Origin of the sequence: Mesorhizobium sp. NPDC059025, assembly GCF_042739655.1 — a bacterium.
Taxonomy (GTDB): Bacteria; Pseudomonadota; Alphaproteobacteria; order Rhizobiales; family Rhizobiaceae; genus Mesorhizobium.
The window spans coordinates 1-44,633 of sequence record NZ_JBHYIM010000024.1; the positions used below are offsets into that span (position 1 = coordinate 1).

The 44,633-nt window shown below is 62.0% G+C and carries 31 protein-coding genes and 2 pseudogenes; 7 read left to right on the plus strand and 26 right to left on the minus strand.

Annotated elements, in window-relative coordinates:
* The 10 genes from ACFWYE_RS30470 to ACFWYE_RS30515 all read right to left on the minus strand — a co-directional run.
* A partial coding sequence (locus ACFWYE_RS30470) for a toxin TcdB middle/N-terminal domain-containing protein (RefSeq protein ID WP_379115746.1) occupies positions 1-3,215 on the minus strand: 3,215 nt, incomplete at its 3' end.
* A 196-nt stretch (positions 3,216-3,411) separates the two neighbouring features.
* Positions 3,412-5,424 (minus strand): putative 2-aminoethylphosphonate ABC transporter permease subunit, encoded by a 2,013-nt coding sequence (locus ACFWYE_RS30475; protein ID WP_379115747.1) that lies wholly within the window; start codon positions 5,422-5,424, stop codon positions 3,412-3,414.
* 1 nt (position 5,425) lies between these two features.
* Positions 5,426-6,580 (minus strand): putative 2-aminoethylphosphonate ABC transporter ATP-binding protein, encoded by a 1,155-nt coding sequence (locus tag ACFWYE_RS30480; protein WP_379115748.1) that lies wholly within the window; start codon positions 6,578-6,580, stop codon positions 5,426-5,428.
* An 85-nt stretch (positions 6,581-6,665) separates the two neighbouring features.
* Complete coding sequence (locus tag ACFWYE_RS30485) at positions 6,666-7,688, minus strand: putative 2-aminoethylphosphonate ABC transporter substrate-binding protein (protein WP_379067289.1); 1,023 nt, start codon at positions 7,686-7,688, stop codon at positions 6,666-6,668.
* A 499-nt stretch (positions 7,689-8,187) separates the two neighbouring features.
* Entirely contained in the window at positions 8,188-9,303 is a 1,116-nt protein-coding gene (locus ACFWYE_RS30490; RefSeq protein ID WP_379115749.1) for a TIGR03364 family FAD-dependent oxidoreductase, read from the minus strand.
* Positions 9,304-9,348: 45 nt separating this feature from the next.
* The gene (locus ACFWYE_RS30495; RefSeq protein WP_379115750.1) at positions 9,349-10,695 is read right to left on the minus strand and encodes an aspartate aminotransferase family protein; all 1,347 of its coding nucleotides are present in this window, start codon (positions 10,693-10,695) and stop codon (positions 9,349-9,351) included.
* Positions 10,696-10,753: 58 nt separating this feature from the next.
* Positions 10,754-12,208, minus strand: coding sequence for a phosphonoacetaldehyde dehydrogenase (phnY, locus tag ACFWYE_RS30500; protein WP_379115751.1), 1,455 nt, complete (start codon positions 12,206-12,208; stop codon positions 10,754-10,756).
* A gap of 10 nt (positions 12,209-12,218) precedes the next feature.
* On the minus strand, positions 12,219-13,481 hold the full coding sequence (phnA, locus tag ACFWYE_RS30505; protein ID WP_379115752.1) for a phosphonoacetate hydrolase: 1,263 nt from the start codon (positions 13,479-13,481) through the stop codon (positions 12,219-12,221).
* 32 nt (positions 13,482-13,513) lie between these two features.
* Positions 13,514-14,710, minus strand: coding sequence for a 2-aminoethylphosphonate--pyruvate transaminase (locus ACFWYE_RS30510; RefSeq protein ID WP_379115753.1), 1,197 nt, complete (start codon positions 14,708-14,710; stop codon positions 13,514-13,516).
* 111 nt (positions 14,711-14,821) lie between these two features.
* Entirely contained in the window at positions 14,822-16,486 is a 1,665-nt protein-coding gene (locus ACFWYE_RS30515) for a Na/Pi cotransporter family protein (protein WP_379115754.1), read from the minus strand.
* A gap of 99 nt (positions 16,487-16,585) precedes the next feature.
* Between ACFWYE_RS30515 and ACFWYE_RS30520 the strand changes: the two genes are divergently transcribed.
* Positions 16,586-17,452: a LysR substrate-binding domain-containing protein gene (locus tag ACFWYE_RS30520; RefSeq protein ID WP_379067276.1), complete on the plus strand. Its 867-nt coding sequence runs from the start codon at positions 16,586-16,588 to the stop codon at positions 17,450-17,452.
* Between the two features lie 23 nt (positions 17,453-17,475).
* Here the strand turns inward: ACFWYE_RS30520 and ACFWYE_RS30525 are convergent, their stop codons facing one another.
* Together ACFWYE_RS30525 and ACFWYE_RS30530 are read right to left on the minus strand one after the other, a co-directional pair.
* Positions 17,476-18,576: an ABC transporter ATP-binding protein gene (locus ACFWYE_RS30525; RefSeq protein WP_379115755.1), complete on the minus strand. Its 1,101-nt coding sequence runs from the start codon at positions 18,574-18,576 to the stop codon at positions 17,476-17,478.
* Positions 18,577-18,595: 19 nt separating this feature from the next.
* Positions 18,596-20,305 carry an ABC transporter permease gene (locus ACFWYE_RS30530; protein ID WP_379115756.1) on the minus strand — a complete coding sequence of 570 codons (1,710 nt, stop codon included), beginning with the start codon at positions 20,303-20,305 and terminating at the stop codon, positions 18,596-18,598.
* Positions 20,306-20,422: 117 nt separating this feature from the next.
* Between ACFWYE_RS30530 and ACFWYE_RS30535 the strand changes: the two genes are divergently transcribed.
* Entirely contained in the window at positions 20,423-20,725 is a 303-nt protein-coding gene (locus ACFWYE_RS30535) for a hypothetical protein (protein ID WP_379115769.1), read from the plus strand.
* 110 nt (positions 20,726-20,835) lie between these two features.
* Here the strand turns inward: ACFWYE_RS30535 and ACFWYE_RS30540 are convergent.
* From ACFWYE_RS30540 to ACFWYE_RS30560, 5 genes and pseudogenes are all read right to left on the minus strand, one after another.
* Positions 20,836-21,735 (minus strand): annotated as a pseudogene (locus ACFWYE_RS30540) (ABC transporter substrate-binding protein); the annotation flags it as partial.
* Between the two features lie 150 nt (positions 21,736-21,885).
* Positions 21,886-23,217 (minus strand): sigma-54-dependent transcriptional regulator, encoded by a 1,332-nt coding sequence (locus ACFWYE_RS30545; RefSeq protein ID WP_379115757.1) that lies wholly within the window; start codon positions 23,215-23,217, stop codon positions 21,886-21,888.
* Positions 23,214-25,133 (minus strand): ATP-binding protein, encoded by a 1,920-nt coding sequence (locus tag ACFWYE_RS30550; RefSeq protein ID WP_379115758.1) that lies wholly within the window; start codon positions 25,131-25,133, stop codon positions 23,214-23,216. The genes ACFWYE_RS30545 and ACFWYE_RS30550 overlap by 4 nt, the downstream gene beginning before the upstream one ends.
* The gene (locus ACFWYE_RS30555; RefSeq protein ID WP_379115759.1) at positions 25,121-26,455 is read right to left on the minus strand and encodes an ABC transporter substrate-binding protein; all 1,335 of its coding nucleotides are present in this window, start codon (positions 26,453-26,455) and stop codon (positions 25,121-25,123) included. Before ACFWYE_RS30555 ends, ACFWYE_RS30550 begins: the two co-directional genes overlap by 13 nt.
* Before the next feature lie 191 nt (positions 26,456-26,646).
* Positions 26,647-27,726: an AbrB family transcriptional regulator gene (locus tag ACFWYE_RS30560; protein ID WP_379115760.1), complete on the minus strand. Its 1,080-nt coding sequence runs from the start codon at positions 27,724-27,726 to the stop codon at positions 26,647-26,649.
* Between the two features lie 313 nt (positions 27,727-28,039).
* Between ACFWYE_RS30560 and ACFWYE_RS30565 the strand changes: the two genes are divergently transcribed.
* Both ACFWYE_RS30565 and ACFWYE_RS30570 read left to right on the plus strand, forming a co-directional pair.
* On the plus strand, positions 28,040-28,354 hold the full coding sequence (locus ACFWYE_RS30565) for a hypothetical protein (protein WP_379067262.1): 315 nt from the start codon (positions 28,040-28,042) through the stop codon (positions 28,352-28,354).
* A gap of 43 nt (positions 28,355-28,397) precedes the next feature.
* Positions 28,398-29,789: a multicopper oxidase family protein gene (locus ACFWYE_RS30570; RefSeq protein ID WP_379067260.1), complete on the plus strand. Its 1,392-nt coding sequence runs from the start codon at positions 28,398-28,400 to the stop codon at positions 29,787-29,789.
* 219 nt (positions 29,790-30,008) lie between these two features.
* Here ACFWYE_RS30570 and ACFWYE_RS30575 read toward each other — a convergent pair whose 3' ends face one another.
* The 7 genes from ACFWYE_RS30575 to ACFWYE_RS30605 form a co-directional block, all read right to left on the minus strand.
* Entirely contained in the window at positions 30,009-30,902 is an 894-nt protein-coding gene (locus tag ACFWYE_RS30575; RefSeq protein ID WP_379067258.1) for a dihydrodipicolinate synthase family protein, read from the minus strand.
* 62 nt (positions 30,903-30,964) lie between these two features.
* Positions 30,965-31,696, minus strand: a complete 732-nt coding sequence (locus ACFWYE_RS30580; protein ID WP_379115761.1) for a glucosamine-6-phosphate deaminase — start codon at positions 31,694-31,696, stop codon at positions 30,965-30,967.
* Between the two features lies 1 nt (position 31,697).
* Positions 31,698-33,131 carry an FGGY-family carbohydrate kinase gene (locus tag ACFWYE_RS30585; RefSeq protein ID WP_379115762.1) on the minus strand — a complete coding sequence of 478 codons (1,434 nt, stop codon included), beginning with the start codon at positions 33,129-33,131 and terminating at the stop codon, positions 31,698-31,700.
* 75 nt (positions 33,132-33,206) lie between these two features.
* Positions 33,207-34,550 (minus strand): aspartate aminotransferase family protein, encoded by a 1,344-nt coding sequence (locus ACFWYE_RS30590; RefSeq protein ID WP_379115763.1) that lies wholly within the window; start codon positions 34,548-34,550, stop codon positions 33,207-33,209.
* An 88-nt stretch (positions 34,551-34,638) separates the two neighbouring features.
* Entirely contained in the window at positions 34,639-36,318 is a 1,680-nt protein-coding gene (locus ACFWYE_RS30595; RefSeq protein ID WP_379115764.1) for a serine hydrolase domain-containing protein, read from the minus strand.
* 11 nt (positions 36,319-36,329) lie between these two features.
* Positions 36,330-37,787 (minus strand): leucyl aminopeptidase family protein, encoded by a 1,458-nt coding sequence (locus tag ACFWYE_RS30600; protein ID WP_379115765.1) that lies wholly within the window; start codon positions 37,785-37,787, stop codon positions 36,330-36,332.
* A 1-nt stretch (position 37,788) separates the two neighbouring features.
* Complete coding sequence (locus ACFWYE_RS30605; RefSeq protein WP_379115766.1) at positions 37,789-39,450, minus strand: ABC transporter substrate-binding protein; 1,662 nt, start codon at positions 39,448-39,450, stop codon at positions 37,789-37,791.
* Between the two features lie 75 nt (positions 39,451-39,525).
* Between ACFWYE_RS30605 and ACFWYE_RS30610 the strand changes: the two genes are divergently transcribed.
* The 3 genes from ACFWYE_RS30610 to ACFWYE_RS30620 are packed head-to-tail and all read left to right on the plus strand — an operon-like array spanning position 39,526 to position 43,165.
* Positions 39,526-40,518 (plus strand): ABC transporter permease, encoded by a 993-nt coding sequence (locus ACFWYE_RS30610; RefSeq protein ID WP_379067244.1) that lies wholly within the window; start codon positions 39,526-39,528, stop codon positions 40,516-40,518.
* Positions 40,515-41,465: an ABC transporter permease gene (locus ACFWYE_RS30615; RefSeq protein WP_379067242.1), complete on the plus strand. Its 951-nt coding sequence runs from the start codon at positions 40,515-40,517 to the stop codon at positions 41,463-41,465. Before ACFWYE_RS30610 ends, ACFWYE_RS30615 begins: the two co-directional genes overlap by 4 nt.
* A gap of 14 nt (positions 41,466-41,479) precedes the next feature.
* Positions 41,480-43,165, plus strand: coding sequence for a dipeptide ABC transporter ATP-binding protein (locus ACFWYE_RS30620; RefSeq protein WP_379115767.1), 1,686 nt, complete (start codon positions 41,480-41,482; stop codon positions 43,163-43,165).
* Here the strand turns inward: ACFWYE_RS30620 and ACFWYE_RS30625 are convergent.
* Positions 43,154-44,017: a GntR family transcriptional regulator gene (locus ACFWYE_RS30625; RefSeq protein ID WP_379115768.1), complete on the minus strand. Its 864-nt coding sequence runs from the start codon at positions 44,015-44,017 to the stop codon at positions 43,154-43,156. The genes ACFWYE_RS30620 and ACFWYE_RS30625 overlap by 12 nt on opposite strands.
* 289 nt (positions 44,018-44,306) lie before the next feature.
* Positions 44,307-44,633, minus strand: a pseudogene (locus ACFWYE_RS30630) (3-oxoadipyl-CoA thiolase); the annotation flags it as partial.

Consider the following 44,633-nt stretch of genomic DNA (forward strand, 5'->3'; position numbering starts at 1 on the left):
TATTTGATCGGGAACGCGTTGGGATCAAAAGAATCCCGGATCGCCTCATAGCGCGACTTGGAGACGATGTAGGAGCTAAGTGTCGGCGCGTAGGCATAGACCGTCCACGCCTCGTCCCCGCTGACATCGTTACGACCGTAGTCCTTGATCTCTGTGATGTTGCCCCACGCGTCGAAAATGCGATCGAGCGTGCGGGTCAACGCGATGGGACCATCCGTTTCGGTGGTCGTCGTGCCGGTGTTCTGCACCCAGTAGGGTTTGGTTACGGCGTTGACAGTGTAGGCCTCTGTGACACGTTTACGCTCGACGCCGGAACCGTCCTTGTAGACGGCCAGCGACGGCAGGCCATGGCTCGCCAGATCCTGGCGGTAGGTCGTCTCGACGGTCGGGCGGTTGATCTCGCCATTACCCGCCGGCCTGGTTTCGATCACGCTGGCAAAGCCGAGGAAGCGCCGCACGACAGGATCGTATCTGCCGCCGGAATAGGCATAATCCGTTTCCGCCACCTGACCACGGCCGTCGTAAACCTTCAGCTTGGTCACCGCATGCACGACCTGTGGCAGGTAGTCGTTCTGCCACTGCGTCGACGGCGCGAAATTGGCTATTACAGTGCCGCCGAGTTCTGTCGTGATGATCCGCAGCAGGTTGGGTGTGCCCGCACCGGCACTAGAGACATAGACCGTATCGACAAAACTGCCGGCGCCATTGCGATTGACGAAGTCGGGCAAACCATCGCCGTTGAAGTCACCGATCAATGTCGTGCCAGTAAGCGAAAACGGACTGAACGGCGTCGGATAATAGGCTCCGCCGCTTGGCTGCAGCGAAAACACCCGCATCTGTCCGTTGGAGAGGACCGGCCCCACAGGAGGGGTCACCGGAGTCTCTACGGTGATCAGGTCCATGCGCCCGTCATTGTCGAAGTCGCGCAGGACCGCAGAGCGGCCCGCAGCCGAATTGACACTGAAGGATTTGAAGCCATTGCCGGTCGACAGCAGAATTTGAATGGCGCCAGTGTTGCCGTTGTAACCAAGGATATCTGTTGCGCCGTCGCCATTGATGTCACCCAGCACGCAGGTTCCAGCCCCCGCATAGGGCGTGGAAGAGCATGACGCAGGAATTGTGTCTCCGACTTGCCAGGTGCCGCCCGACAGCACGCCCTTGCGCGTTGTGACGCCAGCTATGAAGAGCGGCGCCTGTCTGCCGTTACCCAGGAAGTCACCTACGCCCAAAATAGGAAGACTGGTTTCCTGGCTATACAGTGTATCGACGCCATCTCCGTCATGGTCGGCGACGAAATTGTAGGGAGCCGATGCATTGTTCATGGCACCCTGAGGAAGAGTTCCGCAGGTTGCCTCGTAGCCTGTCGGCATTGGCACCGGAGGCAGCGCGTTGCCACAAGCGATTTTGACTAGATTGAGCTGTGCATCTGTCTGCAGGATCGATCGCGCGGCTGAATAGCTGGTGCGCCCGGAATGACCGTCGGTGTAGTACTGCATGACCGCATCGGCAAAATCCATCGTTGCCTTGCCGGGGATGAAACGACCGGCTTCCGAGTTATAGCCAGGCACCGGAATTCCCGAACCGGATCCCGGCTGCGAAACGGAACCCAGGTCCAGCGACTTTGTCGCTGCAAGCGAACCATCCGTAGCGAACTGATGGATGATCTTGGTACGGTCGTGATAGGTGGTGGTACTGCCTTCATGTCCCCCACTATTTACGGTTCTCGATGTGATGCTATCGCCGAAAATTTCATCACGACCGTCGAAATTGAGATCGCCGACTTGGGTCGGGATTGAAACGCCGGAAACGGCATTGCCGAACAGGGCAATGTTGCGCGTGTTGAACTCAGCTCCCGCATCCTGGTAGTTCATGATAGCAATGGGCTTGGAAGCACCTCCAGATATGGTGCCGGAGCTGTCGATACTGGCATCCGAACCATGACGGGTGACGCGTACCAGTCGCGAAGCGATGGAAAACGGCGCTTGATCATAAGCCAGCGCATAGGCACCACGTAGTTGTCCGGATACCCGCACCGCGATCGATTTGATGCGAGTGTTTGTCTCCGAAATGCCCTCGCCACTCCCCATCAGGATGGGGTCGGGTCGTGCCTCGCGGTAAAACGTGACTGTAGTGCCGTTGTAGGAAATGGCATTGAGATAGCAGACCGGTGAATCTGGACAGCTGTAGCTGTAGTTGACCGTGTTTCCGTGGACATCTCGAACTGAGGTCAACAGCCAGCGATACGCATAGCCAAGGTTGTTGGTTGGAGCGCTGCCCCATACGGCGACAACCGAACTGAAGGTCGAGACCGTGCCATCACGATCGGTGATCTCCCAATATCTGGAGTATTCCGATCCAAGCTGCTTGATGCGTCGATAGGATTCATTCTCAGTGGCATGAGTGCCGCCGGCCGTACACGAAGGCGACGACACGCCAGATCCGCAGGGCACCAGCGGCATACCGTTGAGCAGGAACACATCCGAGCTATCGAACACCGGCATGCCGTAGCCGGGGCTCGCCCGCTCAATGACGTCGATGCCGTCTAGCCCCCAGCCATAACCCAGCCAGCCCTGGTAGAGCCCGCTAAGCTTGGTCTTGCGTGAGGAATCGTAGGTCAGCGACAGCTTCGGCTCGAGACCGCGGAAGGCCGGGACGTCGATGTCAACGGAATAGCCAAGACTGCCATTCGAGGCCCTGCTCGGCAGATCAACCTTGGCCGGCGCGCCGATCGCCTCCGGATCCTTGCCGATCGTACCGCTACCTGAGGTAGCCGCAGCCATCGCCGCTGCCTCAGGAGCCGCCTTCTGTTCCGCCTTGGCCTTGGCGGCATCCTTGTTTTCGGCTTTGTCCTTGTCGGCGGTCTTACTGGTGCCATTGCCGATCTTGGCCGCTGCATCAGGATCGCGATCCTGAGAGGTGGCACCCCTGGCATCACCCTGGCTGTTTGGCTTCGCTATGCCGCTGCTCTCATCCTTGGCGGATGTCGAAGCCGCACCATTCGGCTTGCTGTCTTGAGACTTGCCGCCTGCTCCAATGCCGGCACCACCATTACTGAAGCCGGTGCTGCCCGGCGTCGTGGAGCCACCGCCCGCTGTTCCAGCCAGAGTGGATTGCGCAAAGGCCTGTCCGCTATCGGACCAGCCCGGAAAGCCAGGATTGCACGCACCGAGAACCCCCGCGACTACAAACGTCGCGCCAAGCAGCAACCGACTCATCAGCCCCTCCGTGTCCGGTTGAGCCGACGCTAGCTAGAATCACCAATGCGCAAATGACGGTGGTGTTGAGCGAGTAAACATATCCACAGGATTGATTAGAGGGAATGCCGATTTGGATCAGGAAGCCCCTTTCAAGACCGAACTAGCAGACCACCAAACAAACCTCCGCGCGGCAACCGCAGGCAATCTCTATGTCCTATCTCGCCCGCCAGACCTGCGTCCGCGACAGCAGCAAGCGCGACACAGCCGCGTGGATCAGACGAGCGGCGATGTTAGTGTAGAAGATCATCATGCCCATGGCGGCAGCCGGCGCGACGTCGCCAGCATCGTCCATGTTGAGCACGGCCACCGAGGCAAGCTGCGTCTGCGTCGAATAGAGGAACACCACTGCCGAAACCGTCGTCATGGCGTTGACGAACAGATAGATCGAGATGTCGAGGATCGCCGGCAGGCAAACGGGCAGCGTGACGCGGAAAAACAGTTTGTGGAACGGCTGCTTCAGCGAAGCCGCCACCGGCTCGAACTCGCGGTCCATCTGTTTCAGCGCCGTCAACGCGGTGAGATGCGAGACGGTGTAGAAATGGGTGATCGTGCAGATCACCAGAATGGTCATCGACCCATAGATGGCGTGCAGCGGGTTAGCCGGGTTGTTGAAGAAGAAGATGTAGGCAAGGCCGAGCACCATGCCGGGCACCGCCATCGGCAGCATGGCCAGGAACTGGAACAGCGAACGCCCGGCTCGGAAGCCGTCACTTTTTTCCACCATGTAGGCGCCGATGAAGACAATGATGGTACCGAAGAAGGCGGTCAGCAGCGCCATCTTGATGGAATTGTGGTAGGCGGCCCAGCCCCCGCCATCCATCAGGTCGAAGCGGAAGTTCTTCAGGCTCGGCGTCAGGTCATAAGGCCAGAACTTCACCATCGCCGCCAGCTGGCACACGCCGATCATCGTCAGGATGAATGCCCCGATCAGCGCGCAATAGGCAAAGCAGCCCCAGTCGAAGCCGCGGTTCGGTTTCGGCTCGTAAGGCACCGAGCGGGCCGACAGCAGCGCCACCTGTTTCTTCTGGATGGTGCGGTCGACAAAGAAGGCGGCAATAGCCGGAATGATGAGCAGCACGGATACCACCGCGCCCATCTCGAAATTCTGCTGGCCGATGACCTGTTTGTAGATGTCGACGGCGAGCATGTTGTACTGGCCGCCAATGACCTTGGGCAGGCCGAAATCGGTGATGACCATGGTGAATACCACGAAGGCGGCCGATACGATGCCGTAGCGCGCGCCGGGTACAGTCACCGTCCAGAAGGTGCGCCATCTGGTGGCGCGCAAAGCCGCCGCTGCCTCGTAGTGGCGCGCATCGGCGACGCTGAGCGACGTCGAGATGATCAGCAGTGCATGCGGCAACGTGAAGAAGACGGAGCCGATGACGATGCCGATCGGTCCATAGATCGAGTTGCCCATCATCCAGCTTTTGAGCAGGCCCTGATTGCCGAACAGATAGACCAGCGCGATGCCGGGCAACAGCGACGGCACCAGGATCGGCACGGTCATGATGAGCCGGAACAAGCCCTTTAAGCGCATGCGGCTGCGATTGAGCGCATAGGCAAGGCCGAAGGCGATGCCGATGACCAGCACGGTACTGATGACCCCCATCAAGACCGAGTTCCAGATCGCCTGCGCCAGCGAGGGCGTCGAGACATAGGCGACGAAATTGTCGAAGCCGACGGTACGGGCCGGGCGGAGCATCACGCGGCGGAAAGTGTTGGAATCGACCTCCACCCAGTCGGTGCCGCGCTTCAGGTCCGAACCGACCAGGAAGGCGGACTGCCCGGTGGTGCCGCGGATGCGGTATTTGAGCGGGCTGCGGAAACTGAAGTCCTTGAACAGGCCGGTGACCGACAGCCTCCCGTCAGAACCGGTGGCAAGCTGCGCCTCGGTGATCGCCTTGGCATCGGCGTTGAGCGCGGCGACCGTGCGCGCCGGACCGAAGGCGGTGCCGCTGTCGTCGCTGCGCGCGATCTCGAAGGCGTCGAGGTCGAAACGGTAGGTCGACATCGACTTCGACAACAGCACATAGAGTGGGGCGGCCAGCGCCAGTAACAGATAGAGCGCGATGACCAGCATCAGGCCACGCTTGACGATATCGTCGGACGACAACAACAGGCGCGGCGTGCTGCCGGCGGGAAGGTCGAGGGCTGCCGCGCTCATCTCAGCTCGCCTTCGGAAAAACGAGCACGCGGTTCTGCGGCAGCTCGACACGCATGGCGCGGCCTGTCTCGATGCCAAGACGGCGGACCGCATTGATCGAGAAGTCGGCGACCAGCACACGCTCGCCGAAGCGCGGCGACGACAGGCGGCAGCGCCAGAAGGCGCCGAGGAATTCCATCTCCAGCACCGTGACATCGATCAGATTCTGCGGGGTCTTGATGTCTTCGCGCCCGTCGAGCGAATGGGGAATGATATCGACCGGGCGGATCACCGCGGTCACATCGCTGCCCGGGGTTACTTCGCAGGATGCGCAAACGAGTTCCGTCCCGGCGAGCCCGACCGTCTCACTGTCGATCATCCGGGCCGGGAACTGGTTCGTCTCGCCGATGAAGTCGGCGACGAACAAGGTGTTGGGATGGCGATAGACCTCGCTCGGCGTTCCGACCTGTTCGATGACGCCGTGGTTCATCACAACGATGCGGTCGGCCATCGACAGCGCTTCCTCCTGGTCGTGGGTGACCATGATGGTGGTGACGCCGAGCTTGCGCTGCAATTCCTTGATCTCGTGGCGCAGATGGACACGCACCTTGGCGTCGAGCGCCGACAGCGGCTCGTCGAGCAAAAGCAAGCCCGGCGAAACCGCCATGGCACGGGCCAGAGCGATGCGTTGCTGCTGGCCGCCGGAGAGCTGGGCCGGATATTTTTTCGCCTGTTCGGACAGGCCGACCAGGGCAAGCAGTTCTGCAACGCGCGCCCGGATCTCCGCTTTCGGCCGTCGGGCATTTTCCAGGCCGAAGGCGATGTTCTTCTCGATCGTCAGGTTCGGGAACAGCGCATAGGACTGGAACACGATGCCGTAGTCGCGCTTCGACGGCGGCAGGTTGGAGATGTCCCTGCCCGCCTGGTGGATCGAGCCACGCGTCTGCAGGTCGAGTCCGGCGATGGCGCGCAGCAAGGTTGTCTTGCCGCAGCCGGAGGGCCCGAGGAAGCAGACGAACTCACCCTCCCTGATATCCAGCGACACGCCCTTCAGCGCGACGAAGTCTCCGAACGTCTTCCAGACCTGGTCGATGACCAGATAGCTGGAACCGGCAGACGCCCGCGGCTCAAGGCGCAGCGGAGCGGCACCCGCTCCGGTGACGGTCTCGTGTTTCATCTCGTGGCCCATCTTTGGTGCAAGCGGAAACGACTGGTGTTCAAGCAGAACGGGCGCCGCTTCCGGCGGCGCCCGGCTGGATTGCTCAGCTTTTCGGCTCGGACTTGGCGTCGTAGCGCTTGGCCCACTCCGCCAGGATCGCCTTGCGGTTGTTGGCCGCCCACTCGAAATCATTCTTGATCATGTGGTCGGCGACATTGGCAGGCAAATGCTCGACCGGCTTGGCAATGCCCGGGAAGGCCAGCACGGCATAACCTTCATTGTACATCTCGTTGGCCTCTTTCGAGACCGAGAAGTCGACCAGTTTCTTGGCCGCTTCGAGGTTGGCGGTGCCCGCAACGATGGCCGTGGCTTCGGCCTCCCAGCCGGAACCTTCCTCGGGGAAGATGATGTCGATCGGCGCGCCGGCGGATTTGGCCTTGGCCCCGGGGAACTCGAACGAAACGCCGATCACCGTCTCGCCGGCGCCGGCCATCTTGCAGGGCTTGGAGCCGGAATGGGTATAGGCGGAGATGTTCTGATGCAGGCCATCCATGAAGGTCCAGGCATCCTTCTCGCCGAACATCTGCAGCCAGGCCGACACATCGAGGAAGCCGGTGCCCGAAGAGTTCGGGTTCGGCATCACGACATGGCCCTTGTATTCGGGCTTGGTCAGGTCCTTCCAGCTTTTCGGCGCGGCAATGCCGAGCTTCTTGGCCTCAACGGTGTTGAAGCAGATGGCGGCGACATAAGCATCCATGCCGGTCCAGGACGGCGGATTGGCGCTGTCGACAAAACGCTTGTCGAGCTTGTCGAGGCCGGCCGGCGCATAGGGCTCCAGCATGCCCTCGCTTTTCAACAGCAGCAGCGAGGTGGCGGCAAGGCCCCAGACGACATCGGCCTGCGGATTGTCCTTCTCGGCAAGCAGCTTCGCCGTCATCACACCGGTGGAATCGCGCACCCAGTTGATCTTGATATCGGGATAGGCCTTTTCGAAAGTCGCCTTGTAGCGGTCGAGGTCGACGGCCTCGATCGCGGTGTAGACCGTCAGATTGGTCTCGGCGATCGCTGCCGAAGCGGCGAAGGTTGCAGCAAGCGCTGCAAGCACGGATGTTATGCGCAATTTCATGGCTAGGTTCCCCGTCTGGTGACACATTCTTCGATGTATTGGGACGCCGGTCTGGCATCTGTGCCGGCCCAGAGATGCCGGCACGCGACGTCCATGAGCCACATTAGATTAGGGTCGTACGATAAGGAAAATCTATTTATTCTATGGTGGAATAGGTTTGGCTGATGTTTGTCATGAGGTTGTCATAGAGGGTTTGGGGGTCTGAAGCGCAGCGTCTCTATGTCCCCCTTTCGGGGGCGAAAGCGATTTCAGCATCTTAGACGAGCACGCCCTTTGGGGCGGCGCAGGCTAAGTGCTAGCAATCGCAAGAGAGGGGATTTTCAGCCGCAACGTCGACAAGGACTGCTCCAAGCAGCCCTTCATTTGAAAGCCGGGATCAGTTTGACCGTAACGATGACTGCGAGAGGTCTCAGCTGAATATCCCCTCTCTTGGATTTCTTCCCCGCAAGGGGGAGATACCAGCGCCTCGCCTTCGCAAGGGCGGGTCCGACACCCGGCTTCAACCAAACAACTCCGCCACCGTCTCCTCGCCCAGCGCGAAGCCGGTGCTGGCACCGGTGCCGGAGGTGACCATGACCAGCCTTATGTCCTCGTGCGGGGCATCGCGAAATGCTGCGTAGCGGGCGGAGGAATAGGTTCCAGTCCAGCGTGCGGTCACGGTCGGTTGGGCTGCCGGAAACAGCCGGACGAATTCGCCCAATATGAGCCGGTCGACCTCTTCCGAGCCGAATGGATCGGGTGTGGTGCCGTAGTGGTGGGAATCGCCGATCACCAGCGAGCCGTCGGCACTCTGAGTGACGATGAGATGGACACCATTGGCAAGTTCACCGGCTTGCTCGCTTTCGAGGCGCTGCCGCAATGCCGCAGCCTCCGGCAGCCCCGCATAGCCTTCATAACGCAGCAGGCTGAGATCCGAGACCAGCGCCGAATCCAGCCGGAAACCAGGGTCGGCGAGCCGCAGCATCTGCAGCTTGCAGCGGCGCACGCCATATTGACCGATGCGCTCGGGAAAGAGGCTGGTCAGGTCGTCGCCCGGGCACACCGCCACCTTGGCGGCACGGACAGTTCCAGCACTGGTCACGACCAGGCCTTTTTCGATCGCGGTGACAGCGACGCCGAAGCGGAATTCGACGCCCAGCTGTTCGGCGAGATAAGCGGTCAGCTTCGGCAGCACCTCGCGCGATTCCACGCGCAATTCAAACGGGCTGTGGAGGCCCCCGGCAATCTCGGCGCCGCGCAGGGCCGGCAAGCGGCCGATGACATCGGCCGGCGACAGCAGCGTGCATTCAGCGCCGTCCGGGGTTGCGGCGAAGGCCTGCAACACGGCAAGCGCCTCCGGCCTGCGCGCGACGACAAGCTTACCGCGATGCAGGACATCGAGCTCCGCCTCTGCGGCAAGATCCAGCCAGATGGCGCGTGTGCGTTCGGCGCGTGAACGCGAAATTCCGGGCTCCTGCCCACTGACCACGACCAGCCCGAAGTTGCGGATCGAGGCGCCGTTGGCCCGGGCATCGCGGTCGATGACAACCACGCGCAGGCCACGCCGTGCAGCGGCGAGCGCATGGGCGAGCCCCACGATACCAGCCCCGACCACCGCCAAGTCATACTGTGTCACAGTCGTCTCCCACTTTCCTGCTTTTTTGTTCGCGAGCCGACCGGGTCATCCAGCCATCACGGCATCTTCGACGATGGCAAGCGCCCGTTCGAGATCTGCCTTGCCGATGACCAGCGGCGGCGACAGGGTCAGCACGTTGCCGGCGCTGATCTTGAAGCTCAGGCCTTCTTCCAGGCAGCGGTAATAGACACGTTCCGCCAGCTCCTGCGCGGGCCGATAGCCGGCGCGGTCCTCGACCAGTTCGACTCCCATCATCAGGCCACGGCCTCGCACCTCTCCGACATGTGCGGAACGGCCGATCAGCTCGGAAAGCCTACCCATGGCATAGGCGCCGAGTTCGGCAGCGCGCTCGGCCAGCCCCTCCTCCTCGATGATGGCGATGGTGGTGAGCGCGGCGCGCGCCGTCACCGGGTTCTTCTCGTGGGTGTAGTGGCCGATCGCGAAATCGCCTGCGACGTCGAGCGCGCGCCGGGCAATGACCGAGGCGATCGGCAGCACGCCGCCACCCAGCGCCTTGCCCAGCACCAGGATGTCTGGCGTGACGTCGTCATGCTGGTGCGAGAAGAACTTGCCGGTCTTGGCCAACCCCGTCGGGATTTCGTCGAAGATCAACAGCGTGCCGTGCCGGTTGCAGGCTTCGCGCACCGCCTTCCAGAAACCTGGCGCAGGCGCCAGCGGCGTCGCCCGCATCGGTTCGGCGATGACGGCGGCGAAGTCGCCCTCGCGGCCGAGCACATAGGAGATCATGTTGGCGCAAGCCCCGGCCGAAGCCTCGAGGCTGTCATGACCATAGGCGCAGTTGCGGCTTGCCCAGGGCGCGACATGCTCGGCGCCCGTCATCAACGGTCCGGCGATCTGCGAACGGAACGTCGCCTCGCCGCCGACAGAAGCCGCGCCGAAACCGGCGCCATGGAAAGCGTCCCAGAAGGACAGCGTCTTGAAACGCCCGGTGGCGGCACGGGCGATCTTCAGCGCCACTTCGATGGCGTCGGAGCCACCGGTGGTGAACAGCACTTTCGACAGGTCGGCCGGCGCCAGCTGGCCGAGCTTTTCGGCGAGTTCGACAGCCGGCTCGTTGGCGAAACGGCGCGGCGCGAAGGAGAGTTCGTCGAGCTGCCGCTTGATCGCGGCGATGAGGCGCGGATGCGCATAGCCGATATGGTGGACACTGTTGCCATGGAAATCCATGTAGCGCCGGCCGGCCAGGTCCTCGATCCAGATGCCTTCGGCCCTGGCGATGGTCGACACGCAGGGGCTGGACAGCGACTGGTGCAGGAAGGCCTCGCCGTCGCGCTGCAGCAGCGCCCGCGACGGCGCATGATCCTGGCGCGCGTCCCAGTCCCTGCGGGCGGGCGCTTTGTTGGACTCCCCTTCGGTGTGCACGGTCGCCATGGCAGCTTTCTTCGATTTGCACGCTGAGCGGCGGCACGTGCCGCCGCCCTGATTGTTGCTACCAGGGCAGCGAGAAGGTTTTGACGTTGGTGAAGGACTTCATCGCCTCGATGACGCCTTCCTTGTAGCCATTGCCGGAATCCTTGATGCCGCCGAACGGGCTCATCTCGATGCGGTAGCCTGGCACTTCCCAGATGTTGACGGTGCCGACCTGAAGGCCGGAAATGTATTTCTGCATGCGGCGGAAATCATTGGTGCACACGCCCGACGACAGGCCGAAGGCAGTAGAGTTGGACAGCGCGATCAGGGCATCGTCATCGTCCGGTGCGCGGATGATCGGCACGATCGGGCCGAAGGTTTCTTCCATCACCAGTTCGGAGGCATGCGGCACGCGGTCGACGACGATCGGCGGTAACAGCGCGCCCTTGCGCCCCGGATTGTAGAGCACTTCCGCACCCTGCTCGGCCGCCATATGGACCCGGCGCTCGAACAGCGCGGCTGCCTTGTCATGCACGACCGTGCCGAGTTGCGTCGCAAGATCCATCGGATCGCCGAAGACGATCTTTTTGGCGCGTTCCAGCACCATGGGCACGAAACGGTCGGCCACTTTTTCCTGTACCAGGATGCGCTTCACTGCCGTGCAGCGCTGGCCGGAATTCTTGGTGGCGCCAGCGACGGCGAGGTCGGCCGCTTTGGCGAGATCGTCGTCGGAGAGATCGTTGAGGATGATCAGCGGATCGTTGCCGCCGAGCTCCAGCACCTGGCGCCGGTAGCCCGCCTTGGAGGCGATCAGCTTGCCGACCGGCACACCGCCGGTGAAGGTGATCAGCTCAATGTTGGGATTGGTGATCATCTCGTCGCCGATATCCTTCGGCCAGCCGGTGACGACCGACAGCATCTGCGGCGGCAGGCCGGCCTCGTAGAGTATGTCGGCCAGTACCAGCGCCGTCATCGGCGTGAGCTCGGTCGGCTTGACGACGACAGAGTTGTTGGTGGCGATCGCCGGCGCCACCTTGTGCGCCACCATGTTGAGCGGGTGGTTGAACGGTGTGATCGCCGAGATCGCCTTGAGCGGCTCGCGCAGCGTGAAGATCTTGCGCTGCTTGCCGTGCGGGGTGAGATCGCAGGAGAAGATCTGGCCGTCATCCTGGATCGCCATCTGGCCGGCCAGCGTGAACACGTCATAGGCGCGGCCGACCTCATAGAGAGAGTCCTGCTTGGAAATGCCGAGCTCCAGCGTGACGAGGTCGGAAATCTCGTCCTTGCGGACGTCGAGCAGTTCGGCTGTCTTCAAGAGGATCTTCTGGCGTTCGTATCGCGTCAGTTTTGACTGGTAGTCGGCAGCGATCTGGAAGGCTTCCCTGGCATGCGCCGCGCCGCCGGCCGGCACCGTGCCGGCCACCGTATCGTCCCATGGGTAGCGCACTTCGATGACGTCGTCGGCATCGACCTTGCGGCCTGCGATGCGCATCGGCTCGTGGCGGACCTTGATGGAGGTTTCTGCCTTGGTCATGGCATTGTCCTCACTGCGCCGGCTGCGCGGCTGCCATCACCGCATAATAGAAGGCATCGAAATTCCGCAGCGCCGGCGCTGCGGGCTGGTTGGACAGCACCCGGTTTGTGATGAAAGGCACGGCCTGTTCGGTGAGGCCGCCATGCGAACGCAGCGGCTCGTCGAGTGCTGCCAGATCATGGCGGTGTGCGCTGGTGCCGATGGTCTTGTTCTCGCCGGAGACCATGATGATATCGCCCATGCGGTCCTCGGGCAGTTCGAAACGGGCGCAGCCTTCCTCGCGGCCGAGCACGACGGTGATGCCTTCCACCTTGGCGAGCCTGGCCATGATGTCGGCGCGGTCGGCGCCCTTCGGCAGATAGGCGGTGGCGAAGGAGCCGAGCGCGCCATGATGCACGACATACGGGTCGGTGATCGGCAGGATAACGCGGGCGGCATCCTTGCCCAGCCATTCGTCTAGCAGGTCCTGGACATAGACGACGTTGGGCGTGCCGTCGGCATGATGCTTCGGTTTCATGCCGTGGTCGGCTGTGACGACGATGGCGGCACCCAGCGCATCGAGCTCGGCGAGATAGCGGTCGAACATGGCGTAGAAATCATTCGCCTGCTTCACCCCCGGCGCATATTTGTGCTGCACGTAGTCGGTGGTGGTCAGGTACATGACGTCCGGCCGGAATTCTCTGAGCAGTTTGACGCCGGCCGCGAAGACGAATTCGGAAAGTTCGGCGGAATAGACTTCCGGCACCGGCCGGCCGAGCCAGGCCGACGCATTGTCGATGCCGTTGGCGGCCTTCGTCGTGGTGTCCGACTTCTCGGAGGAGAAGCAGATCGCGCGGTTGTCGTCATAGGCCAGGCCGTGGCCGAGCAGCGCGCGCAGCTTGTCCTTCGCCGTCACCACCGCAACCTTTGCCCCGGCGTCGTAGAAGGCCTTGAACACGGTCGGCGCACGCAGGAACTTCGGATCGTTCATCATCACCTCCTCGCCCGTTTCCGGGTTGTAGAGATAATTGCCGCAGATGCCGTGCACGGCCGGCGGGCGACCGGTGGCGATGGAGAGGTTGTTGGGGTTGGTGAAGCTCGGGATCACCGAATGCGCGGTGCGCACGGTGCCTCGCTGCTTGATGCGCTCCAGCGCCGGCATCAGCCCGGCCTTGATGGCTTCATCGAGATAGGCGGGCTCGCAGCCGTCCAGGCAGATGGCGATGGCCGGCACCCGCGGCCAGGCATAGTCGCGTCCATTGGCGGAGACGGTGACGGGGGACATCTGGTTCATTGGGAGGGGTCCTTGGGTTTTTGCTGTTTCGATCAGGCGGCAAGCTTGGCGCGTTCGGCCAAGGCGGCCTGAGGTGGTGCGGCACTGGCGACGCCCATTTCCGCCAGCGACTGGCGGGCGGCCTCGACAACGCGGCGCATGACGTTTTCATCCATCCGGCCGATACAGCCGACCCGGAAGGAATCGACCACCGTCAACTTGCCCGGATAGATGATGAAGCCCTTGTCCTTCATCAGCTCGTAGAAGCGCTCGAAGACGAAATTGCCGTCAGCCGGGCAGAAGAAGGTGACGATGATCGGCGACAGCCAGCGATCGGACAGCAGGGTTTCGAAGCCGAGTCCGCGCATGCCCTCGACCATGACATCACGGTTCTTCCTGTAGCGCGCGCCGCGGGCGGCAACCCCGCCTTCCGCCTCATGCATGCGCAAGGCTTCGAGGAAAGCCGCCACCACATGCGTGGGCGGGGTGAACCGCCACTGGCCGGTCTTTTCCATCGCCGCCCATTGCGCATGGATGTCGAGCGACAGCGAGTGGCTGTTGCCCTTGGCGTTTTCCAGTTCGCTCTTTTTGGCGATGACGAAACCGAAGCCCGGCACGCCCTCGATGCATTTGTTGGCCGAGGAGACCATCGCCTCGTAGCGGATCTTGGCCGTTTCGAGCGGGATGGCGCCGAACGCGCTCATGGAATCGATCAGCAGCTTGCGGCCCCTGGCGTAGACCGCCTCGGAAATCTCGGCGACCGGATTGAGGATACCGGAACTCGTCTCGCAATGGATGGCGAGAACATGGGTAATGGCGGGATCGGCATCGAGGGCAGCACCCACCTCTTCGCCGCGTGGCGGCAGATAATCGCCCTTGTCGATCAAGGTGTAGGCGCGGCCGAGATACTGCATGGTCTGCGCGGCGCGCAGCCCGTAGGCACCATTGGCGAGAACCAGCACCTTGCCGTCCTTCGGCACGAAGGAGCCAAGCATCGCCTCGACGCAGAAGGAACCAGAACCCTGGATCGGCACGCAGTCATATTCGCCCCTGCTATCACTGATCAGCGCCAGCAGGCGTCGGCGCAGATCCGCAGTCATCGCCCGGAAATCGCCATCCCAGGAACCCCAGTCGCGCAGCATCGCCTGCTTGACGGCATAGGATGTCGTCAGCGGTCCCGGCGTCAGCAGGTAGGGCTCACCCAGGGCCGGCGGATCGAAACCTTCTACAGGCGAAAATTCGGCTCGCATCGACTGTCCTCCACCGCGCTACGATATGGCGCTTCGATGTGAGGATTGTTGCAGAGAAGCAGATATCTGAAAAATCGTTATTTTGTATCCGAAGATAATCTAGGCTTATAATCAACCTGTACGCACGAGACGGCTGCTGGCGAGGTCGCCGGTACGGGTCAGCAGTGGATAGGCCGTCGCCACCAGCAGCGAATTGATCTCCTTGAAGGCACGCACGGCCTCCAGGTGGATGTCGCTGGTCTCGATACTCTCGATCTTGCCCGACTGGAGCCGGCGCAGGTGACGCTCATGGCTCTCGCGCTGCATGGCGCGGATACGCTCCTTCTCGGCGACCAGCTGGCGCGCGGAGGCGACATCGCTGGAAATCAGCACATTCAGAGCGAGCTGCGTGTTCTCGACAACGCGGGCGTGCAACTCGTCGAGCTCGCGCCAGCCTTCGGTGGAAAACTGCAGCCCCTTCTCGGCTCGCTCGGATGCCAGCAAAAGAAGGTTCTTGGCGACGATATCGCCGGCATATTCGAAATTGATGGCAACGTCGGTGAGCTCGATGCCACGCCGCGCCTCGTCCGCCGTCAGCTCACCACGATTGACCTCGGCGATGTAGAGCTTGATGCCGGTATGCGTGTCGTTGATCTCATCGTCGATGCCACACAGCCGGGCGATCTGTTCGGGTGTTCCTGAGCGGAACATGTCCATGACCGGCCGAAACATCTGCTCGACCAGTTCGCCCATGCGCAGCAGTTCGCGTGTCGCGCTGGCCAGCGCCAAGGTCGGACTGCTGATCACCGAGCGGTCGAGCGCGCTGAGCCGCTGCCGGGCGGTGTCCGCCTCCCCTTCGCCCCCCGGTTCCTGCGTCACGCGCGCCGCCAGTCGAGCGACCAGCTTGACAAAGGGCAGGCACGACAGAGCGAGCACGGCATTGAAGGCAAGATGGAAATCAACCAGGGTCGTTGCGGGATCCAGCGCGCGCAGGACTGCAGGCACGCCGAAGGTCTCCACTGCCACAAGCATGATCGCGGCCGCAGCTGCGCGAAACAGCAGATTGCCCAGCGGCAGCCGCTGCGCCACCCTGTCCATACCGCGTGACAGCCAGAAGGCGATCAGCCCGCTGCCCAGATTGGCGCCAAGGATCAGCGGCAGGCCGGCTTCGAGCGGAATAACGCCCTGGGCGGCAAAGGCGGAGATCATGAGAATTGCCGCGACGCTTGAGTGGATCAGCCAGGTGAACAGCGCGCCGAGCAGCACGGCCATCACGGCGTCGTCGGCAAGGTAGCCGGAGATCACCGGCAGCAATTCAGCATGGCGCAGCGGCCCGGTCGCTTCGCCGATGAACCTCAACGACAACAGGATGAAGCCGATGCCGAGCACCATGCGCCCGGTTTCACGCAGCCTCTCAGCGGAGAGTTTCAAATGCATGATGCCGCCCATAAGGAGGCAGACCGGAACCAGCCAGCCAAGGTCAAAGGACAGGATGCGCACGACCAGCGCCGAGCCGAAATCGGCGCCGAGCAGCAGCGCCAGTCCAACCGGCACGGCGAGCAGGCCGCTGGCAACGAAGCCGCAGGCGATCATCGCCACCGCGGTCGAGCTCTGCAGCATCGCCGCCATCGCGGCACCACCGGCGGCCGCGCGGATGGTGCCGCCTTTCGCCTCGCCGAACAGCCGGCGCAGCAGTCCGGCATAGGCACGCTCCATGCCCGTGCGCACCATGTGCACCGCATAGAGCAGCAACAGCGTCGCTCCCGCGAGATGGAGCAGGAGAAGGGAAAAATGCATGGCCGGCATCCTCTCGTCGAAAAAACATCGGCGCGGCCTTTACATAAGTCAATTCGTTAGTTTCTATGGTTGCATCGTCTCTGTTTATGGAAAGATGCCATGCGATACGTGCAGTTGCGGGCCTTTCACCATGTCGCCGTCTGCGGCGGTTTCTCGCGCGCGGCCGAGGCCCTGTTCCTGACCCAGCCGGCGATTTCAGACCAGGTACGCAAGCTGGAGGAAGAGTATGACGTGCTGCTCTTCAACCGCCACAAGAAGCAGGTCACGCTGACTGCCCAGGGCGAGCGGCTGCTCGAGATCACACACCGCATGTTCGACAATGAGCAGCAGGCCAATGACCTGCTGTCGGAGTCGCGCGCCCTGCGTGCCGGCACGCTGCGCATCATCGCCGACGCCGCGCACCATCTGCTGCACGTATTGGCCGCGTTCCGGGCGAAATATCCCGGCGTGCAGGTGTCGCTGCGCGCTGGCAACACCGAGACCGTGATCGCAGGGCTCTACGCCTATGAAGCCGATATGGGCGTGCTGGGCGAAATCCCGGAGAGTTCCGACTTCCAGATCCTGAAGCTCAATTCATCGCCGATCATCGCCTTCGTCGCTCACAATCATCCGTTGGCCAGCGCGAAAAAGCTCGCGCTGGCCGACATCGTCTCACACCCACTCGTGCTGCGCGAACGCGGTTCGAAGACCCGCTTCAAGCTGGAAGCGCTGGCTGCCGAAATGCGCGTCGACCTGAAGCCCGCGATCGAAGCCGAAGGCCGGGAGGCCGTGCGCGAGATCGTAGCCTCGGGTGCCGGCGTCGGCTTCGTCACCCGGGCCGAGTTCGGCTATGACGGCAGACTGAAACCGATCCAGATCGACGCACCGGAAGTGCTGATGGACGAAGCCCTGATCTGCCTGCGCGAACGCGCCAGCGGCAAGCTGGTCAAGGCGTTCTGGGACCTGGCGATGAGCCTGCCGAGTTGACGTCCGCCAGTCTGGCACGGGGATCAGTCGGCAAGCCAGAGCGCTGACTCTGGCTTGAAGCCGATCGTGGTCTCGCTGCCGGGTTCGAGCAGAGAACCACCTGAATGGAACGGCACATCGATAAGCACCGTCGCGCTTCCGACCTGGACACCGTAACGGACCGTAGCCCCGAGGAATTCACGATGCGCGATCCTGCCAGACAGCGATACGGAACCCGGTTCATCAACGCCAAGGGTGGCGTATTGTGGACGCAAAACCAGCTTGGCACCCTCAGGCACATCCGTGTGCGCGGGGATCGGAATTGACCCCGCGCCAGAGACGTCGAAACGCCGTGAGTTCCCCTCACCTGTCACTCTTCCGGAAAGGATGTTCGCCGTGCCGAGGAAATTGGCGACGAACAGATTGGCCGGCTTCTCATACAACCCCATTGGCGTGCCAACCTGCTGGATGCGGCCTTCATTGAATACGGCGATGCGGTCGCACACCGTGTTCGCCTCTTCCTGATCGTGGGTGACAAAGATGGTCGTCAGGTGCAGTCGCTGCTGCAGTTCCCTGAGTTCGCGTCGAACCTCCACGCGCATCTTGGCATCGAGATTGGAGAGCGGCTCATCAAGCAAAAGCACCCTGGGCTCGATCGCGATGGTCCTTGCCAGCGCCACGCGCTGTTGCTGGCCGCCCGAGAGTTGTGCCGGACGACGCTCCGCCAGGTGCTTGAGCCCCACCAGATCGAGCGCGGTGTTCACCCGACGCTCGACTTCGGCCTTGCGCAGGCGCCGTTCTTCCAGGCCAAAGGCGACATTCTGCGCCACCGTCATATGTGGCCAGAGCGCATAGGACTGGAACACCATGCCGATCTCCCGCTTCCACGGCGGCATGTCGAGGATATCGTCACCGCCGATCGCCACCTTTCCCTGGCGGGCATGATTGAAACCTGCGATCAGCCTGAGCAAAGTCGTCTTTCCGCAGCCGGAGGGGCCTAGAAAAGCGAAGAACTCGCCAGGCTTGATCTCGAGGTTGATGTCTTTCAGCACATGCTGCTCGCCGTAGTAGAGATTGACATCGCTGATGCGGACGGCCCTGGCGGCTCCACGAGAGCCCGCATCATTCCGGATTTCCATGTTCATTATTCGCTCCCTGGAATTCTTATTTGTGCATCCCGAGCGTCTTCTGGCGACGCTCGACCACGTAATGGGACAGCAGCGTGCAGACCGCGACCATGATGACGGCGATCACGCCGAGCGCCGCCCCTGGCCCGCGTCCCGCCGGCGACTGCATGAAGACGTAGAGCCCGTAGGCTATGGGCGCGTCGGAATTGCTCTGGATCAGCATCAGTGTCGCCGAAAGCTCGACGGCCGCTGTCGAGAAGGAGGTGACGAAACCCGCCAGCAGGCCACCGGTCATGAGCGGCAGCACGATGCGCCGGATGGTCCGCTGTTTGGTGGCACCGAGGTTTTCCGCCGCTTCCTCGAGCGACTGCGACACTTGCTGCAGCGCCGCGTAGCAGGCCCGCAGCGCATAAGGCAGGCGGCGAATGGCAAGCGCCAGCACGACCATCACCCAGAGTGTTGCAAGCGGGGTCCCGTCGGGCAGAGTGACGCCGTAGAAGGTGCGGAGATAACCGATGCCGAGTACCACGCCGGGGATTGCCAGAGCAGCGGTGGCCGCCCAGTCGAGCCAATGCCGACCGATCACCTTGGTGCGCAACACCAGATAGGCGATGGCGCCACCGACGATGACGTCGATGAGACCGGCCAGGCTGGCATAGATCAGCGTGTTCTTGATGTAGAGCGAACTCTCGCCGAAGACGCGGCTGTAGTGGGCGACGGTAAAGCCATCCGGCAGTGGACTGAACGACCACACAGTGGCCAGCGACAACAGCAAGAGGCCGATGTGCGGAGACAGCACGAGAAGCAGGATCAGCCCCACCGCACAATACGCCGCCACCGCCTCGCCGCGACCGAGCGGACGCTTGGAAAGCCCGCCGCCGCCGCGCTGGACGGTCGAATAGTCCTTGCCGCGCATCGCCACCGCCGACAACCACATGGCAAAGATCGAGACCACGATCAGGATGACCGAGATGACATAGCCCATCGGATCGGTGAGGCCGACCGAGGTGACGCGCAGGTAGGCCTGCGGCGCCAGCATATCCTTGACATTGAGCAGGAGCGGCGTGGCCAGGTCATCGAAAACCTTGACGAAAACCAGCGAGGCTCCCGCGAGATACCCAGGCATCGCCAGTGGAAAGACGATGCGGCGGAACAGGCGAAAACCGGAGGAGCCAAGATTCTGGGCCGCCTCTTCCATCGATCGGTCGATGTTGCGCAGACTGGTCGACAGATTGATCAGGATGAACGGAAAATAGTGCAGGGACTGCACGAAGATGACGCCGTTCAGACCCTCCATGAAAGGGATGCGGAACCCGAGCCAATCATTGAGCAGGAGGTTGATGGTGCCGTTGCGGCCAAAGAGCAGTTGCATCGCCACCGCACCGACGAAGGGCGGCATGATCAAGGGAATGAACCCCAGCGTCTGGATCAGGAGCGAGCCGCGGAATTCGAAACGTGTGGTGAGCACAGCCAGCGGCAGGGCGATCAGCGTACCCCAGACCACCGACATGGCGGAAACGTAGACCGAATTGACGAAGGACTGCCGGAACAGCCTGGTACGAAAGAAGTCCAGGAAATTGACAACGGTGAGCGCGCCGGTGCCTTTCTCCGTAAAGGCCGTATAGATCACGGTTCCTGCCGGGATCACCAGGAAGACCGCGAGGAACAGGGCTATCAAGGCAACCGCGGCGATCTGGCCGGGCTTGGCCGAAATACGGTTTATCGGGATTGCGGCAGCAAATGCCATGGCTGGCTCCGGATGGGTTCATCGTGCCAGGCCTGATCAGGCCGGTACGGAAGACATGGATGATCGGAAATGGCCGTCTGCTCGCGCAGACGGCCAACACGCCGGTTCGCTCAGTCGATGAGGTCCAGCGCGGCTTCCGCCTTGCTCTGGGCAGCCGCATATTTCTCCGCAGCGAATGCCGCCCACTGCTGCTCGAGTTCAGCCTGGCGAGCGGTCTTCTGTTCGCCGCCGGTAAACGCATCCCGGATTTCCTGGCTTGCAGCCTGCTCGGCGGTGATCGGCATCGCCGCGATCAGCGAACGCGCCTCCTCGAGCAATCCGCGCGCTTCCGCATTGTCACTTTTTGCCAATGCCTCCTCGGTGGCATGGATTGCCTTGGTCGCTCCCTTCAGCTTGTCGAGCTGGAACGAGATCAGTTGATCGAACAAGGTGTCGACGACATCGGTGCGTTTCTTCGAGACTTCGGCATCGAAGGTGATCATCGACTGGAAACGCGGATCCTTGAACGGGTTCGGGAAACCCTCGGGAGCCTTCTCATAAAGTGCCGGATTGATCGGCAGTCGCCGGATCGTGGGTTCGAGCAGGACCGTCTGGCCCTTTTCCGAAAGCAGATAATTGACGAAGGCTTCCGCGCCCTTCTGGTTCGGAGCATTGGCGATGATGCCGATGTTGGCCGGAACCACCGTTGTCACCGATGGATAAGCGAAACTGACCGGGAAGCCGCTCGCCTGCGCCGAAAAGGCGAAGAAATCGATGACGATGCCGATGCCGGTCTGGCCGGAATTCACGGCATCCGGCACGCCGAACGAACGCTCGGTGACCTGCTGCAGATTGCCGCCGATGCCCTTGAGCGTAGCCCAGCCCTTGTCCCAACCTTCCCCCTGGAGGATCGTTTCGATGGTCAGGTGCGTGGTGCCGGAGCGCGAGGGAGCCGCGATCGCGACATGGTCGTAGTATTGCGGCTTCGTCAGGTCACTCCATTCGGACGGCTTGGGGATGTTGTTGGCCTCGAGATAACGGTCGTTGGACATGATGCCATAACCGGACGCCGCAAAGCCGAAATAGAACCCGTCCGGGTCATTGACCGGATAGGACCCGACTTTCTCGGGCAGGCCGGCTACGGACGGCGTGAACCTGGTCAAAAGCTTTCGGCTCTTCAGGCTGTCGAAGGCATCCGGTGCGGAAGCCCAGAACAGATCGGTCTGGTTGTTGCCCTTGGTTTCGTCGACATATTTGACGCCGGAACTGGTGCTCTTGTTTTGGACGTCGAGCGTGTAGCCGGGATTGGCCGCCTCGAAACCGGCTTTGAATGGATCGGTCACATCCTTGGAAAAGGACGTGACGATGGTCACCTTGCCGCCTTCTTCAGCATGAGCGGCAACGATGGCGGCAGCCGAAATCAGCATCGCCGCGGCAATGGTCTTCAACATAAGATATTTCCTCCCAATCACCGCCAGGCTTTGGCGGCTGACCAGGGAGGGAGCAAGCCGCGTGCCAGTTGCAGGAATCCCGCAATTCCGGGCTTCTTCGGCAAAGGTCGGGTAAAAATGGTAACATTACCCAGCTACGGCATGGGTAATTCAGGTAACATCGCCATCCTCGCCGCGCGTGGCGATGCCGTGCTTGCGCATCTTGAGGTAGAGCGTCTTGCGCGAGATGCCGAGGGCGTCGGCGGTGGCACCGACACGCCCTTCCTGCGCGGACAGGCCGTCAAGGATGATGCTGCGCTCGACGCGATCGATTTGTTCCTCCAGCGTCGACAATCCGTCGGCGTCCCCGTGCTCCCCGACATCCTCCAGGCCAAGCACGAAGCGTTCGGCGACATTCCGCAGTTCACGCACATTGCCTGGCCATGGCCTGCGGTCGAGGCCGGTCAGGAATGCCACGTCCACCTTGGGCGGGATTCGTCCCTGACGCTTGGCGGCAAGCGCCAGGAAATGCCGAAACAGCAGCCCGACATCACCCTTGCGGGCGCTGAGCGGGGGCAGTTCTATCCGCGCGATATCAAGCCGATAGGCAAGGTCTTCCCGAAACTGCCCCTGTCTGGCCAATAGATGCAGGTCAGCCTTCGTGGCCGCCACCACCTGCAGATCTACAGGTCGTTCCGTATTCGACCCAAGTCGTTCGATGACACGTTCCTGCAGGACCCGCAGCAGGCGAACCTGGGCAGCCATCGGCATGGATTCGATCTCATCGAGGAACAAGGTGCCGCCATCGGCGTGTTCGATCTTGCCGATGCGTTTTTCGCGTGCCCCGGTAAAGGCGCCGGCTTCATGGCCGAAGAGTTCGGATTCCAGCATGGTTTCTGGAATGGCGCCACAATTGACGGCGACGAAATTGCCCTTGCGATTGCTGAAATCGTGCAAGGCGCGTGCCGCGACCTCCTTGCCGGTTCCGGTCTCGCCTATGACAAGGATGTCGGTGGCAATGCCCACGATGCGCTTCAATTTCTCGCGCAGCGCGACAACCGGAGCCGAATGACCGATGAGCCGCGTTTCCCAACCATCGGCGTCAGCCGACAAACGCAGACGGCGGTTCTCCAACTGAAGCTGCCGATGCGCCCGCGCTCTCTTGACCGTCTCGATGAGGTGCAGCGGATCGGCCGGCTTTTCGACAAAGTCCCACGCGCCCTCACGCATGGCGCGCAAAGCCATCGGAATATCACCATGACCGGATATCAGCACGATCGGGATATCGGAATCGATGCCGCGCACCATGGCGATGAGATCAAAGCCGTCATGCCTGGGCATCCGCACATCCGAGACGATAACGGCTCCGGTATCGACCCTGAGATCCGCAACGGCTGTTGCCACGGAGCCGTAGGCGGCGACTTCGAGGCCTTCGAGCTCCAGCACCTCGCGATAGCCGTCCAGCACATTGGCATCGTCGTCGACGAGGATGACATCGGTCATCTTTCTGGTCCTTTCAGCAGGACCTGGAAGCGTGTGCCTTGCGGCCCGCTCTCGAGCACCGTGATGTCGGCGCCGAAGTCCTTGACGATGTTGTAGGAGATGGAAAGCCCGAGACCGAGACCGGATCCCGCCGGCTTCGTGGTGAAGAACGGATCGAACACGGCCTGCAAATCCCCGGCCGCGATCCCGGATCCGCTGTCGGCAACGATCAGGCGCACGCCATCTGTCGTCGGCTCGGCCGTCACACGCACGGTGCGCCGCGTCGTCTCCTTCACGGCATCAAGCGCGTTGGCCACCAGATTGACGATAACCTGCTCCAGTCTGATCGGCTCGGCCATCACTGACATCGCTTCGTCGGCAAGGTCCAGTTGAAGCGCCGTCTGTTCCTCTTCGAAACGATGTTCAAGCAGGCTGAGGGCATCCCCAACCGCAACCTTGAGGTCGACCGGCCGCAATTGGGCATCCGGGCGTCGGGCAAAGCGGCGAATGTGGCTGATCTGGTCGGCCATGCGCGCCGTAAGGCCCTTGATCTTTTCCAGGTTAACCAAAGCCTGCTCGCTGTTGCCGCGACCGATAAGCGTCGAGCCACTGTGAATATGAGCTCGGATCGCCGCCAGCGGCTGGTTGAGCTCGTGCCCGATTCCCGCGGCCATCTGGCCAAGGGCCGCCAGCTTGGCTGATTGGATGAGCTCATCACGCGTCTGCCGAAACAGCGCCAGCGCGTGCGCAAGATCGCCGAGCTCGTCCGGTTCAACGGGAGGAAGCACGACCGAATGCCGTCCTTCACCGATGCTGCTGGCTGCAGCGGCCAACTGACGGATACGCGCCAGCACATTGCGGTGCACGTAGAGATAGCCGATGGCCATTGCCAGAGTGACCGATAGCAATGCGATAGCGGCCAGCAATTTGCGGCCGATGTCGATGGCCTGGGCAGCGCGCAGGCTGGCAGCGTTGGCGCTTGCCTGAATGGCGGTGACTTCGGCCTCGATGTTACGGCCCAGGGTTTCCACAAGCCGAGCGTTCTCCTGCGCCAATTCGCTCAGTTTGACGGCCTGCGCCATTTCGGAATTCTTTCGGTTCGGAATTCCCGTGCGCACATTCGCTTGCTCGAGTATCCGACGGGCGAGTTGGCGCAGCGTGATGCTGTCGGGCCATCCGGAAAGCGTATCCAGCCGCGTGGCCAGTTCGTCGACGCTGTCGCCTAGAAATGCGTTGGTCTCCTGGATCTCCGCCACAGTAGTGGCGTTGACCAGCCGGCCGATCAGCCCAATGGCAAGGTTCGCTTGGGAAAGCGCGGTCAAAAGCGCCTCGCTCTTGCGCTGTTCGCCAAGCGCATTCGAACCGCCCGGCTTTCGTGCCTCGGCCTCGATGTTGAACCGGATATCGTCGACGAGCGGATCTGCTTCCTCGATCAGATCAGCCTGCAACCATCGCAGTTCATCGGTGTCGGCACGCATTGCTTCGAGCAGTGTGAAACGCTTGCCGGCGGCGATATCGATCCGGTTCAGATTCTCACCGATGGCACCGGCCACTGGACCGATCTGGGCGACGTCGCGCGCGGCGTCAGGTTGAATGAGCAGATCCTGCAAAGCCTTCAGGCGCTGCGCGTAGACGCCACGCACGTCGTCATATTCCGCCCGCGTACCGGCTCCGGTCAGGACAGCCGTCACCGAGCCGATGTCCGCGCCAGCTTTCGACAGACGCGAAGCGAAGGCAAGGCGCGGCATCTGGGCTTCGACAATTGCCGAAAGCTCCCCCGAAAGCCGGGCGTAGGAAAGCCAGCCAACGACGCAGGCCCCGACCGCCAGTCCGACGATGGCCACGAAGGCCGCGAACAGGCGACCGCCGATGCCCATCCGCCAGCGCTGTCCCACCGACAGATCATGAACTGGGATCGTATCGGTTATGGCCGCCATCGGGATCCCTGATCGTCGGAAACTTCAGCGATCATGGCCTCCGCATCAGCCAGCTTGCGCTCGATGTTGCCGCGCAGACGAGCGGCAAATTCGATCTGCGACGGCGACCACGCGATGCGCCGCGGCCATTCGGCTTTCAAATCACTGTCGAGCCGGCCTGCCTCAGCCTCCGAAATGGGGGGCGCCTCGAGGCTGTGTCGCGCACGCGACAACAAGGCCTGCGTTCTCGGCGACACGATGTTCATCGCCTCAAATTCCGCAAGGCGTTTCCAAAGACGTGCCAGAACCGCGCGGCGGCGGACGACATAGTCGTCGAACATCAGGTTGACGAGGCCGTAGCGTTCGGCCGAAAGGCCGGCGTCGAAGGTTGTATCCTTGAGCAGCCCGGCATTGTTGCCTGGCACCAGCCCGCGGTTGAGGGACGGCCTGACTGGAATGCGTCCGACTGCCGGAGTGAGCAGTATGCGCTGGCCTTCCTCCGACAATATGAAATCGATGAAGCGTTCCGCGGCTTCGACGTTTCGAGCACGCGACAGGATGCCAATGCTGGCAGGTACGAAGACCGTGTCGGACGGCATGACAAAAACCGCGTCATTCGCACCTATGCTCGGTGTCCGAGCGAGAAAGTCGATCGTGATGCCGATGCCGAACCGGCGCTGCGCCACGCCGGACGCAACACCAAAACTGCGTGCGGTAACGGTGGAAAGATTACCGCCCAGGTTCGAGAGCATCGCCCAACCCTTTTCCCAGCCGTAGGTCTGCAACAGCGCTTCCACCATCAAATGCGTCGTGCCGGAACGTGAGGGCGTCGTGATGCCGATATGACCCGAATAGGCGGGCTCGAGCAGTTGTTGCCATTCGCGCGGCGGTGCCAGGCCATACTGCGCCAGATAGGCTCCGTTGTAGACGATGCCATAGCCCGACAAGGCAAAACCGAGATAGTAGCCATCCGGATCATTCAACGGATAGCCGAGCACCTTTTCTGGCGCACCGGTGACGCGGGAACGGACCTTTCTCAGACTACCGTGCCGTTTGAGCAGTTCGAAGGCATCGGCAGCCGAGGCCCAGAACATGTCGGCCGGCTGCTCATGCTTTTCGATGATGAAGCGACTGGCGCTTGCAGTGTTTCGCTGGATTATCGTGATGGTCACATCACGATTTTTCGTCTCGAACGCCTTCTGGAACGGCTCGAAAAACGCGGCAGGGTAGGATGTGACGATCGTAAGCTTGCTCGGCTCCGCGGCCCGCGCGCTGGCGGCGAACCACAGCGGAATGAGAAGAAAAACCAGCAGTCGAAACGATCGCAATGCCGAACCGTGCAACTGTCGCCCTCGACCTGAGATTTACGTCCCTGCGACCTTGCGCAAAGCCTCAATTCGTTTTTGGCCCTATGCGACCCGTTTTTCCAGTCGTTTTTATCGCGAGTTGGCTCGCCCTGCCTGCCCCCATGAGGATGTTCAGTCAGGTTTTGTCCGCCTGTCCCGAAGTCTGCAACACACTACGCCGCAACCCTTTACCTCAGCGTCCGGGCAACCAGACGCGAGATACTGGGACCGGCCAGCAGCACCACGAGGAACCGGGCTGCCTGCAGCGCCATCACGAAGGAAAGATCAACCTTGTCCGACGCCGCTGCGATGATGGCCACCGAATCCATGCCGCCCGGGCTGGTCGCCAGATAGGCGGTGAGCGGATCGACATCGAACATCATGACGATCAGCCATGCCATCAGGCCACAAAAAGCCATCAGCACGAGAATGGCGGCGATGATCTGCGGTAGAGCCCTGGCAGCATGCCGTACGGTATGGATGGTGAAGTTCAGCCCGATGGTCCAACCGATGGCGACATAGCTCAGCGCCAGCAGCCATTCCGGAATCTGCATCGTCTGCCCGAATGCCAGATGGACGATGCTGCCCAGAATGAAGGCGCCAAGGAAAAATGGCGACGGCAAACGCACAGTCCGGCCCAGGAAACCGCCAACCGCAGCAACGACCAGGGTCAGGCCGAAGGCCAGCCAGTCGAGCGGCGGGAACCAGATGATCGCCGGTTCGGCCACGCCCGACTTGTCCACCCACAGCCGTGCCACGGCGGCGGCTGCAATGGTGACGATCACCACGCGCAGATATTGCATGAAGGCGACCAGACGCTGGTCCGCACCGAACGCGCCCGCCATCAGCACCATTGCGGTGGACGCACCTGGAGCTGCACCCCACACCCCGGTCGTCCCCGGCAGAATGTCGAGACGGCTGATCAGCCAGCCGAGAAGGCTGGACGCTGTCAGCGTCGCCAGCACGACACCCAGCACGAGTAGCCATCCCTCGGCCAGGGTCGAAAAGATGCTGAGGGAGATCGATCCCGCGATCAGGCAACCGATGATCGCCTGTGCCGACGCGAATGCCATGCGCGGTACCCGCACGGTTGCTCCATTGACGCCCGCCACGATCCCCGCGACCAACGAGCCGATCAACAGCGCCGCCGGCAGGTGGACCAATTCCAGCAGCGTGATCAACACCAGCGTCAATGGAAGCAGCACCAGCCACTGCGATGAGTGGGCAAGGACGGCAAGGCGGGAGGGCGACTCGGTATCGATGGTCATGCAAGGCCTATAATACCGCCAATCACCATACAGCAGTAACATTCCGAACCTGTCGGCGATCAACCGTTCGGCCGCGGCCCGAGCTTATGGACGTCACCTTCCGTCTGCGCTGCCGCTTCTCGGATAGAAGTCGCCCTCAAAAAGATGATAAAAACATTCAAGTTTTTGTTTTCATCATCACCATCACACGATAGAGTTGTGCTCATTCCTCAGGAATCCTGACTGCGGGCCAGCCGCAGCGATGCCCAGAAGCGCGACGCAGCGAACAGCCACGCCAGCGATCCCTTCAAACGACAATGCAGAGAGTCAACGCGTGTCACAAATCGAAGTAGAAAATCGCCATGCCGACGCCGAGGCGCATATCCGCACCACTGTGATGAACGAGATTTGCGAGGTAATGCACCGTGCGGGGTTGCCGCCCATGGCGGTGATGCGGCTGGTGGCACGGTCGATCGGCACCATCTATCGGGAAATGGCGGACGCACACTCCGGTGTCGATCCTTGTCCCTGCGGCTGGCGACCGAACACCAAAACCGATATGGAGGTCCTGAGTTCCGCCCTGTTGGCAGCCTGTGAACGCCGTCGCACGGCAGATCTGCGGCTGATGCCGATAGCTGGCCGAGCTTAGACATTCTGCCGGGCATCGGTCAAAATCGAATTGTGGAGCCCCCATGTCGAAAGTCACGCGCCGCGCCATTCTCAAGGCGTCGGCTGGGGTTGCCTGTGGTTTCGGGCTGGGCTGGACAGGCAATTCCATTCGCTCCGCGCTGGCTGCACCGGAACCACGGATCCTCAAGCCCCGGAAAATTGAGGCGAAGCTGACGGGCACCGACCTGACCCGGGACGTGCTCACCTACGACGATGCAGGAGTGCCGCCGGTGTTGCGCATGAGGAAGGGCGAGGCCTTCGCGGCGCGGTTGGTCAACGGCATCGATGAACCGACCACCATCCACTGGCACGGCATCCGCGTCCCCAACAAGATGGATGGGGTGCCGTTCCTCGTCCAGCCCTATGTCTACACCGGCGACCAGTTCGATTATGTCTTCACCCCGCCGGATGCGGGCACATTCTGGTACCATCCGCACTGCAACACCTTGATCCAGATGGGGCACGGCCTGACCGGCGTGATCGTCGTCGAGAACCCCGCCGATCCTGAATTCGACGCGGAAGTGGTGCTCAATCTGCGCGACTGGCGTCTCGGTGGCGACGGGCAGTTCATCGAGCAGTATCGGCCTCGCGACGCCGCACGTTCAGGAACCTTCGGCACGGTGCGCACCGCCAACTGGATCGAACAGCCGCAATACGATGCGCCGTCCGGTGGGCTGGTGCGCCTGCGCGTGGCGATCACGGACGTCACACGAATCTATTCGTTTCGCGTTCAGGGCGCAGGCGCGACCGTCATTGCCATCGACGGCAATCCCGTTCCACAGGCGTTCCCCCTCGACCTGCTTCAACTTGGCCCCGGCCAGCGCCTGGAACTGGCGATACGCATGCCCGACAATGAGGGGGCGCTTGTCAGCCTCGAGGATATTCGCGGGACGAAGTCGGCGGTACTGGCAACGCTGCGCTCCGTCGGAGCTTCACTGCGGCGCGACGCGCGTGATCTGGCGCCGCTCGAACCCAATCCGATCGACCAGGTCGATGTCGCCTCCGCCCAGCACATCCGGCTGGCGCTCAGCGCAACGGCGGAGAACGTCTCGACGGACAGTATCTGCGGTTCGCTTGGCTACAGTTTCTGGGCGATAAACAAGGTGCCGTGGCCGGGCGATACGCCCGATCCAACCGCGCCGCTGGCCGAATTGAAGTTGGGAAAGAGCTACGTCATCGACATGGAGAACCTGACGCCGCAGGTTCATCCCATCCATCTGCATGGCATGAGCTTCAAGGTCCTGTCCTCATCGAAGCGACAGATCCAGCCGCAGATAACAGATACCTACCTCATCCAGGCCGACGAGAAGGTGCAGCTCGGCTTCGTGGCCGACAACCCTGGCGACTGGCTGCTGCATTGCCACATCATTGAACATCAGAAGACAGGCATGACCAGTTATCTCCGTGTCGTTTGAGACACGGACCCGTGAAGCGTCGCGCGGGTGATGGATGGCATTTACCGGGAGGCTGGTCTGAAAGACGGGCGTCGCCGGCCGATTCCGGCAACGCCTGTCCGAGAGCATTTTGTAGCCAAGTGAAATCGCTTGGCGTTACAAAATTGCGGCGAAAACAAAACTTAGAGCGTTTCCGCGTTTCCGTGAAAAACGGAAACGCTCTAGTTCAAAAGCGGTCGATCAATTCGCGGTCGCCAAAGCCCTGATCGTCGCCGTGATGACCGCTTCCGCCGTCGCCCGTTCTTCTCCGATCACAGGCAAGCGCGGAGCCCGGACATGTTCCGGGGCACCATAGACAAGATGCTCGGCCAGCTTGATGTACTGGACGAGCTTCACGTCCGTATCGAGGTGGAAGGCCGGTGTCAGCAGGCGGTATAACGGCAACGCCGAAGCGAAGTCGCCGCGTTTGGCCGTTTCGAACAACCTCACGCATTCGGCGGGCCACGCATTGGTCATACCCGACACCCAGCCAACGACGCCGAGCGCCACGCTTTCCAGGATAAGGTCGTCGACACCGCAGAAGATGTCGAAACGATCGCCAAACGCATTGAACAGGTCGGTTACGCGGCGGATGTCGCCGGTCTCTTCCTTGATCGCCACGACGCCCCGAACATCGGCCAGCATCTTCAGCGTCTCGATGTCGACATCGACCTTATAGGCGAGCGGATTGTTGTAGATCATGATCGGCAGATCGCTCGCTTCGGCAACCGCCTTGTACCAGGCCGCCGTCTCGCGCCGGTCCGTGCGATAGGCGAGGCTCGGGAACGTCATCAGGCCTTCCGCACCAAGCCGCTGGTAGTTGCGGGCCGCGGCAACAGCATTGTCGGTGGACAGTTCCGCCAGTCCTGAAAGAAGCGGCACACGCCCCGCGACGGCTTCCTTGGCTGCCCGCACCACGGCGTCGCGCTCGGCCTGCGTCAGCGACGCATTTTCGCCGAGCATCGGCAGCACGATGACACCCGACACACCTTTGGTGATGAGACGATCGACACTCGCCTGGGTCGCGGCGAGATCGATCACGCCGGAAGCATCCATCTTGGTCGTTACGGCAGGAAAGACACCACTCCAGGTCATATTCGGCTCCCATTCATTGATCTTGTCGGACTGAGGGACAGCTGCTCCACGCAGGCTGCCCGTCAAGATGGCATCAGGGCTTCTTCGGCCACGACCACCAGATCGCTGTGCCCGATCAGGCTGGTGACCGGCCAGGCCGGATCCTCACGCCCGGCCAGCAGTGCTGCCATGGCTTCGCGTTTGCTCTCGCCGGCACACAGCAGCAGCACTTTCCTGGCCGAGCGCAGCGTGTTGATACCCATGGTCACCCCTGTTTTCGGCACGCTGGCATCGTCGGGAAAGTTGGGACGGTGCGCCTGCCGCGTCCTCTCGTCCAGCGAAACCACGTGCGTATCGAGATCCCAGGAGACACCCGGCTCGTTGAAGGCGATATGTCCGTTGGCGCCCAATCCCAGCACGGCAAGGTCTATCCCACCAGCAGCCTCGATCGCACGATCGAAGGCGCGGCATTGTTCATCGGCATCGGGAGCATCCCCACGCAGGAGATGCACCTGATCCTCGGGGGCGTCGATGCGGTCGATGAGATGACGCCGCATGAAGGCATGATAGCTGCGTGGATTTTCGGGCGACATGCCGACATATTCGTCGAGATTGAACAGTTTGGTTGCGCCGAAACTGATTTCGCCACGCCGGCAGCGTTGCGACAGCTCCTCATACATGCCGATCGGCGTATCGCCGGTAGGCAAGGCGAGGCTTGTCGCGGATCCATCGAGCAGCGTCGCGCTGACTTGGTTCGCGGCAAGCTCCGCCATGGCAGCGCGATCCGCCGCCCAGGTCACGTTCAATTTCGTCATCTCAGTCTGAAGCCTCGGCAATCGCAGGAAAGAGCGCTGAGTAGCGCCGGTAGATCTTTTCGTAGTTCGTGGAGATGGCGGAAGGCGCGACCACATCCGTCTGTGATGCTGTCGGCGCGGGACGTTCACTTTGAGGAACAGCCAGCAATGCCGCCCCGATCGCCGCTGGAGACGAGTGATAGTAGCTCACCACGGGACGTCCCAATATGTCGGCCAGCATCTGCCGGGTCGAGAAATGCGACACCGCGTGGCCGGCAAGCACGACACGTTCGATCTTCGAGGTCTCCGCCAGGATGTCGATGCAACGCCTGATTTCGAACTGCACGCCTTCCAGATAGGCACGGGCGATGTCCTGCGCCTTGTGCTGTACCGTCAGGCCATGCAGGACGCCGCGCAGGTTCGGATTCCACAAGGCGCCCTGTTCGCCCCCCGCCAAATAGGGCGAGAACATCAGGCCATTGGCGCCGGCCTGCGATGCCGCTGCGGCGGCATCGATCCTGCCATTGTCCCAACCGAGCAGGTCGTTCAGCCAGCGATAGCTCGTGCCGGTCGAAAGCAGGTCCATTTCGCGCCCGAATACGCCGTCGACCGCGTGAGGGGTCAGCAGGTATCGACGCTTTGGATCGCGCAACGGATCGCTCAGACTGTCCATGATGATCGTGCTGGAACCGGTGGTGACGCACACCGTGCCACTGCCGAGCCCCGCCATGGCATAGACGCTGGCAACCGAGTCCGCGCAGCCGACGGCCACGGGCACACCAGCCGGCAAACCAAGGCGCGTCGCCACATCGCCTCGAAGCGGGCTCGTGGCCTCGGCCGGTCGGATCGCCGGCAGCAATGGCTTCTCGACCCCCCATACGCCGCAAAGCTCCGGCGCCCAGGATTTGCTGTCGAGATCATAGAGCCCGTATCCCGCCGCCGTAGACGGGTCGGTCGTCAACTCTCCCGTCAGCGCGAAATGCAGGAAATCCTTGGCGGAAAGGATCGTGGTCACGCCCTTGCCGAAACAGTCGAGATGATGGCGGAACATCGGCGCCAGGTAACGCCCGTCGATGGGCATGCCCGTCCGCTCATAGATCATCTGCCGCGTCGGCTCATCGAGGAAACCTGATGCCCAGGCATCGGCACGGCTATCCATCCAGGTGATCGCTGACGGCAGCGGCCGACCATCTTGCAGGCAGACCAGGGTGGGCAACTGGCCGGTCAGGCCGACGGCAGAGACCTGTTTCGCAACCTCTCCGTCCAGCTGCTTGACCGCTGCCTCCAGGGCAGCCAGCCAGTCGAGCGGATTTTGCTCGGCCTGGCCAGGCAATTCCCTTGTCACGGGAAACGCCGCCTCGGTTGTCGCCACAACGCGACCCGACACCGACATCGCCACGCATTTGATGGCCGAGGTGCCGAGATCGATACCAAGGATGACGTTCTCGTTCTTCATTGCAGTCCCTGAAGGGAGAAGGCGCCTGAGCTTTGCAGGCTTCTGGCCTGCATGCAAAGGCGCCTCGTCGGAAGTTTAGTGCTTTGCCTTGACCGCACGCATCGCCTCACCGGCGATGGCGATGGTCTGTGCGATATCGTCCTCGGTGTGGGCGAAGGAGATGAACAGGTTTTCAAACGCACCCGGGTGGAAAAGAACGCCACGGTCGAGCATCTCTTCCCACCAGGTCCGGAACACGTCATGACGCGCATGGCGGGCAGCGTCGCGATAGTTGCGGATTGGCTTGTCTGCGAACCAGAGCTGCATGACTGGCCCGACGCCAGTCACATAGGCCGGGATGTCGTTGTCGGCGATCACCTTCTCCAGCCCGTCGAACAGTTTCTGGCAACGCTGGTAGAGCGTGTCGTAGAGGCCGGGCGTCGCCAGCTGGTCGAGCGTCGCATTTGCCGCCGTCACCGCAATGCCGTTGGCCGCATAGGTGCCTGCCATCGAGACGGTGCCGTCCGCGACAAGCGCCATGATATCCTTGCGTCCACCGAGTGCTGCGACCGGGAAGCCGCCGCCGAGGCCCTTGGCGAAGGTGGAGAGATCGGGCTGGAGACCGTAATAACCCTGCGCACCGCCGAGGCTGAGGCGGAAGCCGGTGATGACTTCGTCGCAGATCAGGATGATGCCGGCCTTGGCCGTCAATTCGCGCATCGCCTCGAGGTAACCCGGCTCCGGCAGGATACAGCCGGTGTTGCACATCACCGCCTCGGTGATGACGGCAGCAATGTTCTGCCCTTCGCGGGCGATCGCGTCGCGCAGCGCCTCGACATCATTCCACGGCAGAATGATCAGGGAATCGTCGAGGCCGGCCGGCATGCCGGGGCCTTGCGGAATGGCCTTCGGCGTCTTGTCGGGACCTGCCGTTTCCAGCGTCGGATGCTTGCTCCAGTAAACGCCGTCGGAGAAGCCGTGATACATGCCTTCGAAGCGGATGAGCTTTTTGCGGCCAGTGAAGGCGCGGGCGAGACGGACAGCATAGAGAACGGCCTCGGTTCCGGTGTTGCACAGGCGGACCTGCTCGATCGCCGGTACCGCAGCGATGATCTTTTCCGACAGCGTGATTTCTTCGGCTGCAGGCATGGCGAAAACAGTGCCGCGGTTCTGGATGAAATCCACGACCGCATCGGTGATCTTCTTCGGACGATGACCGAGGATCATCGGCCCAAGGCCAAGCAGATAGTCGATGTACTCATTGCCGTCGACGTCGAAGAGACGCGAACCCGTGCCATGGTCGACAAACAGCGGATAGGGATCCCAGCCTGACCAGACGGCACGCGCCGTGCTGTTGACACCGCTCGGGATGATTTCGCTGGAGCGGGCAAAATAGTCTCGGCTCCGGGTGGAGCGCGAGGGTGTCTTGTATGCAGGCATTAAATCTCTCCTCGGAGAACAAGTTTGCATACTTATTATAATGAGTATGATGACATGTCAATGACGCGAAACGAAATATGCGCGCCGTTCAGTCCGTGAAGGTCCGCGAATAGCGATTGCCGTCCCGGGTCACCGACACGACCTTGCCGTCGATCGTCGGACCGAGAACCAGGCGCTCCGGCGCGTGGGTCTCGGCTCCCACCCTGAAGACACCGGGCTCCAGCTCCACCAGTTCCAGATCGTCACCAGGCGCCTCGACGCCGCCGGGCGCGATCAGGAACAGTCGCTCGCCGCGCGCTACGATGCGGAAATTCGTGTACCAGGGTGAGTGCGAGCGATAGTGGCCGACGCTGGTCTTGGAAACCTTGCCACCGTCTACCGAAGCAGCCGGTTTTCGGCGCAGTTCGAGCGGACCGTGGTTCCAGCCCCCTTCCCCATCGTCCGCTCCCGATTCGAATGTGAGGTGAAACACCGCAAAGGCCGGATGATCGGTCACGTAGCGCGACGACCATGTCTTGAAGACGCGCCCTCGAATACCATCGCTCGAAAGCTCCACCTTGCCCTCATTGTCCGTGGCGAAAGAGACCGCAACCATCTTGCCGGCAGCATCGAGTGCGGAAAAATCGCCCAGCATTGCGGGTTGGAAAGCAACCGGATCGAGCACGTCAAGGTCAAGCTTGATCGGTGGCAGCTCCATCTCGTTGCCGGTCAGCCAGGCATGTGCCGCGCGGGCAATCACCTGCGCGCCCGGACAATCGCCATTGGCATTGGTCAGGACCACGATCCCGACATCACGGGACAGATCGGCCAGAACGAAAGTGGCGTAGCCCACCATGCCACCGCCGTGGGTGAGGCAGTGGCTGCCTCGGACGGTTTCGACATTGATGCCGAGGCCGTAGACACTCCGTTCGACGCCCGCATCCGCCACGAACTCGACGATCGGCTCCCCGTACGGCGCCAGCAGGCCGGTCAGTTGTTCGAATGCCTTCGTGCTGACAACGGTCTTTCCATCCAATCGCCCCGATCCCAGCAACACACGAACGAAGCGGGCGAGATCCGGACCGGTGGCGGCGATATTGCCGTCGGAAGTATTGGTTTCGAACCATGTCGCCGGTGCCAGTGCTTCGCCCGGCAACCATGGGCGATCGTCGGCGGCAGGCGCATAACCGACCGCGAAGCGATGCCGATCCTTGTTGGAGATACAAGGTGTGCTGGACGCCATCCCCAACGGCTCGAGCAGCCGTTCCCTGCAAGCCTCGACCGTCGGCTGCCCGGTGACGGCGGACACCACCAGGCCGAGCAGGATATAGCCTATGTTGGAGTAGTGGAACGCACTGCCGGGTGCAAAGCCCGTCGAAAGCTCCCTCAGCCACCAGCCCTGCCCGATTTCGTCCGGCAAGGAGTCGGTGCCGGCCGGCAATCCGGCGGAATGGTTGAGCAGGTGACGAAGCGTGAACATCGGATAGTCCGAGCCTACGCTGAACCAGGGCAGATAGGTTGTGACGGGAGCGTCGAGATCGACTCTCCCTTCCTCGGCGAGCTGGAGCAGGGTCAGACCGACAAAAGCCTTGCTGATCGAGCCGATGGCAAACAGGTGATCGCGCGTGACCGGCTGACGCGCATCGACATTGGCAAGGCCAAAAGGAAGTTCGAGCAAGGTCTCCTCGCGCGAAACGGCGATGACGATGCCTCCGGGAATTGGCCAATGCTGCGTGAATTCATCAGCCAGTGCGCGCAGCCGCTGCACCACGATTTCGATCGATGTCATGACGTCGGAACCTATTCACCAGCCCGGTTGAGCAGCAATTGCAGCAGCGCCCTGACGGGTGAACCCGTCGCACCTACGGACCATGGTTCAAAGCCTTGATCGAGGTAGGCACTCGACCCGTTGTCGACATGCGCCCAGGCGGCATTGCCGGCAAATGTGCGCAGATAGGTGGCGGCCAGCTGACCGCTGTCCGGCACCGACAAGGGCGCGTTGGCGATGTCGGCGACTTTTGATTCGATCAGGCGCTCATATTCGGCCCTGAGTGGCAATCGCCAGCCTGGCTCGCCGGCAAGTTCGCCGGCGTCGCGGAGCGCATCGGCGAGCGCGGTCGATGTCGACCAGCATCCCCAAAGCAAAGGGCCAACGCCACCGCCATCGGTGAGCGTGCCGACATCAACGATCTCTCCAACGCCATTCCTGGCGAGGTGGGCAATCGCATCCGCCAGGACCAGGCGGCCCTCGCAATCGGTATCGACAACTTCTGTCTTGCGGCCGTCGGGATGGCCAACGACATCGCCGGGACGCAACGCGTGGCCGCCCGGCATGTTTTCCGCCATCGGCAGCACGGCGGTGACATCGGGATCAAGACCGAGTTCGACGGCCGCGAAAATGGCGCCGGCTACCGCCGCCGCAGCAGCCATGTCAGCCTTCATCCAGGCAATCTCCTGCGCGTTGCGCTTGAGATTGATACCGCCGGAATCGAAGGTGATGCCCTTGCCGGCAAGGCCCAGCCCGGCCTTCTGTCGATCTGGATAAAGCCGCACGACGCGCGGTTTGTTGGCGCTGCCGCGACCGACAGCCTGCGTCGCCCCGAAACCGTGCTTAACGAGCTCGGCTTCGTCCCAGACTTCGACGGCAATATCCAGCTGGCGCGCACGCTCGGCAATCACCTGCGCCAGACACTCAGGCACAAGATCGCCACCCGGGGTCTCGACAAGATCGCGTACCCAGTTGACCGCCTTGCCGGCAGCCGTCCCGACCTCGAAAGCTCGTTTCAGTTTCGAGGCTTCAGCGATCAGAAGCTCGATCATCGTTTCCGTCTCGTCAGAACGGAAATGAGCACCGATCAGGCAAGCCTCGGCAGCCGCACGCACGACCAGCGCCGGATCGATGCCAAATCCGTTCAAGGCGATGACGGACGAACCTCTTTTGTGCAGGAAATGCGCTGCAGGCATGAGGGCATCGCGCAAGGTGTTTGCGGAAAAAGCGTCGCGTGCTCCGACACCGACCAGAAGCACCGCCGGTTCGTTCGAAGCTGGCACCAGGAGCGCCGAAAGCTGTCCGACCTTGCCCTGGAAAGATGGATCAAGGCGCAGCACATGACGGGCAAATTGCCCGCCATGTGCCGCCTTCCCCGCCAACTCGGCATCGGCAACTTCAAAACCATGGGCTCCCGCAAAAGCAGGCATCACCAGAATGTCTGCCTTGGCCAGAACGGACGGCTCGCTGCCGAAGCGTAGGGTGGTCATGCTACTTCACCTTGTGGACGTTCATCAGCGTTTCGGTCGACAGATTGTTGACCGAACCGACGAGAGGCGAAAGCACGAACCCCTCCCATTTCGGGCTATGGGCCTCGATGACGTTGGGATAGTTGAGCACGATGTAGGGGCGAGCCTCGAAGATGTGCTTCTGCATCGCGGAAATCTCGGCCCGGCGCTCCTTGCTGTCGAGCAGCGTGCCCTGTTTCAGGTACATCTTGTCGTAGTCCGCATTGCAGTAGCCGCTGTCGCTGTTGCCGCCGCGAGCGGCGCAGGTGACAATACTCAGCATGAAGTCCGGCTCCACCGGCGGCACCCAGCTCCACATCGCGAAATCATAGTCGAGATATTTGGCCTCGGGAGCCTGGATGGCTTCGGTCGCGGCACCCGGATCCATCTTGCGCTGGGTGATCTCGATGCCGATCTTCTTGAAGCCGGCCTGGATGATCTGGAAGGCACGATCGCCGGTGCCGTTCTCTTCCGTCGGGAAAATCACTTCATAGGCCATGCGCCTGCCATCGACGACGCGAATGCCGTCGCCGCCCTTCTTGTAACCCTTCTCGTCCAATATCTGGTTTGCCTTGTCGGTATCGTAGGGCAGCGGCTTGATGGCCTCGTCATGGTAGCCGCTTGCCGGTGCCACGATGGTTGAACCGGGCGTCGAGAAGCCAAGCCAGACGATCTTGTCGATCGTTTCCCGGTCGATGGCGTACTCCAGGGCCTCGCGCACCTTCGGGTCGAGCAACTCACGGTTCTTCGGCTTGTCTGCACTCGTGTTGATGATCAGCGTCTTCATGCCGACACCCGGTCCGCTCAAAACGGTCATCCCGGCCTTCTTCAGGGTCTCGACGGATGTCGGTGGCGTCTGCTCGCCGATCATGTCGAGCTTGTCGGTGACAAGCGCGGTGATCATGGCATCGTCATTGGCAAAGAACTGCAGGCCGAAACCGTCGATCACCGGCTTCTTCTCGCCCCACCAGTTCGGATTGCGGGCGAAAAGCGCGATCTGCTCATTTTCGTGTTTGGTCAGCATGAACGGACCGCCCGCGACCACGGGGGCCGCATTCGGGAAGGTCGAGATCTGCTCGCCATTGCCCTCCGTCAGTGGCTCCCAGATGTGCTGCGGCAGAACCGGCAGCGCCTGCAGTTGCGTCAGCACATTGGCGACCGGCAAGGCGTAGGTCAGTACCAGCGTGTTGTCGTCCGCGGCCTTGGCATCCTCCATATGAGCGACCCAGCCGGCCAGCTTGCCGGTGGCACCGCTTTGGAACTTGCGGATCAGATTGAAGGTGAAGGCCGCATCCTTCGCCGTGAGCGGCTCGCCGTCGGACCATTTTGCGTTCGGAACGGTATGGAAAGTCCAGACCTTGCCGTCTGCAGACGTCTCCCATTTGGTCGCGAAGGACGGCACGATCTCGAGCTTGGCATCATATTCAGTCAGGTGTGGGTACACATACTGATAAAACACTGAGCTGTAATCGGAGTCCGAGACAAACGGATTGAGCGAGTCGATCGGTTGTGTCGCACCGATACGCAGGATCTCAGCCGCTGAAGCTGAAGGTATGGCGGGCGCCTGAAAAACGGCTGTTGCCGCGACTGCTGCGGCGATCGCCAGGGCGCGGATATTCCAACTCTGGTGAGGTTTCTTTTTCATTGTGATCTCCCGAGACGCAAGATTCTCCAAAATGGGGACTTGCCTCATATTCAGGCTACTGAGTATGATGAGTACATGTCAAGCCGCTTGGGAGGAGCAGAGGCGTTGCGGGGATCGGCCTATATCTGGAAGCGGATAGTTTTCGCTGTCGTCACGGTTTTTGTGGCCCTGACGCTCAATTTCATTCTGTTCCGTGTGCTTCCCGGAGGGCCGGTCAGCCAGATCTCGCGCGTCCCGAACGCCTCGCCTGCCTTGAAGCAGGCTCTTACCGCGCAGTTCGGCCTCGACAAGCCGCTGTGGGAACAATACCTGCTTTATCTCCAGCAGACGCTGCAGGGCAATTTCGGCGTTTCCTACATGAACCGGCAGCCGGTGTTCGACAACCTTGTCGAGGCATTTGGCAACACCATTCCCATGGTTGCGACGGGCACGATCCTTGCCCTGACACTCGGCGTGATTGTCGGCGTCATTTCAGCGGTACGCCGGGGCAGCATGACCGATCATCTCAGCACCAACATCGCCGTCCTGTTCTACGCCTTCCCCACGCAGTTCCTCGGCATGATGCTGCTCATCATATTCGCCGGTGTCCTGCCCTCGGCCGGCATGAACGACCCGTTCGCCATGGGCGGTTCGGGATGGGATACCTTCCTCGACACGCTGAAGCACATGGTGCTGCCGGTCACGACATTGGCCCTGACGCTCTATGCGGAGAACGCGTTGATCGTGCGTTCCGCGATGCTGGAAACACTCGGCGAGGATTACATCCTGACGGCAAAGGCCAAGGGTGTGCCGCGGCGCAGGCTGATCCGCGCACACGCCTTGCGCAACGCCATGCTGCCGATCGTCACCATGGTGGCGATGTCGCTTGGCGCGGTCGTCACCGGCTCCATCCTCATCGAGGTCATCTTCTCCTGGCCAGGCATCGGTCGGGCTCTCTACACGGCCGTGCTCAAGCGCGACTACCCGATGCTTCAGGGTGGGTTCCTGGCCATCACCGTGGTGGTGATCACCTTCAACCTCATCGCCGACCTCATCTACTACAAGCTCGATCCCCGGATAACGACATGACCCTTTCCTTGCCTGGGCCAGCCGCCCCGGAAGCCGAGACCCGGCTCGGCTTCTGGCCGATGTTGAACGACGTGCTGCACCAGCGCGCCGCGCTTGCCGGCCTTGCCATCGTCGGCATCTTCGTCCTGCTCGGACTTATCTCGCCGCTGATCGAGCCCTACAGCGTGCATGAAGCCACCTGCGCGGTATTCGAGCCGCCATCCCGGCAACATTGGTTCGGTTGCGACGACGGCGGCATTGACGTGTTCAGCCTTGTGCTGCGCGGAGGCCGCATCTCGATGATCGTCGGCGCGACCGCAACCCTCATCGCCATCGGCATCGGTGCGACCGTCGGCATCCTGTCGGGCTATTTCGGCGGCTGGGTGGATACGGTGCTGATGCGAATCACCGACTATTTCCTGGTCATCCCGCAGATCGTGCTGATGATTGTGATCGCGGCGGTCTGGGGCCCGAGCCTCTCCCATGTCATCATCGTCATCGGCGCGCTGATGTGGACGAGCACCGCGCGCCTCATCCGTGCCCAGGTCAAGAGCCTGCGCGAGCGGGTCTACGTCAAACGCGTCGAGGCCCTCGGCGCCAGCCACTTCCACATCATCATTCGCCATATCCTGCCGCAGATCGGACCACTGCTGGTCGCCAACACCGTGCTGGCCATTACCGTCGCCATCTTCAACGAGACCGCGCTGGCATTCCTCGGCCTATCCGATCCGACCGCGATCACCTGGGGCACCATCATGGAACACGCGTTCGACCGCGCCGCCGTCAGCAGCGGGGCCTGGTGGGCGATCGTCCCCGCCGGCGTTGCCGTCGCCGTGCTGATCATGGGCTGCTACATGCTCGGCCGCTCGATCGAGGACGGACTCAATCCCCGACTCAAGGTCTCATATCTCTCATTGCATGGCTGGAAGCTGCGCCCGCTCGTCGGGCGCGGGCCCGATGCTATCTGACAAGGAATTCCAGCTTGAGCAGCGCCTTCGCAATCCAAGACCTGAACATCTGGTTCGGCGCCGACACCGGCAACGGCCGCGCCGAATTCCACGTCGTCAAGAACGTCAACCTGGAACTCGCCCCCGGCGAGCGGCTGGGGCTCGTCGGCGAATCCGGATCCGGCAAGACCACCACCATTCTGGCAGCGATGGGACTGCTGCCGGCAAATGCGGAGGTCTCCGGTCGTATCCTGCTGGACGGAACCGATATCCTGCGCAGCGGAGAAGCCAGCGTCGCACCTCACCGATGGAAGGACATCGCCATGGTCTTCCAGGGCGCCATGAGTGCTTTCAATCCGGTACGGACCATCGGCTGGCAGATCGCTGAAGCCATGCAGATGCATGGCGTTGCGCGCGGCGTCGCCATGACGCGCAGGATCGGTGAATTGCTGGAACTGGTCGGCATCCCCGCCGACCATGCCACACGCTTCCCGCATCAGTTGTCCGGCGGCATGCGCCAGCGCGCCATGATCGCCATGGCCCTGGCATGTGAGCCGAAGGTGCTGCTTGCCGATGAGCCGACAACGGCCCTCGACGTCATGGTGCAGGACCAGGTGATGAAGCTGCTGGTGCGCTTGAGCAAGGAGTTGAACCTCGCGCTCGTGCTCGTCACGCATGACCTCGCCATCGTTGCGCAAAGCTGCCACCGGGCAGCAGTCATGCTGAAAGGCGAGGTCGTCGAACAGGGAGAGGTCGGCGACCTCTATCATCGCCCAAAGCATGAGTACACGCGCAAGCTTTTCGAGGCGACGCCGGATGTGTTCAGCACGCCGGAGGCTCCCGTAAGAACCTCCCCGGCATCAACGAAAACGGAGTCCGCATCGCCGCTGCTCGAAGTGCGAGACATCAGCGTATCCTATCCGCGCGTCCGCAGCTTCCGCGATGTGATGCGCGGGGTTGAACCCCAAGCGCCTTCCGCCGTCGAGAACGTCTCGCTGCGCGTCGAGCGCGGCGAAATGGTCGCATTGGTCGGACAGTCCGGCAGCGGCAAGACCACGACGCTGCAGGCCATCCTCGGCATGATCAAGGCGCGCTCCGGATCCATCCATCTCAATGGCCGCGACGTCACCAGCCTGACCAGCGGACAATGGCGACCGCTGCGCCGCCAGGTGCAGATGATCTATCAGGACCCGTACGAATCCCTCGACCTGCGCTACCGCGTGCGTTCCACGGTCGAGGAGCCATTGCGTGTCCACGGCATCGGCCTCACGGCCAGGGAACGCGATGGCCTGATCCATGCGGCTCTCGAACGCGTCGGCCTGACCCCGGTCGAACGCTATCTCAACCGCTTTCCGCATGAACTGTCGGGTGGCCAGCGCCAGCGCGTGGCGATCGCCTCCGCGATCGTACTCAAGCCTGAACTGCTTCTTGCGGACGAACCGGTGTCCATGCTGGACGTGTCGGTGCGTGCCGGGGTGCTCGAACTTCTCGACGAATTGCGCACCGACGCCAGGATGGGCATCCTGATGATCACGCATGATCTCTCGACTGCGGCGCATTATGCGGACCGCATTGCCGTCATGCATCAAGGCAGGATCGTGGAAGAAGGTGCCGCTTCAGCGGTGGTCCGTTCGCCGAAGGCCGACTACACGCGGGCGCTGCTTGCCAGCATCCCTCACCCGGATCCGAACCGCTCGACCCTGGCCAATCTATCGACCTGAACGGCCAGCCGCCTTAATCGGAGACGCCGGCTTGCCGCCATGGAGCGGCAGCACCACCCATTGCTTCATATCGGTCGGCTGCAGGAGATGCCGGCTGCCCGAGCCCGATGTGTAGAACACGAAATCCGAGGCCTTGTAGGTCTGCTGGTAGCAGTCGAAGGCCTTGCCGTCAGCGGTGAAGGACACGCCCCTGATCCGGACGACCTGGTCGCGCGGGCCGAGGTCCAGGGCCTCGCGCTCCGCAGCGGTCGGCTTGTCCACCTCAAGTGATTGTTCGGCGTAGTCGTCGCGCAGCCCGTAGCGTTCCGCGAGCAAGGCATAGAGCGAGTCGCCAGCCTGCAGATCCCTCTCGTTGATGGCCGGGACAAGGCTGAGCGGCAGCACTGCCTGCTCCAGGATTGCCGGTGTTGTCCCGAGGCTGCGCCGTCGCATTATTTCCCAGACGGGCTGGCCGATCTCGATCGACAGCGCCTTGGCGATCTCCGGTCCGGGCAGGCCGACGTTGATGGCGAGCACTTCCGTGGCGAGTTCCGGCCCGCCGGATGGCGAGAGCGTTTCCAGAAGACGCCCGGTTCTGCTCGGCTCGCTGACGATACGATCCTTGGCGACGAAGGTGCCTATACCCTGGTGACGATGGATCTTGCCGGCATGTTCCAGCTTGTCGAGGGCGTGTCGCACCGAGATCAGGCTGACGCCGGTCAGCCTGGCGAGTTCGGTCGAACTCGGCAGCTTGTCGCCACCGGTCAGATCGTTCCTGGCGATGAAATCGAGGATCCAGTCATAGACGTGCAGGTAGCGAAGTTTCCGTTCCTCGCTATCCTCGGATGCGATCTGTCTTTGCCTTTGAGCCAAAGCCACTACCCCGGCATTTCGGTGGAAACGTTGGTGTCTGCTCCCGGTTGGACAACAGCCTTCGGTCAACAGTGTATAGCTGTCATACTGAGAACGACAAGCTGATGCTAGAGTGTTTCCGTTCTTGACGGAAACACGGAAACGCTCCGGCTCTTTGTTTTTACGCAGTTCCGCACGGAAAACCGCTACGCACTTCTCCTGGAATTGCTCTGGTCAGCGCATATCCATCAGGAAAAGTTCAAGCCAGAGCAAGCAACTGTCGGTCGGCTTGAGTACGATTTGGCCGCGCTCAGACCCTTTCGAGTGCGATGGCGATGCCCTGTCCGACACCGATGCACATGGTGGCGAGCGCGAGGCGGGCGTTGCGTTCCTTCAGTTCCAGCGCCGCCGTGCCGGTGATGCGGGCTCCGCTCATGCCGAGCGGATGGCCGAGCGCGATGGCACCGCCATTCGGGTTGATGTGGCCGGCGGCGTCCGGCAGCCCAAGCTCGCGCAGCACGGCGAGGCCCTGCGCCGCGAACGCCTCGTTGAGCTCGACCACATCGAAGTCCCGTGGTGTCAGGTTGAGCCGGGCGCAGAGCTTGCGGGTTGCCGGCACCGGTCCGATGCCCATGAT

What these genes read in the sequence shown, in the direction of transcription:
- ACFWYE_RS30475 (WP_379115747.1), bottom strand. Translation starts at nt 5,424, where the DNA reads ATGAGCGCGGCAGCCCTCGACCTTCCCGCCGGCAGCACGCCGCGCCTG.
- ACFWYE_RS30480 (WP_379115748.1), bottom strand. Translation starts at nt 6,580, where the DNA reads ATGAAACACGAGACCGTCACCGGAGCGGGTGCCGCTCCGCTGCGCCTT.
- ACFWYE_RS30485 (WP_379067289.1), bottom strand. Translation starts at nt 7,688, where the DNA reads ATGAAATTGCGCATAACATCCGTGCTTGCAGCGCTTGCTGCAACCTTC.
- ACFWYE_RS30495 (WP_379115750.1), bottom strand. Translation starts at nt 10,695, where the DNA reads ATGGCGACCGTGCACACCGAAGGGGAGTCCAACAAAGCGCCCGCCCGC.
- phnY (WP_379115751.1), bottom strand. Translation starts at nt 12,208, where the DNA reads ATGACCAAGGCAGAAACCTCCATCAAGGTCCGCCACGAGCCGATGCGC.
- phnA (WP_379115752.1), bottom strand. Translation starts at nt 13,481, where the DNA reads ATGAACCAGATGTCCCCCGTCACCGTCTCCGCCAATGGACGCGACTAT.
- ACFWYE_RS30510 (WP_379115753.1), bottom strand. Translation starts at nt 14,710, where the DNA reads ATGCGAGCCGAATTTTCGCCTGTAGAAGGTTTCGATCCGCCGGCCCTG.
- ACFWYE_RS30515 (WP_379115754.1), bottom strand. Translation starts at nt 16,486, where the DNA reads ATGCATTTTTCCCTTCTCCTGCTCCATCTCGCGGGAGCGACGCTGTTG.
- ACFWYE_RS30520 (WP_379067276.1), top strand. Translation starts at nt 16,586, where the DNA reads ATGCGATACGTGCAGTTGCGGGCCTTTCACCATGTCGCCGTCTGCGGC.
- ACFWYE_RS30525 (WP_379115755.1), bottom strand. Translation starts at nt 18,576, where the DNA reads ATGAACATGGAAATCCGGAATGATGCGGGCTCTCGTGGAGCCGCCAGG.
- ACFWYE_RS30530 (WP_379115756.1), bottom strand. Translation starts at nt 20,305, where the DNA reads ATGGCATTTGCTGCCGCAATCCCGATAAACCGTATTTCGGCCAAGCCC.
- ACFWYE_RS30535 (WP_379115769.1), top strand. Translation starts at nt 20,423, where the DNA reads ATGAGGTCCAGCGCGGCTTCCGCCTTGCTCTGGGCAGCCGCATATTTC.
- ACFWYE_RS30545 (WP_379115757.1), bottom strand. Translation starts at nt 23,217, where the DNA reads ATGACCGATGTCATCCTCGTCGACGACGATGCCAATGTGCTGGACGGC.
- ACFWYE_RS30550 (WP_379115758.1), bottom strand. Translation starts at nt 25,133, where the DNA reads ATGGCGGCCATAACCGATACGATCCCAGTTCATGATCTGTCGGTGGGA.
- ACFWYE_RS30560 (WP_379115760.1), bottom strand. Translation starts at nt 27,726, where the DNA reads ATGACCATCGATACCGAGTCGCCCTCCCGCCTTGCCGTCCTTGCCCAC.
- ACFWYE_RS30570 (WP_379067260.1), top strand. Translation starts at nt 28,398, where the DNA reads ATGTCGAAAGTCACGCGCCGCGCCATTCTCAAGGCGTCGGCTGGGGTT.
- ACFWYE_RS30575 (WP_379067258.1), bottom strand. Translation starts at nt 30,902, where the DNA reads ATGACCTGGAGTGGTGTCTTTCCTGCCGTAACGACCAAGATGGATGCT.
- ACFWYE_RS30580 (WP_379115761.1), bottom strand. Translation starts at nt 31,696, where the DNA reads ATGACGAAATTGAACGTGACCTGGGCGGCGGATCGCGCTGCCATGGCG.
- ACFWYE_RS30585 (WP_379115762.1), bottom strand. Translation starts at nt 33,131, where the DNA reads ATGAAGAACGAGAACGTCATCCTTGGTATCGATCTCGGCACCTCGGCC.
- ACFWYE_RS30590 (WP_379115763.1), bottom strand. Translation starts at nt 34,550, where the DNA reads ATGCCTGCATACAAGACACCCTCGCGCTCCACCCGGAGCCGAGACTAT.
- ACFWYE_RS30595 (WP_379115764.1), bottom strand. Translation starts at nt 36,318, where the DNA reads ATGACATCGATCGAAATCGTGGTGCAGCGGCTGCGCGCACTGGCTGAT.
- ACFWYE_RS30600 (WP_379115765.1), bottom strand. Translation starts at nt 37,787, where the DNA reads ATGACCACCCTACGCTTCGGCAGCGAGCCGTCCGTTCTGGCCAAGGCA.
- ACFWYE_RS30605 (WP_379115766.1), bottom strand. Translation starts at nt 39,450, where the DNA reads ATGAAAAAGAAACCTCACCAGAGTTGGAATATCCGCGCCCTGGCGATC.
- ACFWYE_RS30610 (WP_379067244.1), top strand. Translation starts at nt 39,526, where the DNA reads ATGTCAAGCCGCTTGGGAGGAGCAGAGGCGTTGCGGGGATCGGCCTAT.
- ACFWYE_RS30615 (WP_379067242.1), top strand. Translation starts at nt 40,515, where the DNA reads ATGACCCTTTCCTTGCCTGGGCCAGCCGCCCCGGAAGCCGAGACCCGG.